The 57,671-nt window shown below is 62.0% G+C and carries 37 protein-coding genes and 1 pseudogene (2 of these 38 cut by a window edge); 11 read left to right on the top strand and 27 right to left on the bottom strand.

What is annotated here, in order from left to right; translation table 11 throughout:
* The 10 genes and pseudogenes from LOY35_RS01025 to LOY35_RS00980 all read right to left on the bottom strand — a co-directional run.
* Positions 1-268 carry the 5' portion of a GNAT family N-acetyltransferase gene (locus LOY35_RS01025; RefSeq protein WP_258629765.1) on the bottom strand. The gene continues 224 nt to the left of window position 1, outside the view, so 268 of the gene's 492 nt are visible here — the first part of the coding sequence; it begins with the start codon at positions 266-268; the stop codon falls past the left edge of the window.
* A 9-nt stretch (positions 269-277) separates the two neighbouring features.
* Positions 278-2,374 (bottom strand): biotin/lipoyl-binding protein, encoded by a 2,097-nt coding sequence (locus LOY35_RS01020; RefSeq protein ID WP_258629761.1) that lies wholly within the window; start codon positions 2,372-2,374, stop codon positions 278-280.
* Between the two features lies 1 nt (position 2,375).
* Positions 2,376-3,695, bottom strand: coding sequence for an efflux RND transporter periplasmic adaptor subunit (locus LOY35_RS01015; protein WP_258629758.1), 1,320 nt, complete (start codon positions 3,693-3,695; stop codon positions 2,376-2,378).
* Complete coding sequence (locus LOY35_RS01010; protein WP_258629755.1) at positions 3,692-4,471, bottom strand: efflux RND transporter periplasmic adaptor subunit; 780 nt, start codon at positions 4,469-4,471, stop codon at positions 3,692-3,694. Before LOY35_RS01010 ends, LOY35_RS01015 begins: the two co-directional genes overlap by 4 nt.
* Before the next feature lie 383 nt (positions 4,472-4,854).
* A pseudogene (locus LOY35_RS01005) lies at positions 4,855-7,291 on the bottom strand (alpha/beta hydrolase).
* A gap of 9 nt (positions 7,292-7,300) precedes the next feature.
* Positions 7,301-8,743: a TIGR01777 family oxidoreductase gene (locus LOY35_RS01000; protein WP_258629750.1), complete on the bottom strand. Its 1,443-nt coding sequence runs from the start codon at positions 8,741-8,743 to the stop codon at positions 7,301-7,303.
* On the bottom strand, positions 8,736-9,224 hold the full coding sequence (locus tag LOY35_RS00995) for a cell division protein (protein WP_258629749.1): 489 nt from the start codon (positions 9,222-9,224) through the stop codon (positions 8,736-8,738). The genes LOY35_RS01000 and LOY35_RS00995 overlap by 8 nt, the downstream gene beginning before the upstream one ends.
* 240 nt (positions 9,225-9,464) lie before the next feature.
* Positions 9,465-10,832: an HlyD family type I secretion periplasmic adaptor subunit gene (locus LOY35_RS00990; RefSeq protein WP_258629747.1), complete on the bottom strand. Its 1,368-nt coding sequence runs from the start codon at positions 10,830-10,832 to the stop codon at positions 9,465-9,467.
* On the bottom strand, positions 10,822-12,978 hold the full coding sequence (locus LOY35_RS00985) for a type I secretion system permease/ATPase (protein WP_258629746.1): 2,157 nt from the start codon (positions 12,976-12,978) through the stop codon (positions 10,822-10,824). Before LOY35_RS00985 ends, LOY35_RS00990 begins: the two co-directional genes overlap by 11 nt.
* A 37-nt stretch (positions 12,979-13,015) precedes the next feature.
* On the bottom strand, positions 13,016-14,365 hold the full coding sequence (locus LOY35_RS00980) for a TolC family outer membrane protein (RefSeq protein ID WP_258629744.1): 1,350 nt from the start codon (positions 14,363-14,365) through the stop codon (positions 13,016-13,018).
* 356 nt (positions 14,366-14,721) lie between these two features.
* Here LOY35_RS00980 and LOY35_RS00975 point away from each other — a divergent pair, with 356 nt between their 5' ends.
* Together LOY35_RS00975 and LOY35_RS00970 are read left to right on the top strand one after the other, a co-directional pair.
* On the top strand, positions 14,722-24,054 hold the full coding sequence (locus LOY35_RS00975; RefSeq protein WP_309475895.1) for a retention module-containing protein: 9,333 nt from the start codon (positions 14,722-14,724) through the stop codon (positions 24,052-24,054).
* A 118-nt stretch (positions 24,055-24,172) separates the two neighbouring features.
* Positions 24,173-24,511, top strand: a complete 339-nt coding sequence (locus LOY35_RS00970; RefSeq protein WP_024780723.1) for a hypothetical protein — start codon at positions 24,173-24,175, stop codon at positions 24,509-24,511.
* Between the two features lie 493 nt (positions 24,512-25,004).
* Here the strand turns inward: LOY35_RS00970 and lapD are convergent, their stop codons facing one another.
* On the bottom strand, positions 25,005-26,951 hold the full coding sequence (gene lapD / locus LOY35_RS00965; RefSeq protein WP_258629741.1) for a cyclic di-GMP receptor LapD: 1,947 nt from the start codon (positions 26,949-26,951) through the stop codon (positions 25,005-25,007).
* Between the two features lie 14 nt (positions 26,952-26,965).
* Positions 26,966-27,658, bottom strand: a complete 693-nt coding sequence (gene lapG / locus LOY35_RS00960) for a cysteine protease LapG (protein ID WP_408981177.1) — start codon at positions 27,656-27,658, stop codon at positions 26,966-26,968.
* Positions 27,659-27,852: 194 nt separating this feature from the next.
* On the opposite strand from lapG, the gene LOY35_RS00955 reads away from it, so the two are divergent.
* The 5 genes from LOY35_RS00955 to LOY35_RS00935 all read left to right on the top strand — a co-directional run bounded on the left by LOY35_RS00955 (position 27,853) and on the right by LOY35_RS00935 (position 34,978).
* Entirely contained in the window at positions 27,853-28,542 is a 690-nt protein-coding gene (locus tag LOY35_RS00955; RefSeq protein WP_258629739.1) for a GntR family transcriptional regulator, read from the top strand.
* A gap of 687 nt (positions 28,543-29,229) precedes the next feature.
* Positions 29,230-30,006 (top strand): DUF3050 domain-containing protein, encoded by a 777-nt coding sequence (locus tag LOY35_RS00950; protein ID WP_258629737.1) that lies wholly within the window; start codon positions 29,230-29,232, stop codon positions 30,004-30,006.
* The gene (locus LOY35_RS00945) at positions 30,003-30,935 is read left to right on the top strand and encodes a diiron oxygenase (protein WP_258629734.1); all 933 of its coding nucleotides are present in this window, start codon (positions 30,003-30,005) and stop codon (positions 30,933-30,935) included. The genes LOY35_RS00950 and LOY35_RS00945 overlap by 4 nt, the downstream gene beginning before the upstream one ends.
* A 10-nt stretch (positions 30,936-30,945) precedes the next feature.
* Positions 30,946-34,482: an amino acid adenylation domain-containing protein gene (locus LOY35_RS00940; protein WP_258629732.1), complete on the top strand. Its 3,537-nt coding sequence runs from the start codon at positions 30,946-30,948 to the stop codon at positions 34,480-34,482.
* Positions 34,483-34,513: 31 nt separating this feature from the next.
* Entirely contained in the window at positions 34,514-34,978 is a 465-nt protein-coding gene (locus LOY35_RS00935) for an SRPBCC family protein (protein WP_258629730.1), read from the top strand.
* A 130-nt stretch (positions 34,979-35,108) separates the two neighbouring features.
* On the opposite strand, the gene LOY35_RS00930 is transcribed toward LOY35_RS00935, so the two are convergent.
* Both LOY35_RS00930 and LOY35_RS00925 read right to left on the bottom strand, forming a co-directional pair.
* The gene (locus LOY35_RS00930; protein WP_258629729.1) at positions 35,109-36,989 is read right to left on the bottom strand and encodes a methyl-accepting chemotaxis protein; all 1,881 of its coding nucleotides are present in this window, start codon (positions 36,987-36,989) and stop codon (positions 35,109-35,111) included.
* A 328-nt stretch (positions 36,990-37,317) separates the two neighbouring features.
* Positions 37,318-38,391 carry a fatty acid desaturase gene (locus tag LOY35_RS00925; RefSeq protein WP_258629727.1) on the bottom strand — a complete coding sequence of 358 codons (1,074 nt, stop codon included), beginning with the start codon at positions 38,389-38,391 and terminating at the stop codon, positions 37,318-37,320.
* Between the two features lie 100 nt (positions 38,392-38,491).
* On the opposite strand from LOY35_RS00925, the gene LOY35_RS00920 reads away from it, so the two are divergent.
* Positions 38,492-39,496 carry an AraC family transcriptional regulator gene (locus LOY35_RS00920; protein ID WP_258629725.1) on the top strand — a complete coding sequence of 335 codons (1,005 nt, stop codon included), beginning with the start codon at positions 38,492-38,494 and terminating at the stop codon, positions 39,494-39,496.
* Between the two features lie 112 nt (positions 39,497-39,608).
* On the opposite strand, the gene LOY35_RS00915 is transcribed toward LOY35_RS00920, so the two are convergent.
* Positions 39,609-40,295, bottom strand: a complete 687-nt coding sequence (locus LOY35_RS00915; protein WP_258629723.1) for a Crp/Fnr family transcriptional regulator — start codon at positions 40,293-40,295, stop codon at positions 39,609-39,611.
* A gap of 85 nt (positions 40,296-40,380) precedes the next feature.
* Between LOY35_RS00915 and LOY35_RS00910 the strand changes: the two genes are divergently transcribed.
* Entirely contained in the window at positions 40,381-40,905 is a 525-nt protein-coding gene (locus tag LOY35_RS00910) for a DUF962 domain-containing protein (RefSeq protein WP_258629721.1), read from the top strand.
* A 145-nt stretch (positions 40,906-41,050) separates the two neighbouring features.
* Here LOY35_RS00910 and LOY35_RS00905 read toward each other — a convergent pair whose 3' ends face one another.
* From LOY35_RS00905 to dibA, 9 genes are all read right to left on the bottom strand, one after another.
* Positions 41,051-43,270 carry a GMC oxidoreductase gene (locus tag LOY35_RS00905; RefSeq protein ID WP_258629720.1) on the bottom strand — a complete coding sequence of 740 codons (2,220 nt, stop codon included), beginning with the start codon at positions 43,268-43,270 and terminating at the stop codon, positions 41,051-41,053.
* Complete coding sequence (locus LOY35_RS00900; RefSeq protein ID WP_258629719.1) at positions 43,267-43,785, bottom strand: sorbitol dehydrogenase; 519 nt, start codon at positions 43,783-43,785, stop codon at positions 43,267-43,269. Before LOY35_RS00900 ends, LOY35_RS00905 begins: the two co-directional genes overlap by 4 nt.
* Positions 43,782-45,146: a cytochrome C gene (locus tag LOY35_RS00895; protein WP_258629715.1), complete on the bottom strand. Its 1,365-nt coding sequence runs from the start codon at positions 45,144-45,146 to the stop codon at positions 43,782-43,784. Before LOY35_RS00895 ends, LOY35_RS00900 begins: the two co-directional genes overlap by 4 nt.
* A 284-nt stretch (positions 45,147-45,430) precedes the next feature.
* Complete coding sequence (locus LOY35_RS00890; RefSeq protein WP_258629712.1) at positions 45,431-46,420, bottom strand: sulfate/molybdate ABC transporter ATP-binding protein; 990 nt, start codon at positions 46,418-46,420, stop codon at positions 45,431-45,433.
* A 3-nt stretch (positions 46,421-46,423) separates the two neighbouring features.
* The gene (gene cysW / locus LOY35_RS00885) at positions 46,424-47,293 is read right to left on the bottom strand and encodes a sulfate ABC transporter permease subunit CysW (protein WP_258629710.1); all 870 of its coding nucleotides are present in this window, start codon (positions 47,291-47,293) and stop codon (positions 46,424-46,426) included.
* Positions 47,294-47,305: 12 nt separating this feature from the next.
* On the bottom strand, positions 47,306-48,124 hold the full coding sequence (cysT, locus tag LOY35_RS00880; protein ID WP_258629707.1) for a sulfate ABC transporter permease subunit CysT: 819 nt from the start codon (positions 48,122-48,124) through the stop codon (positions 47,306-47,308).
* Positions 48,125-48,300: 176 nt separating this feature from the next.
* Positions 48,301-49,314, bottom strand: a complete 1,014-nt coding sequence (locus LOY35_RS00875; protein ID WP_258629706.1) for a sulfate ABC transporter substrate-binding protein — start codon at positions 49,312-49,314, stop codon at positions 48,301-48,303.
* Positions 49,315-49,407: 93 nt separating this feature from the next.
* Positions 49,408-49,590, bottom strand: coding sequence for a sulfur starvation response protein OscA (oscA, locus tag LOY35_RS00870; RefSeq protein ID WP_041023312.1), 183 nt, complete (start codon positions 49,588-49,590; stop codon positions 49,408-49,410).
* Between the two features lie 236 nt (positions 49,591-49,826).
* A complete protein-coding gene (dibA, locus tag LOY35_RS00865) occupies positions 49,827-51,731 on the bottom strand; it encodes a phosphodiesterase DibA (RefSeq protein ID WP_258629704.1) in 1,905 nt (634 codons plus the stop codon).
* A gap of 146 nt (positions 51,732-51,877) precedes the next feature.
* Here dibA and desA point away from each other — a divergent pair, with 146 nt between their 5' ends.
* Complete coding sequence (gene desA, locus LOY35_RS00860) at positions 51,878-53,062, top strand: delta-9 fatty acid desaturase DesA (RefSeq protein WP_258629703.1); 1,185 nt, start codon at positions 51,878-51,880, stop codon at positions 53,060-53,062.
* A gap of 186 nt (positions 53,063-53,248) precedes the next feature.
* Entirely contained in the window at positions 53,249-54,238 is a 990-nt protein-coding gene (locus LOY35_RS00855; RefSeq protein ID WP_139650279.1) for a sensor domain-containing diguanylate cyclase, read from the top strand.
* Positions 54,239-54,365: 127 nt separating this feature from the next.
* On the opposite strand, the gene LOY35_RS00850 is transcribed toward LOY35_RS00855, so the two are convergent.
* From LOY35_RS00850 to gabD, 3 genes are all read right to left on the bottom strand, one after another.
* Positions 54,366-55,583, bottom strand: coding sequence for a response regulator (locus tag LOY35_RS00850; protein WP_258629702.1), 1,218 nt, complete (start codon positions 55,581-55,583; stop codon positions 54,366-54,368).
* 140 nt (positions 55,584-55,723) lie between these two features.
* Positions 55,724-57,001 (bottom strand): 4-aminobutyrate--2-oxoglutarate transaminase, encoded by a 1,278-nt coding sequence (gene gabT, locus LOY35_RS00845; RefSeq protein ID WP_258629700.1) that lies wholly within the window; start codon positions 56,999-57,001, stop codon positions 55,724-55,726.
* Positions 57,002-57,177: 176 nt separating this feature from the next.
* Positions 57,178-57,671 carry the end of an NADP-dependent succinate-semialdehyde dehydrogenase gene (gene gabD, locus LOY35_RS00840; protein WP_258629698.1) on the bottom strand. The gene runs 949 nt beyond the window's last position, so only the last 494 of its 1,443 coding nucleotides appear in the window; its start codon lies off the right edge, out of view; the stop codon is at positions 57,178-57,180.

The raw sequence follows: 57,671 nt of genomic DNA, 5'->3' as shown, positions 1-57,671 counted from the left end.
GAATTTCATTGGGGCCGAAATCGGTGCTCAAGGCACCAATGGCGGTGCCGAGTTTTTCCACGACGTAATGCATGGCATTGGGAAAGTTCTCCCCCAGCCCCTGCTCCTGTACCTGGAACTGCTGGGCGATCACCTGCTGCACTTGCTCGTGCTCGCCATCGATCCATTGCAGATCCGGTCGCGCCGCCTGATAAAGACTCTGCAAAAACGGACCATCGCTGACCCGCGACGGCCGCACCACCAATCCCTCTGCCGCTACTGACTCCATGTACGCTCCTTAAAATCCGCTTTCCCTTACACCCAACGCCGCCAACCGACGCCAGGCCGCTCCCAGTATCGACTCGCCCTGCCCTTGCAGCACCACGACTCCCCGCAGCGGTTGCGGCGGCGCGGCTTCATCATCAATGGCGCTCAGGCGCACGCCATATTGCGCCTGCACGGGCTCGGCGCGCTGTTGCGAATCCCGGCGCACGGCAATCGGTCCATGATGATCGGACGTCAACGCCTGCTGGTCGACCCAGGCGGCGCCGTTGGTGTCGACTTCATTCAGTTGCACGGCAATCGAAGGGTGCATCGGATCATCGGCGATGAATCGCCCCGTGGCACCGGGCCCGACCCGCCAAAGCTCGGCCTCGGTGAGGTAACCGCGCAAGCGGGAGTCGGCCTGCACCACCCGCACCAACGGCTGCGTGGGTGACAACCAGCGGCCTGCCGCCAATTGCGGCAGCAGGTCACGCACCTGGCCGGCATGAGGCGCCCGTAACAACAGTCGCTCACGTTGGGCGACCAGGCCGCGGTACTCGGCGACCGCTTCGGCCAGTTGCTGCTCGACGATGCCCGCATCGGCGGCGGTTTCGCTACGGCCGGCCTGGCGACGCATCTGCAATTTCTGGATTTCGATTTCCCGGCGCACGATGCTCAGGCGTGACGCCATGTCCGGCGACTCCAGTTCAATCAACACATCGCCCTGGGCCACCACCTGCCCATCGTGCACATTCACCTGTTTGACCCGTGCCGCCACCGGTGCATACAAGGCACTGGCCCGTCCGGCCTCCAGCATTGCCGGCACTTCCACGGCGCTGCGCCAGGGCAAGAGCAAGGCCAGGATCAACGCCAGCAAGACCAACCCGGTCAGCAGTACCCGCGGCCCATGGGCCTGCCCGCGATGCTGCCACCATTGTCGCCACTCATTCACGATAGGCATGAAAATGAACCAGACCAATTCCACCATCATCAGAAAAATGCCCAGCACCTTGAAGAACAGGTGATAGACCGCCAGGGCAATGCCGAAAAACAACGCCGCTCGCCACAACCACGACCCATATCCCCATACGAGCAGGCGGCGGCGCATCTTCGGCGACCAGGGTTCCGGCGCCGCCACGCCATAACCGAACAAGGCTTCGCGCAAGCGCCAGCGACACAGGGCAAACGCCCGGCCTTGAAGATTGTCCACCGCCCAGAAATCGCTGAGCAGGAAGTATCCGTCGAAGCGCATGAAGGGATTCAGGTTGATGATCAGCGTGGTGATCCAGGTGGCGCTGGCCAGCATGAACGCCGCGGTGCGGGCCGGTCCGTCAGGCAGCAGCGACCAGGCAAGCAGGGCGATGCACGCCAGTAGCAGTTCCGCCAGCACGCCGCCGGCGCCAATCAGCAACCGGGCCCGCCGGTCATTGATCCGCCAGGCGTCGCTGACATCGGTATAGAACATCGGCAGCAGCACCATGAACGCCACGCCCATGCTTTGCACCCGGCAACCGGCGCGCTTGGCCATGAAGGCATGGCCGAATTCATGGCACAGCTTGGCGAAAAACAACGCCACCCCGAACGCAAGCGCACCCGCCAGGCTGAACAGGTGTGGAAAAGTCGCCAGGAACCGCTGCCAATCCCGTGACACCAGAAAAACCCCGGCACCCAGGGTCAGCGGCAATCCGTAACGCAGGATCCTGGGCCCGAACCGTGCCAGCCAGGGCCAGACGCGGTTGAGAAAGGCGTCCGGACGCCACAGCGGAATCCGGAAAAACAGGTACTGATGCAACAGGATCTGCCACAGACTCTGGCGCCGGGCGGCCGTCTTGAACTGATAGCTGTCACGCTGTTGCGGATCCAGTGCGCTGATCAGATCGTGGCCGCGCAGAAAGCCCAGCAGCTGCTCCAGCGACTCGCCATTGAGGGGCAGGCCCGGCTCGCGGTTCGCCGCTTGCAGCACCTTTTCCGGATCGCCCAGGGACCAATGGCGCAGCATGCGCATCGCCGCCGCGCCCAGCTTGAAATAACGCCCGCGCACTGGATCGGCCAGCGTCCATTGAGGCGAACCATCAGGGTCCGGTGCCGCCGGAGACAGCTGCAGATCCGGCCGCAGGCTCGGCAGCGCCACGCTACAGACCTACGCTCTGGCGCAGGCCAGCCAGTGGCCGACGCAACAGGTACAGCGCCAGCGGCGCGCGATCACCGAATATTTTCGCCGTGCCCCGCAGGCCGATACGCGGCGCGACGCCGTCGAAGCGCGCATCCAATCGATAAGCAAGCTGTCCGCCGGCGGTGGGTTGCGCCTCGTAGGCCGAACGCTCGAGCCAGGCCACATGCCGCTGCAACGGATCGCTGTCGAGAAACAATGCGACTTGCGCACCGGGGGCCAGGATTATCGCATCGCCGACCGCCAGTTCGATACGCAGCTCAGCCTGGCTGGGGTCGGCAATTTCCATCAACCGCTCACCGGTCTGCACCGGCTTGCCGAGCCAGCGCTCGACATCGGCAAACACCGCGATGCCATCCCGTTCGGCACGCACTTCACTGCGCTTGAGCAACTCGAGGGCATAGTTGCGCTCGGCACGCTTCTGCTCGACGCGAGCGGCCAGGAGATCGATCCTGGAGCTCGATTCGGCATCGGCAAATGAGCGTTGGGAGTTGGCCTTGAGCTCCGCCTCGGCCACGTCCAGTGCGCGCTCGGCCACATCGGCCTGAGCCTTGAGACTGGTGCTTTCGAAGCGCAGCAACAGGTCGCCGTTCTTGACGGCCTGGTTGGGCTTGACCATGAATTCGGCGATCACGCCGTCCAGCGGCGCCGCCACCACCTGACCACCCAGCGGCACCACTTCGGCCGGGGCCAGCACCGACTGGCGCACCGGGACCAGCAAGCCCAGCAACAGCACCGCCACCAGCGCGACCTGACGCTTGCGCGTCCAGCGCAAACGCCACGGCTTGCGCGGTTGCAACGCCAGCCACGCGTGGCTGTAGGTGTCGCCCAGTTGCGACAGCAGCACTTGCTCGGCCGGCGTCCAAGGCAGGTCACGGGCCAGCCAAAGGCCTCCGAAAACCAGGCCCTTGTGATCAATCAACGGCAGCCAGAATACCTGCCCGGCCGACAGGCTTCGCCAGTCCGCCTGAACGGCTTCGCTCACGCCATCGGCGGCAATCACCCGGGCCTGATTCAGCACGCCTTGCTTGAACAACTGCGCCACCGCCTGCTCGACAAACGCCACGAAGGGCGCGTTCGGCTCCACCGTACTGACGCCGGTCACCGCCTGCACCTTGCCGGCGATCAACAGCGCGGCGTGACGAAACCCGAACAGGGCCTGACCATCGTTGACCAGGCTGTAGCTCAGTTGCGCCGGGTTACGCGCCGCCCGCGTCTGACGTTCCAGATCGAGGAAGCGGGCAAATACCTGCTCGGCGTTACCCATGACCGGCGCGTTCACTTGGACTCCGCGAAACGCGCGGTGCCGCTCATGCCGGACAACAAGCCGCTGGCGTCAGGCAGGCTCGCTACCAGCAGCAACGTCTGGCTGCCTTCATCGATGCGTGCGCCGAGGCGCTTGACCGTCGCTTGCAGCGGCCGGCCGGTTTCGTCGGGAATGAACGTAAAGGATTGGCCGGGCTTGAGCCTGCCCATCCAGCGCGACGGCACCAGCAGATGGATCTCCAGGGTGCGATTGTCGACCACATCCAGCAACGGCGCGCCAGCCGCCACGCTCTCATAACGCTGGACCTTGCGTGACACCACCTGCCCATCGAACGGTGCGATCACACTGCAACGCTTGACCTGAACCTGATACACCTGGGCCTGCGCCTGAGCCTCGCTGAGTCGAGCCTCGGCCCGTGAGACTTCGAAACGCCCGACAGATTTCAACGCCGCCAGTTGCCGGTTATGCGCCAACTCTTCATTGGCGCCCCGACTCGCCGCCTGGGCAGCATTGAGCTGGGCCTGATAAGCCGAGCAATCGAAACGCGCGAGGGTATCGCCCTTCTTGAATGACTCGCCCTCACTGAACGGCAACTCGACGATACGTCCGGCCAACTCACTGGCCAGCACCGCCTGATCCCGCGCCCGAAGCACCCCCCGCGCCTCGTTGCCGCCCGACGTACCAGCGGCCACGTTGCTCTCGAACAACGGATCACCCGCAACAGGCGTCTGCGCCTGGACTGCGCACGTTACAAAGGCAAATCCCACAACCCAACTGCAAAAACGCTGCATGACCGCTACTCCCTGACGGATGGTCGGAGTCTACGACAGCGGTGGGGAGCGTCAAGGGAGATGCGTTCAGGTTTGGGAAATCTCCCGTTTCAAAAAGGTTGAGAGAGGGGCCGAAAGATGCTTGGTTTTTTGCTGACGTTGGTCAGTCATTCACGGTTGACGCAGGATCATCCCAGGCTAGGATTTGCCCACTGCTCGACCTCGTACGCAGAGATTCAGTTCTATGGCCGTTGGGGTGAAAAAACCGGCTTATGCCGGTTTTTTCGTTTCTGGGGATTGAGTTTGTGCGCACCGCTTTTGAGTCGCTGTTACCGCTCCACGACGCGGGTGCCGGGCTGGTCATCTGACTCAAACTCGCTGCTGGCGACCACCCCAGCCACACCCTACTCCACCAACGTCAACTCCCCATCCCGATACAGCACCTCGCGCCCCAACCATGCCGCATTCACCTGTGGCAAAACCGCCGAGGGTTTGCGCAGTTCGCGCAGCAAGGTCGATCCGTGGGACAGGCGTCCGCCCATGCGCGCAATCACTGCCCGGGCGTTCTGATAGTGTGCATGACGACCTGGGTCCAGGGTTTCTTCAAGCAGAATGTCGTCGCCCAGGATGCCTTGCACCTGTCCCGGGTAGATCAGGAATCCACTCGCTTGCTCGGTGCCCTCGCGACCATCCTGCCAGAAGCTGCCTTCCCGGCTCCGGATGTCCGGATGCGGTGCGAACCAATGGGCCCGTTCGGCCATCGGCATGGCGTGATGCAAGCGAAAGAAAATTCGCATCAGGTTGTCGCGATACCACTCGCGCACCTGCAGGTAGTAGCCGCGCAGCCCCGGCAGGCCGCCCGAATGGGCCAGGCGAACCGCCAAGGGCCATCGGGGAAACGCCTGCAACGGCAACTCGGTCGGTGCCGGACGCGGCGTAGCCGGGTCGGTTTCCCAGGGCAGCCGATGCGGGGCGGATTCCAGGTTGTCATAGGCGGTTGGAGGCCGGCCCAGCCAGTCGCCACCGCTGCTGGCCAATGCGGTTGCAATGCACAGGTTGCCCTGGACAACAAATACATAGAAACGGGTGAACCAGTCAGCCAATTGTTGCCCATCGGCCCCGTGTTCGGTCAGCTCGGAGAGTTCCCGGTCGAAGCGCCGTAAACCGTTTTCCAACGTCGGCAGATGCCCACGGGCGATGCGCTGCATGCGCAGGAACAACGGCGCCGAACGGAGCAGGCGCAGCGGTCGCCAAGGCAGATGCGGTGTGGCGCCGCCGACCTCACCCGCGTAGTTGCTGGCGTTGATGCCCCAGTCCGCCAAGCGAGCGAGAAACAGGTCGTTGTTGATGTACGAAGCACCGCCGAATACCGCGGTAAAGGGCTCGTTGTCCTGCAATATCCGCGGATCCCAGCGCGCCATGATCGCGGGAATGCTCGCCGCCGCACGGCGCTGGGCGTATTCCACCAGGACACTGGGTTGCGGGGGCAAGATCTCGGCGATGTTGGCGGCGGTCAGGTGTCGACGCCAGCCGTAATCGCTGATCGGCCGGTATTGCAGCAGCCAGAGTCGGCTGCCGTCCCAGGCCCATTCAATGTCACCAGGCACGTAGTGGAACACCCGCAGCACGTCTTTGCAGGAATCGCCATAGCTGATCGGCGGTCAGGCCGTGGGAGGGCTTGAACGTGTCGCTGTTCCACGAGTCCCCCAGACGCGAAATGATCGCGCGCTCAGGGCTCGCCTGACCGTCGGCCAACGCTTCGAGATGACCTTCGACCCACTCCAGTTCTACGGTCAGGTGACGGACGAAGGCGATCCCGGACAGCCGCGGCGTGATGAACCGCTGCACCACCACTTCCTCGACCCCCGTTGCACTCAGCTCGGCAACGCGACCCGGCACATCCTGCGTCGCTACACGCAAGAAAGTGGTGCTCAGGCCCGCATTCGCCGCATCGGCCTGGTCTTCGCCATAACTGGACGAACGCACCGCCCAGAGGACGTCCGATTGGCCGTCGAGGAACGCCGGCAGGCGCGGATCGTGGCAGTCGTTGAGCGACAGTGCCGGGGGCACCGCTTGCCCGGCCAGCGCCGCCAGGCGCAAGCGCCCACCCTTGGTATGGGCGACGAATCCTCGCTCGCCCGACTCCAGCCACTTAGCGAATTCGGCCGGCGCATCAATCCACGGATAGTGACCCCAACCGGGTTTCAGGCTGATGGTCAGATCGGCGCGGGCGAGAATGGCTGACCACGCCGCGGCCTGCTCGATGCCCAACACATTGTCCTGATCGCCCCAGACCAATTCGACCGAGTCGGTAACCCACTCCAGCAGTGGCAGCGCGGTGTCCGCGCGCACCAGATCCCAATGCGGCACAAATGCCCGACAGCGGGCGTACCCGGCACCCATGCGCCGGTACTGCGCAGGCGTCCAGGTCTGGTTGGAAAACTTGCGGGCAAACAGCCTCGGTTGGTTCGCCAACAGCCAATGAATGGTTTTGCGCAGCGGCAGGGGCGACATCAATGCCGGCAGGCGGCGCTGCCATAAAAACGCCCCGACCGGCGCCAGCAATACACTGCGACAGAAGTGCCCTGGCTGACGCTGCAAGGCATGCAACACCAGCAGCGCATTCACCCCCACCGCAGTGATCGCGCTGCCCTGGACCGTCATCTCCAGCAAAGCCTGGGCGTAGGCGGCCAGGTCTTCGCAAGGCGCCTGGGGATGATTGCCGAAGCCGGGCAGCTCCAGCGGCAGTACCTCGTAGTGCTCGAAGTGCGGCAACGCATCATCCCACCAATCGGCGGCGCCGCCGTTACCGGCCAGCAGGTACATCAGGGGCTTGCTCATGAGCGGTCCTCAGGCCAGATCGCGCAGGGCAGCGTCGAGGGTCGGGTAACGGAACCGGTACCCGGCGTCAGCGAGACGGCTCGGCACCACACGTTGGCCGTCGAAAAACAACTGGGCCATCTCCCCTGCCAGGGCTCGCACCGGTGCGGCAGGGATGTGAAACCATACCGGGCGCTTGAGAACTTTACCGACACGCTCGGCAAACTCTCCCTGGCTGACCGTGTCCGGCGCCACCAGGTTGTAGGTGCCGCTCAGGCTCTCATCGTCGAGGGCCCGGGCGATCACCTGGATCACATCATCGCGGTGTATCCAGCTCATGATCTGCCGACCATCGCCCATCCGCCCACCGAACCCCAGGCGAAATGGAATCAGCAAAGGCAACAACGCACCGCCCGGACCAAAGACCACGCCCAGGCGCATCACCACCTGACGCAGACCCAATTCGACGGCAGGCCGCGCCGACGCTTCCCACCGCGCGCAGAGCTCGGCCATGAACCCATCACCCTTGGCGGCATGCTCGTCCAGGCTCTCACTGGCATCACGCACGCCATAAAAGCCGATGGCCGAGGCCTGGACCCACAGCGTCGGTTTGTTCCGGGCGTTCTTCAGCCAAGTCATCAATGTTTCGGTGGTATTGACCCGGCTGGCGATCAGTTGCGCCTGACGGCGCGGGCTCCAGCGCGGACCGGCCACCGGCGCACCCGCCAGATTGATCACCACGTCGAAGATTTCGTCATGGCCCAGCTTGCTCAGCGAACGCAGGCAACGGGCACGGCCGTCGAACAGATAGGCCGCTTTCAGTGGATCCCGGGCCAACACGCTGACGGTGTGTCCGGCATCGAGCAATTGATTGACCAGCGTCTCCCCGATAAACCCGGTGCCACCGGTCACCAGCACGCGCTTATGGGCGCCGCCCGCGAACGGATTGCCCGATCTGCCCCGGCGTTGCATGCGCAGCGCCGCCAGCCCGTCACGGATACCCGAGGCGCTGACACCCACGGCAAACAGCGTCAGCAACCAGCCGCGCCAGCCCAGGTCGAGCGCCTCCAGGCCGGTAGGCATATTCGCCCATTGCGCCAGTTGCACCCCGTACAGCGCGAAGAACGCCCCACCGTTGACCGCCAGCACCGTGTGCATGATGCGCTCGATGGCCGGCAGCTTGCGGCTGCGGTCCTCGACCACGAAATCCCAGAGCGTCAGGCCGATCTCCAGGGCGAACAGCAACCCGATGACGATTGCCCATATTCCCTGGAAAGCCAGATGGGCGATGCCCAGGAACAGGATCCCGTAGAAACACGACCGCAAGGCGTGGATCGATAGCTCCAACCGGGCGCTGTGGCGATAGGGCAGCGCGACGGTCAGTTCATGGTGATAGAGAGTATCCAGCGCACCCAGGACGGCCTGGGCAATCAACAAGGTGATCGCCCAGTCGAGGAGAGAGAAGTCAGGCATGGTTCGGCTTACTCAGCGAGTGGTCGACAAGGGGATTGCAGCGATCATGACGGTAGAGCCAGAACAGCGGCGGCAGCAGTGCAAACAGCGCAAGGCTGTCGAACCACAGGTGCGACCAGACCTGTGCCTGGGCGGAAAGCAGCATGTCCTGGGGCGCCCAGATCACGATGCCGGCGATCAACCATCCCCAGGGCATCGCGCTTCTCAGCCGATTGCCGATATGGACGAGGGCCAGCATGTACAGCGAATAACTTTGCAACGTGGCGCCGAACAGCGCCAGCCACCAGACCTGCTGCGCCCGGGCAACCGAAGGCACCGCAACATCGAACCAGAACGCTCGCTCGATGGTTTGCAGATAGCCGTCGAGCAGCCCCGAGTGCCCTGCCCAGGTCAGCCCGAGGCCGACCAGCAGATGCGTGAGGGCAGCGGCGTATAGCCAAGCGACCAGGGCTTTGCGAAGGGAGCTGGGAGGGGCTGGCATTCCGTGTCCTGAAGGCTTGCTTGGGAGGCGCAAGTCTAAAGGAAATGGAAGTGGCTTTACCTGGCTAATTGGGGCGAGTTGAAGTCCGCCATCGCGAGCAGGCTCGCTCCCACATGGGGCCTGTGATGACTGTGATATCTGTGGCCACACTCATCCCCTGTGGGAGCGAGCCTGCTCGCGATGGCGGAGCGTCAGCAACGAATCCGTAGGAAGCCTCAACATCAGGCAAAACCTGGGACACTACCGCTCGTGCAGCGCTTCGGACCGGGCCTTGATAATGGGCTTGAGCAGGTAGCTGAGCACGGTTTTCTTGCCGGTGATGATGTCCACCGAAGCCACCATGCCCGGGATGATCAACAGCGGCTTGTCATCGGTGCCCAGGTGGCTGCGCTCGGTGCGCAGCTTGATAATGTAGTAGGTGGTTTTCTTGTCTTCGTCGGTGACGGTGTCGGCACCGATCTGCTCCAGCTTGGCTTTCAGCCCGCCGTAGATGGTGTAGTCATACGCACTGAATTTCACCGTGGCGTCCTGGCCAGGGTGCAGGAAGGCGATGTCCTGGGGACGGATTTTCGCTTCCACCAGAAGGGTGTCGTCCAGCGGTACGATTTCCGCCAGGTCGCTGCCGGGCTGGATCACCCCGCCGATGGTGTTCACCAGCATTTTGTTGACGACACCCCGCACTGGCGACGTTACCAAGGTGCGGCTTACGCGGTCTTCCAGGGCCTTGCCGGTCGCCTGGGCCTTGTTCAGGTCGGTGCGCGCCTCGTTGAGCTGGGTCAGCGCTTCGCTGCGAAATTTGCCACGGGTCTCGTCGATCTTGCGTTGCACTTCCTTGATCGCCGATTCGGCGCGAGGAATCGCCAGCGTCGTGGCATCCAGTTGCCCACGGGTCTCGACTTCAGCGCGCTTGAGCCGCAACACTTCCACCGGCGATACCGCGCCTTGAGCCACCAACGGTTCGGACATGTTGATTTCCTGGCGTTGCAACGCCAGGCTGGAGCGGTACTGGGCCTGCTTCGAAGCGAACTCGCGCAACTCCTGCTGACGTTGCACCAATTGTTCCTGCAACCCGCCGATTTCATCGTGCAACTGCTGGCGACGGCTGATATACAGCGATTCTTCGCTGGCGGCCTGACGTGGCACCGCCTTGAGTACGTCGGCCGGGAAGTTCAGCGGCCGGTCGTCGACCTCGGCGCTCAATCGTTCGACCCGCAACAGCATGGACAGACGATCCGCCTCGGTTTCACCCACATTCGAGGCAAACCGCGTGTCGTCCAGACGAATCAAAGGCGCACCGGCATCGACGATCTGCCCCTCCTTGACGAACAGCTCGGCGACGATGCCACCTTCCAGGTTCTGGATCTTCTGGACCTTGGACGACGGAATCGCCTTGCCATCGCCCTTGGTCACTTCGTCGACCACGGCGAAGTTGGCCCACAGCACCAGGAACACAAAGAACGCGATGATGCTCCAGATCGTCAGGCGCACCACGCGCGGAGCGTCTTCGATCAGGGCCTTGTTGACCTCCGGCAGGGGTTGCCCGCGAAGCGAAGCGGTGCCTTTGAAGTAGCGGCCCACGGAATCCTTGAAACCCGACTTAAGCAACACTGATCTGCCCCTTCTTCAACGCTTCCATCACGGCAGCTTTCGGGCCGTCGGCCAGGATCTGTCCACGGTCGATCACCAGCAGGCGATCCACCAGCGACAGCAAGGATGCCCGGTGCGTCACCAGCAGCACGGTCTTGTTCTCCACCACGGCGGCCAGGCGCTGCTTGAGACGTTCCTCACCGGTGTTGTCCATGGCGCTGGTGGGTTCGTCCAGCAGCAGGATCGGCGGGTTGAGCAGCAGCGCGCGGGCCAGGGCTACGTTCTGGCGCTGGCCGCCGGACAGGTTCTGCCCGCGCTCGCCGACCTGCAGCTCATAACCCTGGGGATGCAAGCGCGCAAACTCATGCACGCCCGCCAGTTCGGCGGCCTGGAGCACCAACTCGTCTTCGACATAGCGAGCGCCCGAAGTCAGGTTGTCCCGCAGGGTGCCGGCCAGTAGCTGGATGTCCTGGGGCACGTAGCCGATGTTGTAGCGCAACTCGCTGACATCGATCTGACGGATGTCCACGCCGTCCACCAGCAAGGCGCCATCGTCCGGCTGGTAAAGGCCCACCAGCAACTTCGCCAGAGAGCTCTTGCCCGAGCCGCTGCGGCCGATGATGCCGACTTTCTCACCGGGCTTGATCACCAGGTTGATGTTCTTCAACGCGGCGTTCTGCTGGTTCGGATAAGTGAAATTCAACTGCCGGCACTCGATGGCACCCTGCAGGACCTTGCGACTCAGCGGACGCTCTTCGAAATTGCGCTCCTGGGGCAGCTCCATCATCTGGTCGACGGAGGTCATGGTCACCCGCGCCTGCTGGTAGCGAGTCAGCAGGCCCGACAACGATGCCAACGGGCTGAGGGCGCGACCACTGAGCATGTAGCAGGCAACCAGCCCCCCCATACTCAGGTTACCGGCAATGATCAGGTAGACACCGAAGACGATCATGATCACCCCGGCCAACTGCTGGATCAGCAAGGTGATGTTCATCGCCAGTCCGGACAGCATTTTTACCCGCAGCTCGAGACGGCTGAGGGTGCCAATGGTCTGCTCCCAATGGTATTGGCGCTCGCTCTCGGCGTTGTTGACCTTCACCGCATCCAGGCCGGCCAGAGTCTCGATCAGGCTGGACTGGCGCTCGGCGCCCAGGGCCATGGTTCGTTCCATGGTCGCCACCAGAGGTTTCTGCAAGGCGTAGCCGATCAACAGCGCAATCGGGAACGCCAGCACCGGAATCCACACCAGGTGTCCGCCAATGATCGCGATGACCATGAAGATCAACAGGGTGAACGGCAGGTCGATCAGGCTGGTCAGGGTCAGCGAGGCGAGGAAGTCTCGCAGGCTCTGGAACTCATGGATGTTCTGGGCAAAACTGCCGACCCGCGCCGGACGGTACTTCATCGCCATGCCGACGATACGCTCGAACAGCGTGGCGGAAATGATCAGATCGGTTTTCTTGCCCGCCAGGTCCAGGCACAGGCTGCGCAACATCTTCAGGATCAGATCGAACAGATAGGCGCCGGTAATGCCGATGGCCAGCACCCACAGGGTCGACTCGGCCTGGTTCGGCACCACGCGGTCATAGACGTTCATCACAAACAGCGGCGCGGCCATGGCGATGATGTTGATCAGCAGGCTGGCGGCAATCGCATCGGCATACAGCCAGCGAGAACGCTTGAGGGTGTCGCGAAACCACGAACGCGCCCGGGGAATGAGCGTGCCGTGGTTCACATCGAATTTGTGCTGGGGTTGGGCGAAAAAAACCTTGCCGCTGTAGTCGTCGGCCAGCAGCTCACGGCTGACCGTCACTTCTCCGCCGTCGCTTTCGCTGAGCAGCAGCCGCGCCTGGTCGTCGCCGACCCAGCCCAGCAACACCGCACTGCGACCGTCCTTGAGCAGCAACAGGGCCGGCATGGCAATGGTCGGGATCTGCTCGAGCCGGCGTTGCAGCACCCGGCCCTGCAAACCGGCCCGGGCCGCCGCGCGCGACAATAAATCGACGCTCAGCCGCTGCTTGGGTAGCGGCAGGCCGGTGGTGAGCATTGCCGCGCTGGCCGGTTTCTGATGCAGCATGCAGAGCGCCAGCAACCCGTCCAACAACGGGTCGTCGTGCAGTGTGCGCGGGTCATGGACTAGTTCGACTCGACTGACTTCTGATTCCACGCTCTGCACTCTTTACTGATCAAACTGGATGGATGAATCAATTCATCCCAGGTAACTGGACCTTGGGTTTCACGTCGTTCTGCACAACGGATGCCAACGGCGCGACGACCCCCTGACTTTTGAGCAATTCGCCCATGGTTGCCTTGATCCGGTACTGGGTGAACAGCTGCACGTTCTTGATTTCCGCCAACCGCCGGGAGGCACTGAACAGCTCGTTCTCACTGTCGAGCAAGTCGAGCAGGGTCCGCTCGCCGAGGCTGAACTGCTTCTGATAGGCGTTGCGCACGCTGGCGCTGCGGTCCACGTATTGCTGGGCAATCGGCACCTGGGCATTGGCGTTGTTGAGGGCGTTCCAGGCCAGGCCCAGCTCTTCGGTCAACTGGCGCAAGGCGTTGTTACGGATGTCCAGGGCCTGGTTGGACAGGTACGACTTGGATTCCAGGTCGGCCTTGTTGCTGCCGCCGGCATACAGGTTGAAACGCATGCGCAGCATGGCCTGCCATTCATTGTTGTGACCATTCTGGCCATCCAGGTCGTTGTCGGCGGTGCGGCCCAGTTCGGCGTCAAACCGTGGGTAGAAGCTCGACTTGGCGGCTTCGTACTGTTTTTCGGTGGCGACGATGTCCGCTTCAGCCGAACGCAATACCGGGCTGTTTTCCAGCATCTGGGCACGAGCTTCCGTCAGATTCGCCGGCAGCAGCGCCATAAAGTCGGCGGGGCGCTCCAATTGGTCGGGCAACTGGCCCACGGCACTGAGGTAGTTGGTCTCGGCGTCGGCCAGGTTGGTCTGCTCGGTGATCAGGTTGTTGCGGGCCTGGGCCACGCGTGCTTCGGCCTGGTCGTGGTCGGCACGGTTGCCCACGCCGCGCTCGGTGCGCAGCTTGATCTGATCGAAAATGCGCTCGTGGCTCTTGAGGTTCTCTTCGGCCAGGCGCACGAACTCGCGCCGGGTCAGCACATCCAGATAAACCTGGGCCACGGTCAGGCCGGTGCGCTCGGAGGTATCGAGCAACGAATAGGCGCGGGCATTAACGGTGGCTTGTTGACGCCCCACTTCGCTGGACGTCGCAAAACCGTCAAAAACCATTTGGGTCACACGCAAGCTCGACTCGCTACGGTTCAGGGTTTCCCAATGATTGTTGTTGCCCGAGCGAGTGGTGACGCTGTCGGTGCCTTCGCGGCCGTACCCGGCTGCGAGATCGACCCGAGGCAGGTAACCGCCCTTCGCCGCCTTGAGCTGGTAGTCCGCCGCCAGTCGGCTGTTTACCCCGGCCTGGATTTCAGGGTGCACGTCCAGCGCCTGTTGCATCGCCTGCGGCAAGGTTTGTGCTTGTACGAAGCCGGCGGCGAGAGCGAAGGGTAAAGCCATGAACAAATGCGAACGCATGGTGTTTTTTCTTCCTGAAACGCTTTTTTGGATCACAGCGAAACGAGGCGCTGCATCGGATGATGGCAACCGGAATACCGTATGTCGGAAAGTTCGAAACAGGTACTGAATCTTGCACCGAAAGAACGGGCCGCCGCTTAAATATCAATGTGACATTACCTGGGCGATTGTTTAGGATGGCCGGCAGAAGGTCAATAGTTTGGCATAAACAAAAAAGATTGAATTTAAAGCCAAAATATTGACACAACAGAGCGTCAAATTAACCTTATCAAGTAAAGCCAAAACGTCCAGACCGCCGCTACCCATAGTTGCGGGCCCATGGAAGTTCACTGAACGTGGCACCCGGAGAGTCTTCAATGAGCAGCGTTATTGCCGTCGTCAAAAGCATTGTCGGTCAGGTTTTCGCCGTATCCCCGGAGGGTATCCGGCGCGTACTCATTGAAGGCGATCGTCTGTTTACGGGCGATCAGTTGGACACCGGCCCTGCCGGTGCCGTCACCCTGGACCTGGCCGATGGTCGCACCCTCGACCTGGGCCGAGACACCCAGTGGAGCGCCAATGCTCCGGACTCTTCCACCGACCTCGAGCAGGCCACTGCCCAGGCCGCGCCATCGGTAGAAGAACTGCAGCAAGCCATCGCCGCCGGTGTCGACCCGACCACCGCCCTGGAAGCCACCGCCGCCGGAGCTGGCGAAGCGAGTGTCGGTGGTGCCGCCGGGGGCGGCCATAGCGTAGTAGTGCTGGATGCGACGGCCGGCAGCGTCGACCCGACTGTCGGCTTCCCGACTGAAGGCCTGGGCGCGACCGCCGCCGCTGATAACAACATCACCGGCCTGGCTACCAATGCCAACGCCAATACCACTGCCAACACCCTTCTCAATTCAACGCTGACGCTGAGCGCCACCCCGACCCTGACCGAGGCCGGCGGTGTGCTGGTCTATACCGCGACCGTTACCCAGGCACCCCTGACCGACCTGACGGTGACGCTGTCCAATGGTTCGGTGATCGTGATTTCCGCCGGACAGACCACCGGCAGCGTCAACGTCCCACTGGCACCGAACGACACCGTTTACAACGACCCAAGCCAGATCAGCGTGACCGTGACCGGCACCACCGGTGGCAGCGGCATTGCCGTGACCCTGCCCACCACGCCAGCCGTGACCCAGATCACCGACACCATCGACACCACCAACGTCACCCTGAGCGCAGGCGAGACCGTGACCGAAGGGGGGCAGATCACCTACACCGCGACCCTGACCAACCCGGCGCAAACGCCAGTGACCGTGACCTTGAGCAATGGCTCGGTCATTACCATCGCTGCGGGCCAGACCACCGGCACCGTTGCCGTCGACACCCCGGCCAATGACGTCTACAACAATGGCAGCACGGTCAGCACCACCATTACCGGCGCGACCGGCGGCAACTTCGAAAGCCTGGTACCGAGCACCACGCCAGCCGTCACCACGATCACTGATTCGGTGGACAACACTGGCCTGACCCTGAGCGCCAGCGAGACCATCACCGAAGGCGGCCAGATCACCTACACCGCCACCCTGACCAACCCGGCCCAGACCCCGGTCACCGTAACGTTGAGCAACGGTTCGGTGATCAACATCGCCGCCGGCCAGACCACCGGTACCGTCAATGTCGAGACACCCGCCAACGACGTCTACAACAATGGCGGCACGGTCAGTACCACCATCACCGGCGCGACCGGTGGCAACTTTGAAAGCCTGGTGCCAGACACCACGCCTGCGGTTACCACGATCACCGACTCGGTGGACAACACTGGCCTGACCCTGAGTGCAAGCGAGACCATCACTGAAGGCGGGCAGATCACCTACACCGCCACCCTGACCAATCCGGCCCAGACCCCGGTCACCGTAACGTTGAGCAACGGTTCGGTGATCAACATCGCCGCCGGCCAGACCACCGGTACCGTCAATGTCGAGACGCCAGCCAACGACGTCTACAACAACGGCAGCACCGTCAGCACCACCATTACCGGCGCAACTGGCGGCAACTTCGAGAGCCTGGTGCCGAGCACCACGCCTGCGGTCACCACGATTACCGATTCGGTGGACACCACTGGCCTCACTCTGAGCGCCAGCGAGACCATCACCGAAGGCGGGCAGATCACCTACACCGCGACCCTGACCAACGCCGCTCAAACGCCAGTGACCGTGACGCTGAGTAATGGCTCCGTCATCACCATCGCTGCGGGCGACACCACCGGCACTGTTGCGGTGAATACACCGGCAAACGATGTCTACAACAACGGCAGCACCGTCAGTACCACTATCACTGGCGCGACCGGCGGCAATTTCGAAAGCCTGGTGCCAAGCACCACACCAGCCGTCACCACGATTACCGATTCGGTGGACACCACTGGCCTCACTCTGAGCGCCAGCGAGACCATCACCGAAGGTGGTTCGATCGTTTACACCGCGACGCTGACCAACGCCGCTCAAACACCAGTCACCGTCACCCTGAGCAATGGCTCGGTGATCAACATCGCTGCGGGCGACACCACCGGCACTGTTGCGGTGAATACACTCGCTAACGACGTCTACAACAACGGCAGCACCGTCAGTACCACTATCACTGGCGCGACCGGTGGTAATTTCGAAAGCCTGGTACCAAGCACCACACCAGCCGTCACCACGATCACTGATTCGGTGGACAACACTGGCCTGACCCTGAGCGCCAGCGAAACCATCACTGAAGGCGGCCAGATCACCTACACCGCGACCTTGACCAACGTCGCGCAGACCCCGGTAACCGTGACCCTGAGCAATGGCTCCGCCATCACCATCGCTGCCGGCGACACTACCGGCACTGTTGCGGTGAATACACCGGTTAACGATGTCTATAACAACGGCAGCACGGTCAGTACCACCATCACCGGCGCGACCGGCGGCAATTTCGAAAGCCTGGTGCCAAGCACCACACCAGCCGTCACCACGATCACTGATTCGGTGGACGACACTGGTCTCACCTTGAGCGCCAGCGAGACCATCACCGAAGGCGGTCAGATCACCTACACCGCGACCCTGACCAACGCCGCGCAGACGCCAGTGACCGTCACCCTGAGCAACGGCTCGGCGATCACCATCGCCGCCGGCGACACCACTGGCACCATTGCGGTCAATACGCCTGCGAATGACGTCTACAACAATGGCAGCACCGTCAGCACCACTATCACTGGCGCGACCGGTGGTAATTTCGAAAGCCTGGTGCCGAGCACCACGCCTGCGGTCACCACGATCACCGATTCGGTGGACACCACTGGCCTCACCTTGAGCGCCAGCGAGACCATCACCGAAGGTGGTTCGATCGTTTATACCGCGACGCTGACCAACGCCGCTCAAACACCAGTCACCGTCACCCTGAGCAATGGCTCGGTCATCAACATCGCTGCTGGCGACACCACCGGCACCGTCAACGTCCAGACCCCGGCAAACGACGTCTATAACAACGGCAGCACCGCCAGCACCACCATCACTGGCGCGACCGGCGGCAATTTCGAAAGCCTGGTACCGAGCACCACGCCAGCCGTCACCACGATCACTGATTCGGTGGACACCACTGGCCTGACCCTGAGCGCCAGCGAAACCATCACCGAAGGTGGTTCGATCGTTTACACCGCAACGCTGACCAATGCCGCTCAAACACCAGTCACCGTCACGCTGAGCAATGGCTCCGCCATCACCATCGCTGCCGGCGACACCACCGGCACTGTTGCGGTGAATACACCGGTTAACGATGTCTACAACAACGGCAGCACCGTCAGTACCACCATCACCGGCGCGACCGGCGGCAATTTCGAAAGCCTGGTGCCAAGCACCACGCCAGCCGTTACCACGATCACTGATTCGGTGGACGACACTGGTCTCACCTTGAGCGCCAGCGAGACCATCACCGAAGGCGGTCAGATCACCTACACCGCGACCCTGACCAACGCCGCGCAGACGCCCGTGACCGTCACCCTGAGCAACGGCTCGGCGATCACCATCGCCGCCGGCGACACCACTGGCACCATTGCGGTCAATACGCCTGCGAATGACGTCTACAACAATGGCAGCACCGTCAGCACCACCATCACCGGCGCAACTGGCGGCAATTTCGAGAACCTGGTGCCGGACACCACGCCTGCGATCACCACGATCACCGATTCGGTGGACACCACTGGCCTCACCTTGAGCGCCAGCGAGACCATCACCGAAGGTGGTTCGATCGTTTATACCGCGACGCTGACCAACGCCGCTCAAACACCAGTCACCGTCACCCTGAGCAATGGCTCGGTCATCAACATCGCTGCTGGCGACACCACCGGCACCGTCAACGTCCAGACCCCGGCAAACGACGTCTATAACAACGGCAGCACCGCCAGCACCACCATCACTGGCGCGACCGGCGGCAATTTCGAAAGCCTGGTACCGAGCACCACACCAGCCGTTACCACCATTACCGACTCGGTGGACGACACTGGACTGACTTTGAGCGCCAGCGAAACCATCACTGAAGGCGGTCAGATCACCTACACCGCGACCCTGACCAACGCCGCTCAAACCCCAGTAACCGTGACCCTGAGCAACGGCTCGGTGATCACCATCGCTGCCGGCGACACCACCGGCACTGTTGCGGTGAATACACTCGCCAACGACGTCTACAACAACGGCAGCACCGTCAGTACCACTATCACTGGCGCGACCGGCGGCAATTTCGAAAGCCTGATACCAAGCACCACACCAGCCGTCACCACGATCACTGATTCGGTGGACACCACTGGCCTCACCTTGAGCGCCAGCGAAACCATCACTGAAGGCGGTCAGATCACCTACACCGCGACCTTGACCAACGCCGCTCAGACCCCGGTAACCGTGACGCTGAGTAATGGCTCCGTCATCACCATCGCTGCTGGCGACACCACCGGCACTGTTGCGGTGAATACACTCGCCAACGATGTCTACAACAACGGCAGCACGGTCAGTACCACCATTACCGGCGCGACCGGCGGCAATTTCGAAAGCCTGGTGCCAAGCACCACACCAGCCGTCACCACAATCACTGATTCGGTAGACAGCACTGGCCTGACCCTGAGCGCCAACGAGACCATCACCGAAGGTGGTTCGATCGTTTACACCGCCACGTTGACCAACCCGGCCCAGACCCCGGTCACCGTAACGTTGAGCAACGGCTCGGTGATCACCATCGCCGCTGGCGACACCACGGGCACCATTGCCGTCGAGACATCGCCCAACGACGTCTACAACAATGGCAGCACGGTCAGCACCACCATTACCGGCGCCACCGGTGGCAACTTCGAAAACCTGGTGCCGGACACCACACCAGCCGTCACCACAATCACTGATTCGGTAGACAGCACTGGCCTGACCCTGAGCGCCAGCGAAACCATCACCGAAGGCGGCCAGATCACCTACACCGCCACTCTGAGCAACGCAGCGCAGACGCCGGTGACCGTCACCCTGAGCAACGGCTCGGCGATCACCATCGCCGCCGGCGAAACCATTGGCACCGTCAACGTCCAGACCCCGGCAAACGACGTCTACAACAACGGCAGCACCGTCAGCACCACCATCACTGGTGCGACCGGCGGCAACTTCGAGAACCTGGTGCCGAGCACCACGCCAGCCGTTACCACCATTACCGACTCGGTGGACGACACTGGCCTCACCTTGAGCGCCAGCGAAACCATCACCGAAGGCGGCCAGATCACCTACACCGCCACTCTGAGCAACGCAGCGCAGACGCCGGTGACCGTCACCCTGAGCAACGGCTCGGCGATCACCATCGCCGCCGGCGAAACCACTGGCACGGTCAACGTCCAGACCCCGGCAAACGACGTCTACAACAACGGCAGCACCGTCAGCGCCACCATCACTGGTGCCACCGGCGGCAACTTCGAGCACCTGGTGCCAAGCACCACGCCTGCAGTGACTGCCGTCACCGACACGGTCGACACCACCACCGTCAGCATCAGTGGCAGCACGTCGGTCACCGAAGGCCAGGCCGCGACCTACACCGTCAGCCTGACCAACCCGGCGCAGACCGAGGTGACCCTCAAGCTCGTCTACAGCGGCACCGCTGCCGACGGCTCGGACTTCACTGGCGTCTACACCGTCAAGATCCCGGCCAACGCCAGCAGCGCGACCTTCAACGTGGCGACGCTGGACGACAAGATCACCGAAGGCACTGAAAACTTCGTGGTCAAGATCGATTCGGCGACCGGTGGCAACTTCGAGCACCTGGCGATCAGCAACACCAATGGCAGCGTCAGCACCTCGATCATCGACAACGATGCGCCACCGGTACTCGACCTGGACGCCAACAACTCCAGCGGCAAGACCGGAGCCGATTACCAGGTCTCCTTCACCGAAGGCACCGCCGGACCGGGCGTGTCGATTGGCGATACCGACCTGAAGATCACCGACCCGGACAGCACCCTGCTGACCGGCGCCACCGTCGTGCTGACCAACCGTCAGCCGGGCGATGCGCTGAACCTGGGCAACAGCGTCAACGGCATCAGCATCAACGCCAACAGCACCAACGGCACCGTCACGCTGACGATGTCGGGCAATGCGACGCTGGCCGACTACATGCAGCAGATCAAGAACATCACCTTCATCAACAACAGCGACGACCCGAGCAGTGTGCCGCGCATCATCACCGTGACGGTGACCGATGGCAGCAACTATTCCAACACCGCCACCACCACCGTGAACGTGGTCGGGGTCAACGATGCACCGGTTGCCACGGGTGGCACAGTGACCGGTACCGAAGACACTGCGCTGGTCCTCGGCTGGTCGACCTTTGGCGTCAGCGATGTGGACAGCGCCGCCGCCAGCCAGGGCGTGAAGATCACCGGCCTGCCAGGCGACGGCAAATTGCAGTATCTGGACGGCACGACCTGGAAGGACGTGACCAGCAACCAGACCTTCACCAAGGCTGACATCGACGGCGGCAAGTTGCGCTTCACACCGGACGCCAACGAATCCGGCGCCAACGGCAACCCGACCGGCGTGGGCGACCAGAAGTCCGATTACGCACAGATCCAGTTCCAGCCCACCGACGGCCAGGCACTGGGCAACACCAGCACCGTGAAGATCGACATCACTCCGGTGGCGGATGCGCCGAGCTTGAGCGTGGGCGATAACAACGTGACCTCCACCGGCCTGATCAAAGAAGTCTGGACCGGCCTGTCGGGCCTGGGCACCGACGGCAGCGGCGCGCCGTCCGGCACGCTCAAGTCGGTGATCGATGCTGCCGGCACACCGAACAGCACCAGCACCGTGACCAACGTACAGTCCGACAGCAACGTGAATCCCGGCACGGCGTCGAAAACATCGGGCCTGATCTTCCTTGAAGCGGGCAAGACCTACACCTTCAGCGGCACCGGCGACGACAGCCTGCTGGTCACCGTCGGCGGCAAGAACGTGGCAGCCATCACCTGGGGCGCGGGCGGCCAGCTGAACGGCTCGTTCACGCCGACCAGCAGCGGCTACTACACCCTGGACATCTACCACCACAACCAGACCGGCCCGGGCAGCTATGACGTCAACCTGTCGGTCAATGGCGGCACACCAGTGGACCTGAGCGGCGCGGGCGTGCCGCTGTACACCAGCGTGACCGATCTGGCGAATGCCGGCGTGACCGTCTCCGACCTGCATGGCACCAATGGCGAAGGCTACTACGACGGCTACAAGCTCAACGAAGGCGCCGAAGGCACCAGCGTGCATCTGTCGAAGATCACCACGGCACTGACCGACACCGACGGCTCCGAGAAACTGAGCGTGAAGATCGGTGGCATGCCAGAGGGCAGCGTGCTGACCGACGGCGCGGGCCACACAGCGACCGTGGGCAGCAACGGCGAAGCATCGGTCAGCGGCTGGAACCTGGGCAGCCTGACCCTGACGCCGCCAGCCTACTACAACGGTCACCTGGACCTGACCGTGACCTCCACATCCACGGAAAACCTCGGCGGGTCGGCGGTGACTACCGCACACATCCCGGTCACCGTGTACCCCGCGGTCTACAACGCCGTGACCGCCACCTCGGGCAATGACAACGTCACCGGCACCGATGGCAACGACATCGTGGTTGCCGACATCGGCGGGCTGACCGTCGTGCCGGGCGTCAACTACAACATCGCGTTCATGGTCGACAGCTCCGGCAGCATGAGTTCGGCGTCCATCGCAGCGGCCAAGGAATCGCTGGCCCAGGTGTTCAATACCCTCAAGCAGAGCCTGGGCAGCAACTCCGGGACCGTGAACATCTTCCTGGCGGACTTCGACAACCAGGTGAACAACAACGTTGCGGTGAACCTCAATGATCCGAACGCGTTGACACTGCTCCAGAACGTTCTCAATTCGATGGTCTCCGGCGGCGGTACCAACTACGAAGACGTGTTCAAGACCACGGCGAACTTCTTCAACAGCACCCAAGCCCTGAACAATACCGACGCGAAGAACCTGACGTACTTCATCACCGACGGTCAACCGACGCTCTACCAGTCCGGCGAGCAGACAAACCCGACGCTGTACGACAACGTCAAACTCGATGACGTCTTGAGCGCGGCCAACTACACCGTCGGCCAGTACTACACCCAGACGATCGACAGCAAGCACAAATTCACCATCTACGAAGACGGTGACATGTACTTGTCGACCAAAAACGGCAAGCATTGGGATGGCGGTTATGTCGGCACGGTGCATGCCGAGGGCAACGGGACCTTCGAATTCTCCTACGTGGACGGTACCGGCTACGCCGACTCCTGGGCAGCGACGGGTTCGAGCGCCAGCTTCACCCTGCTCAAAGGCCTGAGCAACGTCGAAGCCATCGGCCTAAACAACGGTGTGACCCTGAACGACCTCAAGCCGTACGATTCGGATGGCGTGCCGCAGACCAACATCGACCCGAGCAACCTGGCCAACTCGATCATCGGCCACACCGAGGCAACCTTGCCGGGCGCCGATACGGTCAACGGTGGCGAAGGCAACGACATCCTCTTCGGCGACCTGGTGAGTTTCAACGGCGTCACCGGCGAGGGTTACCAGGCCCTCCAGGCGTTCGTGGCCCAACAGAGCGGCGTTGAGGTCAGCAAGGTCACCACCAGCAACGTGCACCAGTACATCACCGAGCATTACACCGCGTTCGACGTGTCCGGTGCCCACGATGGCAACGACACGCTGTTGGGTGGCGGCGGCAACGACATTCTCTTCGGCCAGGGCGGCAACGACTCGCTCAACGGCGGCAAGGGCAATGACATCCTGCTCGGCGGCACTGGCAGCGACACGCTGATCGGCGGTCAGGGTCACGACACGCTGATCGGTGGCCTGGGCGGCGATACCTTTGTCTGGAAGGCCGGCGACACCGGCAACGATGTGATCAAGGACTTCAAGGCTGCCGATGGCGACCGGATCGACCTGCGGGATCTGCTGCAAGGCGAATCCGGCAGCACCATCGACCACTTCCTGCAGATCAGCACGGTCGATGGCGTGTCGTCGTTGCAGGTCAGCACCACCGGCCAATTCAACGGGGCCAACGGTGCATCGGCCGCACCGGACGTGACGATCAAACTGGAAGGCAACAACTGGTCGAACGTCAACCTCAACACGTTGATCGCCGGCAGTGACCCGACCATCAAGGTCGATCACAACAACAGCTGAACCTGACACACCCGTGGCGAGGACGCTTGCTTCCTCGCCACGGGTTAAGTGTTCATACTCGCGTTCAGTTGGCCTATGCTGCTCGGCATGACGCCGCTTAATCCATGAGGGATGCCCGATGTTTTATGTGCAACGCGATGCACAAGGCCTGCTGGTGCGCGTAGAAGCCATCGCCTATGCCGAAGCCACCGAAACCCTGCCGGCCGACAGCCACGAGATCCAGGACTGGTTCGCCAACCAAGCCGTGGAAAACAGCCTCAAACAACTCAAGCAAAGCGACCTGGAGATGATCCGGGTACTCGACGACCTGATCCAGGTGCTGACCAGCAAAGGCGTCATCCGCGTCACCGACCTGCCCCCGGCCGCCCAGGCCAAGCTGATGGACCGCAACCAGGCCCGGGAAGCCCTGGGCGGGCTGAGCCGGTTGATCGATGATGATGAGAAGGGATTGATCTAGGCGCCTGGACTGACGCCATCGCGAGCAGGCTCGCTCCCACAGTGGATCGGGGTAAGGCCGGAGAGACAGGTTGGCTGTAAGGCCGCCTTCGCGAGCAAGCCCGCTCCCACAAGGGGATCGAAGTCAGCCGCAAGAACAGACCGGCCATAAGGCCGCCTCGCTTTTGCTTTTGCTTTTGCTTTTGCTTTTGCTTTTGATCTGAAGGCCCCATTAACCACGCTGGCCGAACGCAGGCATTGCGTAGTGGGCAACCCGGCATGGATGCCGGGTTAGCCGCGCTGGGCCATGGATGGCCCTTCGCGGCGGGCCCACGGAGCAATGCCGGAGTGAGGGAACACCTCGCCTTGGCGAGGTGCCGAGTGGTGGGGCAAAGACCTTTAGTTACTTTGGGCTGGGCCGGCATTCCGGCGTTTGCCAAAGTAACCCGCCGTAAGGGCGGAACCGCCAGCAGCCGCTACCGCAGCAACGGATATGCACTCAAATCCCAAAAACCTCACCCCCAACGCCGCGGCCCCCCCACCAACTGCCCCTGCACCCCAAACACCCCCATCTCCCGAATCACCGCCAGCTCCCCCTCCGTCTCCACCCGCTCGGCAATCAACGGCAAATCAATACTGTGGGCAGCACGCTGGATAGCCTCGATAAACAGACGCTTATCACTCTCCTGATCAATAGCCCGGATGTAACTGCCATCGATTTTCAAATAGGCCAACCCCAACCGCGACAAATTGCCGATCATGCTGAAACGCCCGCCAAAACGCTGCAGGCTCAAGGAAAAACCGAGCTCACGCAGACGCCGGGTCAGTTGCTCCAGCACCGCTTGCTCAGGCAATTGTTCCTCACCGATTTCCAGGGTCAGGCGCGACCCGAGGTTGGAATGGGCCCGCAGAATCTCAAAGATTTTGTTCAGCGTCTGCGGGTCGGCCAGGGTGGCGGAAGACAGGTTCAGCGCCAGGGCCTGATCGTGCCCGGCCATTTGCCGGAGCACCTGCTCAAGCATCAGGCGGTCCAGACGCGCCGTCCAGCCGAAGCGCTCCAGCCACGGCAGGAAACGCCCGGCGGGAATGGTTTGGCCCTGATCGTCGAGCAACCGGGAAAGGACTTTGTAATGCAGCACCAACTGAGTGTCCTGAGCGGCCACCACCGGCTGGAAATAGAGCTCGAACCTCTGATCCTCCAACGCCCGGTCGAGCAGCGTATGCCAGGCATGATGATCGTCGCCGACACTGGCCGACGCGCTGTGCTCCAGACAGGCCCAGCCCGGCTCGCCCTGGCTTTCGGCCTGGGACAGGGCCTGGTCGCCAAGCTGCAGCACCGCTTGCGGCGAGTCGCCATGGACGAAGGGCGCCAGCCCGATAGCGGCCACCGACGCCACGTCGGTCGCACCGGTGGCATGCAGACTCGCCAGTGCCGCTTCGAGACTCTGCGCCAGTTGCAGCGCTTCCTCGCGCACCAGCCCCGGCGCCAGCACCGCGAATTCCCCGCCACGGATACGCGTCACCAGATTCTGGGTTTCCGGGTATCGGGCGCATTCGCGCAACAACTGCTCGCCCACGGCCTTGAGCAATTGGTCGGTGCGCTGCCCACCCAAGCGCTGGTTCAAGCCAGCCAGGTCCCTGACCCGCAGCAGTAACAGATAACCGGAACTGGCTTGCTCCGGATTGCTCACCCGATCATTGAGCTGCATTTCGAAATAACGTCGGTTCGCCAGGCCCGTGAGGTTGTCCTGGTAGGACTCGACCCGCAGCTTTTCGCTGCGCTCGGCCTGCTCCTGGAACAATGCCTTGAGCTTCTCGACCATCTGGTTCATCGCCTGCACCACGCGGCGCAGTTCAGGAGTACGCGGCAGCTCCGGCAGGCTCAGGAATTCGCGCCGGGCGATGGCATGGGACTGGTGCACCATATAATCCAACGGCTTGAGCTGGCGACGCAGCAGCAAGGCCCCCAGCACCGCGCTCACGGCACCGCACAGCAGCAACCAGCCCAGGCTGCCCAGTGCGCTCTGCCACAGCTTGGCAAGCGCGAACATCGGATGGCTGACCACTTCGACCCGTGCCGCCTGTTCCCAGCCACGGCTGACGATCGCATCGCCACCGGCCGGCTCCAGGCCGATGAGCTTGACGAACCACTGCGGCACGCTGCCGGCGTCCGGCGTACCGGTGCGCTCGACCAGGGTCTTGTCGGTGGCCACGTCGACCACGCGGATGCTGGCGTAGTAGCCGCTGTCGAAGATGGAACTGACCATCAGCTCCACCATCGCCGGATCGTCGATGTTCGGCGTCAGGGACAACGCCAGCGCCGTGGCCGCGTCCTGGGCGTGGGAGCGCAGCTGATTGACGTACTGGGCCCGCGAGCTCTCCAGGCTGACCATGAAGCTGCCGCTGAAGGCAACCACCAGGAACAGACAGATAGCGATCAACAGTTGTTTGAACAAAGACATCTGAGCGCGTGCTCCTAGTTAGTCGTCTCGACCGGAAAACCTTCGGCCTGCATTTTCTTCAACACATCCTGCCACCGGGACAGGCGCTTGGTGTCGCTGACTTTCTTGTTGCCCTTGGCGCCCGGCAACCACAACCCTTCGGCATTGAAAGAGTAGACCGGCAACAGGTCGGTTCGCTGGCTCGCCGGCTGGATAGCGTCGATCAGGCTGTCGAGCACCAGCGGCATGGCTTCGGGCGTGGCGTAATAGGTGAGCACCATGTGCGCCCGGTTCTGCCGCAACGCCTTGACGTAGGTGATGCGCAACTTGTCGCTGGATACCCCGAGATGCCGCAGGCTGAAATACTTGGCGATGGCGTAGTCCTCGCAATCGCCGGCACCCTTCCATAAAGCCTGGATCGGCGTTTCCCAGTAATCGACCTCATGCCACAGGTCGATGTCTTCCACGTAGCGCACCTGTTTGTTGAAGAACAGGTTCACCACCTTGAGCTGCTCCAGCTCAGGCGTCTGCTTCTCGGTCGCCAGCAGGTGCTGCCAGGCATCGATCCGTTGCTGGCCTTCGCCCAACGCCCCATACAGGGCCTGCGCCCGTCGGCTGATCTGCGCAAAGTCCCAATCGGCGTGCAGGCCGCCCAGCATGAGACCGGCCAGCAAGAATGCCGAACACAGCCAGCGCAGGGACCTGAAGGCAGGGGAAGGTGCAGCCAAGGGAATGCGTCCAAAAAGACCGTTGAGGGTTCGTGGGATGGTGAAGCCTGGCCCGGCAAAAGACAATGGCAGGATGCAATCACTCCAGGCACGCTAAACTTTAGTTCATGAAGGCCGGCCGTGAGACTTTGACGGGCTGGTAATCTGTCACTAATGTTGGCATGGATCCAATTCGTCATTCAGGGTGTGTGGTCGTGACTAAGAAGCCCAAGCCGTTAAGCACTATCCAGGTCAATGGGCCCATCCCCGCTGCCCAGGCCCGTTCGATCATCGAGGGCTCCCTGCGCGAGGCTATCCTCGACGGACGCCTGCCCTGCGGCACGGCTCTGCGCCAGCAGGAACTGGCCGACCTGTTCGGCGTGAGTCGCATGCCGGTACGCGAGGCGTTGCGCCAGCTCGAAGCGCAATCGCTGCTCAATGTGGTTCAACACAAAGGCGCCGTGGTCGCCCCGCTGATCACCAACAACGCCATCGAAACCTACGCGTTGCGCGCGGTGCTGGAAGCGTTCGCCTTGCGCCTGTCGATACCTTTGCTCGATGCCGATGACCTGGCGCTGGCCGCCCATTACATCGAACAGTTGGAAGCACAGACCGATCATGCCGAGATCGGCAAGCTCAATCGGCTGTTCCACATGTCGCTCTATCACAAGGCTCCGAACAGCAAATTGTTGGACCTGATCGAACGTGAGCTCAATGAAGAGGAGCGTTTCCTGCGCTTTCACCTGTCATCCATGGGGCTGGGCATACTGACCCAGGACGATCACCGCGCATTGCTCGAGGCCGTGAGCGCCAAGGACACCGATACCGCAGTGACCCTGCTGGAGCGTCATCTGGAAAAAGCCTGCGTCACTATTCGACGTTACCTGGAACAATTATCCGACTGATCGTTCGCCGGCGACCTGGCCGGCGTATCACTTTCTTACATATCCTTCCTACCCGTCTTCCCGCCCATCTGACGCGGCTTGGCCGTGTCTGCGATCCGCCACCCCATCAGTTCAATGGCACTGCCGTCGATTTGGGCTCACTCTTGCGTTTGTCGATTCAAAAAAAGACCTGAAGAAGTCAGCGCCTGGCTACATACCCGGCGGATCGAAGCCACCACGCAAGGAGCGTCGCCCACCGGCGGGAGAATCGAATGTCCGACCGACGTCCCGCCCATAAAACACAAACTTCATTATTCCCTGTTCCCTGAAGTGCTCCGGGTGAGGCATTCACTCGAACTATCCATTCTGATCGTTATAAATCGGAAGGAGCAACTTCGCCCAAATAAAACTTATTGAACAAGTTTTATAAACCCTCTTCATGCCCAATAAACCCGCAACTTAAAATAATTAAAAAACCGCTTGCCGCTGACTTGTTTCATGTATTAGTTTTTTCTACGTCGAGTCGTTATCGACGCCTTAAATTCTCGCTAACCACTTAAAACTCAAGGCCTTCAGGTCTACCAGCCGAAACAGCAGTACACACTTGCATAACTTGGGTAATTCATGGATTCCGGTTCAGGCACCCGCTCGCCCTATTAAATACAACGAGCACCTTACCGGACAAACATCATTGATGAGGACGTTCAAATGCTGCCAACCAAAGAACAACTTTTTCTGAAAAAGCGCGAACTTGGCCAACACCCCGTTTTTTCCGAAATAACATCAATCGACCTGTTACGCCGTTTTATGGAAAGCCACGTTTTTGCCGTGTGGGACTTCATGTCGCTGACCAAGCGGCTGCAACGGGAACTGACCTGTACTCATTTGCCCTGGCTGCCACCGGCGGACCCGCATGCGGCACGCCTGATCAATGAAATAGTATTGGGAGAAGAATCCGACGATCGCCCCGGCGCAGGGTATTGCAGCCATTTCGAACTGTACCTGGACGCCATGCGGGAAGTCGGCGCGGATACCCGGGCGATCGAGCAATTCATCACCCTGCAACAGGAAGGCGTCAGCCCCGAAACCGCCCTGGATAGCGTCGAGGTTGAACCCGCGGCGGCCCGCTTCGTTCGCCAGACCCTGAACACCGCCCTGCACGCCCCGGCCCACAGCGTGGCCGCCGCGTTCGTGCACGGTCGCGAGAGCGTCATCCCGCAGATGTTCCAACGCATGCTGGATGCCTGGGGCATCGGCCTGGATCAGGCGCCGACGTTCCGGTACTACCTGCAACGGCACATCGAAGTCGACTCCGAAGACCACGGCCCCGCTGCGGAGAAACTGTTGGCGCGCTTGATCGACGGCGACCCGCAGCGCGAAACCGAGGTGCTGTCCGCCGCGCTCGCCGCCGTCCACAGTCGAGCGGCGCTGTGGGATGGCCTGCGCCAGAGCATGACCCAGCCGGTCGCGCAGGTGACGCCATGAATGCCATCCAATACCAGTCTTTCGCCGATGCCTGGGAAAGCCGCGCCACGATCCGTACCCGGCCACGGCGTCGGGTCGAAAATGACGACAAGCTGATCTTTCCCATGAGCCGTCAGCCCCTGGTGCACAGCCAGACCTTTCTCAGCCATTGCCCGCAATTGCGCGATTACGCGCTGGTGCAGAGCCTCTACAAGTTCATCAACGATGTGGTGATCTTCGAGACCGAACTGGTGGACCACACCGCCCGGCGCATCGCCAAGAATCGCTTCGGTATCGAATTCCCGTTCGCCTGCCGCTACGACGCGATGACGGTGGTGGTGGACGAGGATTATCACGCGCTGGTGGCGATGGACTTCATGCAGCAGACCATCGACATGACCGGCATCGAGCCGATTCCGTTGCCGCCCCAGATCGAACTCAGCCGCGCGGTACCGGCGACACTGGCCCAGGCCCCGGAACACCTGCAAAGCGCCGTGGAGCTGATCTGTATCGCGATCGCCGAAAACACAGTGACCAACGAAGTCGCGGCGTTTGCCCGGGACGACTCGGTCAAGGCGTCGATCAAGGGCCTGATGGCCGATCATCTGATGGATGAGGGACGGCACTCGGGTTTCTGGACGCGGCTGGTGCAGATGTACTGGCGCGCAGCCCCCGAAGAAGACCACGAAGCGATTGCCCGGCTGATGCCCGGTTTCATCGTCCAGTACCTGGCCAGCGATCTGCAGCAGGCCTTCGATTTCGAGCTGATCGCTCACCTGCCCGTCGACGAATCGGTACGCCAGTCGCTGCGCGAAGAGGCCAGCGCGCTGGCCTACCCCATCAATCGCTTCCATCCATTGGTGGGCAACATCACGCGCTTTTTCCGCAGCAGTTCGATGCTCGCTTCCCCCTGCGTGCGCAATGCCCTGGCCGATTACCTGACCCCATGAGGAACTGCTGATGAGACGCCTCGAAATTGCAGTGCCTGGCACCAGCCAGGCCATGGCCGAACTGGCCCAGGAACTTGAACTGCACGGCCATGGTGTCGTGACGACTCAAGCGCCGGCGCTGGATCTGTTGATCGACGACGGTACGGCGCCATGCGCCATTGAAGCGCGCTCACGCCTCGAGGTGCGTGTGGCGTTGCGGACGGTGCCCGGCGAAGCCTTGCCGCAACCGATCATCGTGTTTCGCGACGGTGCGCAGCGGTTGCTATGCCAGGAGGTGATCACCCCGCAAAGCGGCAGCGGTCAGTCCTTGCGGTTGCAGGCCCTGGCGGTGGTGGTTGAGGTCGGTGCGCGGCTGGTCAGCCAATTATCCCGAGATGACACCGGCCTCGATCATTGGCCGACGGTGCAGGCCGACGCGACCGAGCTGCCTTCACACGGGCTCGATGCGCTGGAAGCGCTGGCCTTCGAGCATGGCCTCAACCGACCGTCGGAGCCCTGGCTGCTGACCGCCGCCGACGTGCCGGTGATGCACGGCATCGAACAGCGCATGCTCGACGATGCGGTGCAACCGGCGCTGTGGGTCGAAGGCCAGCTCACCGACTACAAAGCCTTGCGCACCCAGGCGCTTAGGTTGCAGCAGGCAATGCTGGAACAGCTAGGGCACGCAGAGTGGATGGAAGCAAAGCCTGCGGGAGCGAGGCTTGCCTGCGATACAGACACAGCGGTACCCAACCAAACCGAGTCATCGTTCATCGCGGGCAAGCCTTGCTCCCACAAGCCTTGCACTCACAAGCCTAGCTCTCAAACGGTAATTGCGGTGTGTCTGCCTAAATCCGCACCGTTATATGCAGCGATCCTGGCGGTGCTGGGCTGCGGCGCCGTGTACCTGCCCCTGGACCCGCAACACCCCGTGCAGCGTCGACGCTTCATCCTGGAGAACGCCAAGGCCGACCTGTTGCTGCACGACGGCGACAGCGACCTGGGCGATTTGTCCGTGCCCACGCTGAACGTGCATCGGCTGCCAGCGCTCAAGCCGGGCATCCCCGGCTCGCTGATCCGCCGCTCGGTGGCCATCGACGAACCGGCCGTGGCGATCTACACCTCCGGCACCACCGGACAACCCAAAGGTGTGCTGCTCAGCCATCGCAACCTCAGCCATTTCTGTGCCTGGTACAGCGACTACGTCGGGTTGCAGCACGACAGTCGGGCGTTGCAGTTCTCCACCATCAACTTCGATGCGTCGCTGTTGGATATCCTCCCGACGTTCCTCCAGGGTGCATTGCTGGTAGTGCCCAGCGAAGACCAGCGCCGCGACCCGCAGCAACTGGTGGCGCTGATTCACGCGCAGCGTGTCAGCCACGCCTTTCTACCGCCTGCGCTACTGAGTGTGCTGCCGCTGGAGGCACCGCTGGGCCTGGCGCACCTGATCACCGGAGGGGATGTCTGCGAGCCGTTCGTGATCGAGCAACTCGCGCCCCAATGCCGCTTCCACAATATCTATGGCCCGACTGAAACCACCGTGCTTGCCACTACGCGGCAGTTTGCCGTGGGTGATAACAACCGCAACCTCGGCGTGCCCATTGCCAACGCTCGGGTGCTGATCCTCGATGAACAGCTGCAACCGGTGCCCCAAGGTGTACCCGGCGAGCTCTACATCGCCGGTCCGGGCGTCGGACTGGGGTATCTGCACGACCCGACACTGACGGCCACGCGGTATCTCGACCTGACGCTACCCGGCGGGCAGCGCCTGAGGGTCTATCGCACCGGCGACATCGGCCAGTGGAGCGACAACGGCATCGAACTGTGCGGCCGGCGCGACAATCAGGTGAAGGTCCGGGGCTTTCGGGTCGAACCCGAGGAAATCGAACATTGCCTGCGGGAGAGCCAGTTGTTCCGCCAGGTGGCCGTGGGTGTGGACGAGCGTCGACGGATCCTGGCGTTCCTGGTCCATCCCCGGGAAGACCGGCCCGGCGCCGCGCTCCAGGCACTGCGCGAGCAGGTGCAGGACACGTTGCCCAGCTACATGCACCCGGGCGCCTACATCGAACTGCCCAGCCTGCCCTACACCAGCAACGGCAAGGTCGATCGCCGAGCCCTGCTCGCCCTGTCGGTGCAGGTCCAGGTCGGAAGCCAACGACGCCAGCCGCAGAATCCGCTGGAAACCCAATTGCAGCAATTGTGGGCCGAGCTGCTGGAGCTGCCGGCCGAAGACATTGCCACCGATGAGAGTTTCTTCAATCTGGGCGGGCATTCGATCCTGCTGTCGCAACTGCTGCTGAGCATTCGCCAGACCTTCGGTCGCAGCCTGTCGATCAATCGCTTCATCGAGGCGCCGACACTGATGACCCTGGCGAAGCTGCTCGACAGCCCTGAACACAGCGACACATCGGTGCTCAGCCCCCAGGCCTTTATCGATGCCGAAGCCGAACTCAACATCGAGCCACTGCCCATCAACCAATGCGGTGACGTGCATAAAGTGGTGGTGACTGGCGCCAACAGCTTTCTCGGGGTGCACATTGTCGAGGCGCTGCTGGCCTGGGGTGCTACCGAAGTCGCCTGCCTGGTGCGCGCGTCCGCCGGACAAAGCGCGGCGGAACGCTTTTCCCAGGCCCTGCAGGACAATCGCCTGACGCATCTGGACCTGAGTCGGGTCAGCGTTTATGCCGCCGACATCACCCAGCCGCAGCTGGGTTTGCCGGACGACGTCTATGCCCGTATCGACCGGACCTTTGGCGCCCTGGTGCACAACGCCGCCCACGTCAATCATGTGCTCGACTACGAGTCCCTGGCGCGGGACAACGTCGAGCCGATCTTCGAATGCCTGCGCCTGTGCGAAGGCCGCAGCAAGAAGATCTTCAATTTCGTCTCCACGCTTTCGGCCTCCAGTGCCCTGGGCGCCGACGGCCAGGTACTGGAACAACCCGCCGCACCGACGCCACCGATCTACATCAAGAACGGCTACAACCTGTCCAAATGGGTCGGCGAACGGATCCTGCAACGGGCGCGGGATCGCGGGGTGTGGGTCAACCTGTTCCGCCCGGGCAACATCAGCTTCAACAGCCTGACCGGGGTCTGCCAGCCCCACAAGAATCGCCTGATGCTGATGCTCAAGGGCTCGATCCAGCTGGGCCAGGTGCCGGATCTGTCACTCAACTTCGACCTGATGCCGGTGGATTTCCTGGCCCGTTTCATCGCCTTCCACGCCAGCCGCTACCAGCCGACGCAAGCGGTGTTCAACCTGCACAACCCCGAGCCTTTGAGCTGGGACGCCTACGTGGCGTCGTTCCGCGACAGCGGCCGGGAGTTTTCCCTGGTGAGCGTCGCGGACTGGCAACGGCAACTGGGCCGGGTCGATGCCGACAACGCGCTGTTCGGCGTGCTGGGGTTCTACCTCAACGGCTTCGAGGAAGACATCGGCGACATCTCGATGATCCGCCATGACAACGCCCGGACCGGGGTGCGGCAGATGGGTGCCCGCTACCCGGAAAAATCCCCGGCCCTGCTACGACGTGGTGCCGACTACCTCAAAGCCATCGACTTCATCTGAAGCCATCCAACCCAAAGCAAGGAGCAAGACCATGAACACATTTCAACCCGACACCCTGATCAGGAATCCTCAAGCCTGCCACGTCGAAACCTGCGTGGAGGTCGCGGCCGACGCGGCGCGGGTCTGGGAACTGGTGGGCGATTTTGGCGGTTTCAACCGTTTCATTCCGGCGCTTGCACGTATCGAAATGACCGGCGAGGGCGTGAGATCCCTGCGCAAGAAGTTCTTTGTCGACGGGCAGAACCTGGTGGTGGAGCAGCTCAACAGCCGTGACGACCAGGCCATGCACATGACCTGGACACTGATCTACAACACCCTGGGCATCGACAACCTGTGGGCCGCGATGCGCGTCGAGCCCTTGGCGGATAACCGCTGCCGCGCCACCTGGACCATCATCGCCGACCACACCGACGCTCATTCGCCGTCGGGGTTCAGGGATTTCCTGCAAGGCTTTGCCGATGAGGCCATGGGGAATGTGCAGGCGATGTTCGCCTAGGTAGTCCCCCTGTGGGAGCGAGCCCGCTCGCGATAGCGCCGGGTCAGTTGGCGATGAGGTTGGCTGTGCCGCCGTCATCGCGAGCAGGCTCGCTCCCACATGGGTTCCTGTGGGAGCCCACAGTACTGGATCAGATCTTGAAGCTGTCCACCAGTTGCTTCAGCCGATTGGCTTGTTGGGACAAGGCATCGCAGTCCTTCAGGGTTTCGTTGAGGTTGGCCACGCTTTGCTGGTTCAGCAGGTTGATGTGGCTGACATCCATATTGAGGGTTTCCACCACAGCGCTCTGTTCTTCGGTCGCGGCGGCCACCGACTGGTTCATGCCATCGATTTCGCCGATACGCTGCGTCACGCTGACCAGCCGCAGGCCGGCCTGGTTGGCAACTTCCACGCTTTCTTCGCTGGACATCTGGCTGGCGTTCATCGTCGTCACCGCTTCACGGGAGCCGACCTGAAGCGAGGTGATCATCTTGTGGATTTCTTCCGCCGACTCCTGAGTGCGGTGCGCCAGGTTGCGCACTTCATCGGCCACCACCGCAAAGCCACGTCCGGCTTCACCGGCACGGGCCGCTTCGATGGCGGCGTTCAAGGCCAGCAGGTTGGTCTGCTGGGAAATGCCCTTGATCACGTCCAGGATGTGCCCGATGTTGTCGGTGCTGGCGTTCAGGGTTTCGATCTGGGTGCACGAAAGGCTGATTTTCTGCGACAGCTCGGTCATGGCCTGGATGGTTTTTTCCACCACCTGACGACCGTCGTCGGCCTGTTCGCTGGCACCGCTGGCCTGTTGCGATGCGTCGGCGGCATTGCGGGCGATTTCCTGGGTCGCGGCGCCCAACTGGTTGATGGCCGCCGCCACGCTGTTGGTGCGGGCGCTCTGCTCATCCGAACCGACGAGCGAGGCGTTTGACGACGTCATCACGCGCTGCGACAGGTCATGCACCTGGCGGGTGGCGGAAGACACTTCGGAGATCGAGGCATGGATCCGCTCCACGAACTGGTTGAACGAGCCGCCCAATACCGCGAACTCATCCTTGCCTTGCACAGCCAGACGCCGGGTCAGGTCGCCTTCGCCCTGGGCAATGTCCTGCATGGCACGGCCCATGGTGGTCAGCGGACGCATCAACACCTGAATCAACAGGCTCAGCAGCAACGCAATGGCCGCGACTGCGACAAACATCGCAATCAGCGCCGAAGTACGGAACTGGCTCAGCGGCGCATACGCCTTGGCCTTGTCGATCGACAGGCCGATGTACCACTCGGCGCCCGGCAGGCCGGTCACCGGGGTGAACGAAAGAATACGCTCCTGCCCGTTCAGCTCGACGTCCTGGATACCTTTGCCGATGCGCACAGGCGTGCCGGGATAGATGTCCTTGAGGTTCTTCATCACCTGGTCCTTGTCCGGGCTGACGATCACCTGACCGTCGCCGCTGACCAGGAAAGCATGGCCGATGCCACCGAAGTCCACCGAGTTGATGATTTTCACCAGGGTATCCAGGCTCAGGTCGCCGCCCACCACACCCAGCAATTCACCGTTTTTCTTCACCGGCAGGGCAATGGTCACCACCAGCCCACCGACGGCGGCCGAATAGGGCGGGGTCAGCATGGTCTTGTCGGCGGCCACTGCCTGCTTGTACCAGGGCCGCTGGCGCGGGTCGTAGCCGTCGGGCATTTTTGCGTCAGGGCGCTGGGTAAATACCCCGCTGGCCTGGCCCACATAGGTGAACTGGAAATTCGATGTCAGCGCCGGCTGGTCGACCAGCCCCGCCAGATCGGCGGCGGCCCCCTGGTGCGCGATGTTCTGCGCCAGGTTTTCCAGCACCAGCACGCGCCCGCTCATCCAGTTCTGGACGCTGCTGGCCGTCAGGTCACCGGATTGCTCGATGGAGGACTCAAGGCTGCGGCCGATGGTGTTGCGCTGCAGATAGTCGTTGTAGAGGGTGAACAGGGCAAACGCCAGAACCACCACACCAGAGGCGGCCAGAAGGATTTTATGGCTGAACTTCAAATTCATCGATGAGGCTTCTTATGCAGGGAGTGGGGGTGCATTCCGATTGCAACGTTCACGTAACAGCGCGAGCAGGACTTGTGGTCTGCTCCACTTTGGTGCAGGCATATCAGTCTGTCGGCAAGCCCCGAGAAAAAATTAGGATTTTTTGGAATGGGCCGACGAGAGGATGGGAGTAGTCGCTAATGCACCCGCCTGCTACGGCCGCAGCATGGTTAACGGGCGCGACCTCGGGAGCGGTGGGAAGTTGTTCCGGCGAGCCGGCGTGGCGAGGGAACCTGCCCCCCCTCGCCACGGACGATGGGTCTATCAACGACGTGTCAGAACGGCCTCTTCAGACCCGAACCGTACTCACCGCTTCCTGCCTCGGTTTACCCTCGCCCACAAACCGGTTCGCCCGGCCAAAGGTGCCGAAGTCATTGAAGCGCACCCCCATCTCTCGCATGACCTTGTGTGCTACCGGCACCGTCAATTGACGGATGTAGAACGGCTCCTTCACCACGAAATGATGGATCCCGTGACTGCTGCCGAAGTTGAAGCAGAACGCCTGCAACGGCCACAGCCACCACGGGTTGAGCACCTGCGTTTGATGGATGACATTGCCCGGCTCAACGTCGCCGTAGTAGTGCATGTTGGAACTGATGAAGTGCAGGCAAAAGGTACGCAGCACGTTTGGTCCGATGATCACCACCGCCGCGATATCGATCACGTGCATCAGCGCCAGGGTGTTCTCCGACCAGTCAATCGAGGTACCGAACAGACTGGCAACGCCATTGGCCCCGTGGAAGCCGAGAAACACGTACCAGGCTCCCCAGTGCAGCAACGCCAGCGGGAAGTACACCTTCAGCGTGCGTTTGAGGATGCTGCGTCTGTGCGCCCAGGTCTTGGCCCGCAACAGACGGATGAAAGCCGACATGACGTTGTCACCGACCATCAGCAACCGCGCCAGCCCCCAGGGTTCGCCGTTGGTGATGGCCCGTTCTTCCAGGTCGGCCTCGGTGCCGGACATCTTGTGATGATTGAGGTGCAGGTGACGGCGGATCCACGGGTTGATGGTGCTCGGCCGCGCCAGCCACACCAGCCCCATCATCAGGTTGTGGGGCAGGCGCTGCTTGCGGAAATACATGCTGTGGATCAGGTCGTGCTCCAACTCATGGGTCAGCGAGGCGAAAAAGGCGTTGAGCAGCAGGCACGCCCAGCCGGCCAGATGGCCGTTGATGTAGAGCAGCGCCGAACCGATCATCCCCGCCAGGGCGAACGCCAGAATGCCCGCACCCAAGGCATCCTGATGGAGCAGAATCGGGTAGCGTCGGCGCAATTCTTCGCCATGGGCCAATACCACTTGGCGAATATGGGCGGATCGCTGTTGTGCATTCAATCGCTCGGGACTTGCGCTACGGCCAGGCATGGCTTAAATCCTCTGTTAGAGATGTGCTCATCCTGACCAGCGTTGCCGCCCAGGGCGGTAGCCGTAGACGCCAACCTGTTGACCGCAAGCGCCAATCATCATGACCGAACCCACTACCCTCGCCAGCTGGACCCGCGCTCTGCGCAAACAGCTCGATGCGTTGGGCCTGGATGGCCATGCCTTGTGCCTTGAGGCCGGGCTCGACCCGCAGCTGATGGACGATCCGAACGCCCGCTACCCGCTTTCAGCCACCACCCGTCTATGGACCTTGGCGGTGCAGGCCAGCGGTGATCCGGCCATCGGCCTGCGGGTATCGCGCTTCGTCAGCCCCACGACGTTCCACGCATTGGGTTACGCCCTGGTGGCCAGCGGCAGCCTGCGGGAAGTGTTCGAGCGCATCGTGCGCTATCACCCGGTGGTCAGCGATGCGCTGACGCTGCAACTGAGCCGCTGCGAGGACCGTTACCGCTTCACGCTTGATGTGCCCCAGGGTCGTCCTATGCCGGCTTTCGAAGCCATCGACGCGTTCGCCGCGATTTACGTGCGTACCTGTCGTAACCGCCTGGGTCGCGACTACGCACCGCTGGCGGTGTACCTGCGGCGTCCTGAACCGGCAGACCCCGCGCCGTGGCATAAAGCGTTCCGCTCGCCGGTGCATTTCGCCGCCGAACAGGATTACCTGGAATTCAGCCTCGCCGACTTCGACAGCCACCTGGACGACGCCAACCCGGAGCTGGCCGAACACAACGAAGCGGTGCTCAAGCGGACCCTCGCCCACCTCCAGCCGCTGACCTGGGAGCGCAAGGTGCGTGCAGCCATCGAGGCCCAACTATGCGAAGGCGAACCCAGCGCCGAACGCATCGCCCAAGCCATGCACCTGAGCCTGCGCAGCCTGCAACGACACCTGGCCGACGAAGGCTGCCGCTTCGACTCGCTGCTCAACGAATGCCGGGAAAACCTGGCGCTGCTGCACCTGCGCGATCCTCAGTGCTCGCTGAGCGAAGTTGGCTACCTGCTGGGCTTTGCTGACGCCAGCAGTTTCAGCCGCGCGTTCAAGCGCTGGACCGGAATGACGCCGGGGCAGTTTCGGGAGGGGTTGCGCTAGCTGGGCTGGCCCCATCGCGAGCAGGCTCGCTCCCACAGGGATGCACGGCCAACACAGACCCAATGTGGGAGCGAGCCTGCTCGCGAAAGCAATGGATCAGTCGATACCGCGCTCAGACCTGGGTCATCTGCCGCAACCGCCCGATATCCAGAATCTCGATCTCGCCATAACCCAGGTGAAGAATGCCCTGGGCCTGCAAGTCCTTGAGGATCTGGTTGGTGGTCTGGCGGGATAGCGAAAGCATCAGCGCCAGTTGTTCCTGGGACAGTTGCAGCATCTGTCGCGCCGATTCGATTTCGCCGTAGCCCTCGGCGATCAGCAGCAGGCGATGGGCTACGCGTGCCGGAGCAGGCATCAGGCTCAGCTGTTCGAGATTGATGAAGGCCAGGCGCAGTTTGTGGCTCATCAGCAGCGCGAGATGCCGCCAGTAGACCGGGTGTTGTTCCAGGAAGGCCAGCAACGTCGCCTGGGGCAGATGCAGCAACGTGCATTGCCCCACGATGACCGCGTCATGGGTACGCGGCTGACCGTCGAACAGGCAGATTTCACCAAACCAGTGAGGCGCCTCCACCACGCTCAACAGCGCTTCCTTGCCTTGCTCGTTCACCGAGCCGACCCGCACCGCGCCTTCCAGCACAGCGTACAGGCCACACGGCGGATCGCCGCGCTGGAACAGCCGATGCCCTGGCGACAGACGACGTTCCCGTGACATGCCCAGCAAACTATTCTGTAATTCAACGGGCAGATGGCTGTACCAGTGGCCGGCCATCAGGTGCGAATGCCAGGGGTGCGAATTCATGGAAACTCCGGGAAGTGTCGGCTAACTGACAGAACACCTTATGGGACCCGGGCATCATGCAGGCATCACCTCAGGAGGAACAACAATGAAAAGCCTCGTCGACCATCTCAGTCAATACGCCGCCTATCACCGCGACCCGCGCAACATTGCCAGCCATTTCATTGGCATTCCGCTGATCTTCGTCGCCGTCGCCGTGCTGCTGTCACGACCGGGCTGGCCAATGGGGGCGGTACTGCTGTCGCCTGCGTTGATGGTCGCGGTGGCCAGTGCCTGGTTCTACCTGCGCCTGGAGTTGCGCCTGGGTGTGCTGATGACAGTACTGCTGGGCCTGGCCGTGTGGCTGGGGCAGTTATTGGCCGCGCAAAGTACATCGGTGTGGCTGGGCAGTGGCGTGGGGATGTTCGTGGTGGGTTGGGTGATCCAGTTTGTCGGTCACTATTACGAAGGCCGCAAACCGGCATTCGTCGATGACCTGACCGGGTTGATCGTCGGGCCGTTGTTCGTGGTGGTCGAGGCAGGATTCCTGATGGGGCTGCGGAGCGAGCTGAAGCAGGCCATCGAGGAACGCGCCGGCCCGGTGGCCTTGCGCAACCAGCGCTCGGCTGCCTGATCAACAACGACAAGGCTGTCCGGGCAAACCCTGTGGGAGCGAGCCTGCTCGCGATAGCGGTGGGTCAGTCAACACGCAGTTGATTGACAGGACGCCATCGCGAGCAGGCTCGCTCCCACAAAGGTTTTGCATACTCCTTCGAGGATTACAGCGCACCAAACTCGACCCGGATGGTCAGCGCGCCAGTGTTATCGCTCAAGCCAGCCCCGTACTTTCCGGTCAGGTCATCATTGATGCACAGTTGCAGCTCCCCTTGCTGGTTGCCCGGCACCTGCGCCAGATCACCCACCAGGAACGGCGTGCCGTTGTTGCCCACACGACCGATCAAGGCGCCTTCGGCTGCACCGGGCAAGGCATAGCTGCTGTAGTCGATGTGCCTCGAACCACCCTTTCCATCGACATTGCCGCCTTGCGGGCTGGCACACCATAACCCGCTGACGTAGCGAACCAGGCGCGGCACCAACCCGTTGACCTGCACGCCAGTGCCCTGCCAGGAGACGTTGGATTGGACCCGCATCGTCACCGCCTTCAGGTCGTTGGCCACGGTGTCCCCGGCCTGGAACGACAACGCCGCGATGGTCAGGCTCGGATTCGAGGTTCCGCTGCTGGGGAAAACACCATCGCCCACCAGGAACAGGTTCTTGTGATCCCAGCTGCGCTGGTCCTTGTCGACCACCGATTTGGCCGGGTCACTGCCCATGCGATAGGTACCCATCAGGTGCCCGGCACCTTGGAAGCTCATGGGTTCGTTCCCGTAAATGAAATTCCCTGGCGGAATCGGTATGGTCAGCTCCACGGCGCCGAGCAGGTCTTTGATAATGTGAGTGGCCAGCCGTTTTGCCTCCAGGAACCCCTTTTGGGTGTACTTGGACAATTCATAGTGGATTTCCGGCCGGGGAATACCGAGCAGGTCTTTGTACTCGGTCGACGGAACGATGTAGCACTTGGCGTTATCGGGATCGTCTTCCACCTGCTCCACCAGGAACGCGATACGGAACTGACGGACGAAGATGTCGTTGAGTTTTTGCACCAGCGCTGTTCCGTAAAGCGCTTCGGTGGGGGCTTTGGGATCTTGGTTCGGGTTCACCGGGTTGACGCAGTTGTTGTTCGTGCCGTCGATGAAGTCGGCCACCGTGTTGTAAGGATCGTTGGCCGGCCAGTTCCAGCCCTCGTTGCCGATTTCAATGCGCCACGCCGCTCGTTGGCTGCGAAAGGCGCCGTCGCGCAAGCTCTCGATACCCGCGGTGGACAGCGGGCCGCGGTACGGAAAAATCGCCTTGCCCTCAGGCATCAGGCCCCACGCCAGGTAGATCGGGTGGTCGGCCAGGCTGCGTCCCACCTGTCCGCTGCTGTTGGCCACGCCCTTGGGCCAGGCGGGCGTGGCGGAGTTGAGCAACAGCTTGGGGGTTTCGATGGCATGGGCGGCGATCACATAACGTTGGCCGACGGCCACGCCAGTACCGGTGACCGGTCCGTCACCCAATTGATACTGCATGAACTCAACACCGCTGACATTGTTGTCCGCGCCCACGGTCACTTTGCTCACCACGGTTCGGTAAAGCACCTTGACCTTGCCGGTAGCCAGGGCCTTGGTCATCGTCACGGTGGCGTCGTACTTGGCCTGTATCGGGCAGATTGGTGTGCAGTTGGTATTGCCGGCACACACCCGGCGCCCCGCATAGGGTTCTGAGTTACGCCCAGCGGGTGTCGGACTGACCACCAACGGTAAGCCGTCGAAGGTCTGCCCCGTTACCGCCGTGACAAAACTGCCATCGACCAGCGACAACGGAATGCTGTGCATCGGGAAGGCGTAGCCTTCGGGAAAGGTGATGCCCAGGTACGCCTGGTCAGCGACGTTGGCCGAGACGCCGATTTCCGCCTCGGCCCGACAGTAGGCGCTTTGCAGATCGTCGTAGCCAATGGGCCAGTCCACTCCGACGTTGTACAAGGATTTCAGGCGAAAATCGTTCGGCACCATGCGCAGGCTCGTTCCGACCCAGTGCCAGGTGGTCCCGCCACCGACTCGCTCATAGGTGCTGGTGAAGGGCATCGGGCCTTTCTGCACCAGGTAACTGACTTTGGGATTGGCCCAGCCCAGGATCAGGTCGGCGATGGTCGCACGCGGGGCGTTTTGCCCGGCAGGGTCACGGGGCGGGTCCAGGCTGGTGACGGGTGGATAGGGTGATTCCGGGGTTTTCAGCGTGGTCGTGTAGAACCGCTCCAGGTATTGAGCCCGATTGACCGGGATCTCCGGCCCCGACTCGAGCACCAACACCTCCACCCCGGCCATGGCCAGTTGATAGGCAACGATACTACCGGCCAGTCCAGCGCCCACGATCACCACTTCGGCTTGTTCAGTACTCATGACCGGCCTCCTTGTTGTGCATTGGAGGACGCGGTGGCGGGTACGCCGGTCAAGTCCTCGAGGCTCGGCGGTTGTTCGTTCCAGTAGCCGAAGAACGATTCGCTGTAGCCCATGGGGTGAGCCTGGGCGACTTTCCAGGACCAGCCGTTGATGTAGGCCTGGTCGGACACCACCGCCGAGGCACCCTTTTTGTAACTCCCCGCGTCATACGGCTGGTACCAGACACCCAGGAACCACAGTTTCATGATTGAACGCGCCGCCAGCACGGAGTTGGGGGTCGGTTGCGTGGTGACCAGCACCTGCTGGGCGATCTTGTCCGGGGGCACGTTGTCCGCCGCTAACGTGGCGTACTGCGCCAGCAACGGGTTGAGCACATCGGTGGTGATGCGTGGGGTGACGTAATCGAGAAACAGCGGCGGCAGACCTATCGGGTCGAGCTGCGGCGCCAGGCGCGCGATGGGAATACCGGTCAGGGCCGATGACAGGCCGACGAAATTGTCCAGGTCAGTGCTCATTGTTTGGCTCCTTGTCCGGAAGTGGACTGCGCGCGTTCGAGCAAATAGGTGAAGTCCGCGAAGCTGGTGCGTGGGGACTCGGTGACATGGGTGGCTGCGTTGCCATGACAGGCCATGCAACTGGAAGACGCCTGGGGCGTGGTGCCCTGGATGTAGGTTTCCAGCGTGGCGTTGGCCAGGAACGGGGGCGCGGGATTGCCCAACGGATTGGCGGCCGAAATCTGGCAGTTCGGTGGTGGCGTGGCGCTCGGCCACTGGGTACTGATCAACTGATAGTTGGCCCAGACACTCTGCGGGTTGACCGTACGCAACAGGCCCTGATACTTGGCATTCAAGGCATTGGTGGGTCCGGTCAGCGGTACTTCACGCACGATCTGCGAGGGCGTCGCCTTGACGGCCGGGTTCCATGGTCGTGGTGGCGGCTGGTTGATCGCGCTGGTGCTGGCGGCGTTGTAGAACAGGTACGGGCCTTTGCGCTGCGCCACCGGTGTGGATTGCTCCGGCACGTTGTTCACGTGCTCGAAGGTCGACCAGACCCACTGCGGTGCACTGGCGGTCTTATGGACGATATGTAAGCCCACCAGCCCGACCGATTGCGATGCGCACGACTCCTCGACGATCGGACCATGACTCGGATCGCTGTTGCCCGGCGTATAGACCAACGCGTCGACCGTATGGAAATCCTGGGGGCGGTCGTTGGCGCCCAGCACCTTCCAGGATGCCTTCACCATCACCGAACCGACCTGGCTCGTGTCGTTGGAACCACAGCTGAACGCCACGGTGTTGGTCTTGTTCGCGGCAAAGAATTTCTGCTGGCCTTCGATGCTGTACAGGCCGTTGTCGACGATCCCGTTGAACATCGATTGGTTGACCACGATTTCGTTGCGCGTATAAGCGCCATTCTGATCCACCAGCGGGCCGCTATCGAAGGGCTGGATAAACTCATCCAGCATGTCGGGGACCTTGCCCATCTGCTGCAGCAACCGCCCGGGCTTGAGCTGCTTGCACACTTCGGGAAGCGTCGCCGGCGCATCCCAGGGCAAGGGTGTCTGGCCCTTGGCGCGGAAAATCTGGTAGCTCTCTTTCCAGCTTTCCCAGACCGTGGCCCCATCCTGCTTGCCAATGGTGGTGCCGGTATTGGGATTGCCGTTGCCCAGCGCCGGCCAGTTCAGGGCGATGAAAGTCTGCCACGACAGGTCATCGAAATTGCCTTGCAGGCTGGACAGGGAGACGGGTTGGGTGGCCGTGACATCGAAGGGTATTTGCGACGACAGCGAGGGGTCGGCGCTGGCGTACGGGCATAGCAAAACGCTTAACAAGGCACAGCCCAGCGGGCCATGCCGACTGACTTCCATTCTCATGCTTGATCTCCTTGGCAATCAGGGCCAGGAGATCACACCGGTCCGTCATGGACTCTCACTGCCTCCTGGCACGTCAAAGTCTAGGTAGGGTTTGACTCAAGCAAAGGGGTGGAAGTAGAACCAATCGAAGCAAGGCCTTACGGTGTTATTCGGATTCAAAGAGCGGTGTCATGGAGGACGCCATCGCGAGCAGGCTCGCTCCCACAAGGGTTCAGTGTCGTACACAAATCAGCTGATCGACGCTGCCCACTGTGGGAGCGAGCCTGCTCGCGATGCTCTTGATCTTAAAGGTTGGCGACCTTCTGCCAGACCTTCGGCTTGAAGAACAGCGTCTCGCCCTTCGCCAGTCCCACCAGGCTGTCGTGGTCCTTCACCACCTCGGCCTCGATCAGCTCACTCTGACCTTCCACCTTCAAGGTCACCCGGGTCGTGGCACCCAGCGGACGGATGTCGCGCACTTCGGCGGCGTGATGGTCTTCGAGCTCCGAACGTGACAGCGAGACTTCATGGGGACGGAACAGCACGTGCCGGTCTTCGCCCAGGTGCAGGCGGTTCGAGTCGCCCAGGAAGTGGTACACGAAGTCGCTGGCCGGGTTTTCGTACACGTCGCCCGGCGAACCGATCTGTTCGATCACGCCCTTGTTCATCACGACGATGCGGTCGGCGACTTCCATGGCTTCTTCCTGATCGTGGGTCACGAACACCGAGGTCAGGTTGATGTCCTCGTGCAGCCGCGCCAACCAGCGGCGCAGTTCCTTGCGGACCTTGGCGTCGAGGGCGCCGAACGGTTCGTCCAGCAGCAATACCTTGGGCTCTACCGCCAGGGCGCGAGCCAGGGCGATACGCTGGCGCTGGCCGCCGGAGAGTTGCTCGGGGTAGCGGTCGGCGAGCCAGTCCAGTTGCACCATGTTCAGCAGCTCGTGAACCTTGGTCGCGATCTGGCTCTCGTTCGGACGCTGGCCCTTGGGTTTCATGCGCAGGCCGAAGGCGACGTTGTCGAACACGGTCATGTGGCGGAACAAGGCGTAGTGCTGGAACACGAAACCGACGTTGCGATCGCGTACGTCGTGGCCGGAGACGTCCTCACCGTGGAACACGATGCTGCCCTGATCCGGGGTTTCCAGGCCGGCGATGATCCTCAGCAGCGTGGTCTTACCGCAACCCGACGGGCCGAGCAGCGCCACCAGCTCACCGCTCTGGATGTCCAGGCTGATGTTGTCCAGCGCCTTGAACGCGTTGAAATTCTTGCTGACGTTACGGACTTCGATCGACATGACTTATTCCTCCGCGGCGCTGGCGCGCAGGCGGTTGATTCGGTTTTCGCTCCACTGCTTGAGCAGCAGGATGAAGAGCGCCAGGATCAGCAACAGGCTCGCCACGGCGAACGCGGCCACGTGGTTGTATTCGTTGTAGAGGATCTCGACGTGCAGCGGCAGGGTGTTGGTCACCCCGCGAATGTGTCCGGACACCACCGACACTGCGCCGAACTCGCCCATGGCCCGGGCGGTACACAGCACCACGCCATAGATCAGCCCCCACTTGATGTTCGGCACGGTGACATGCCAGAACATCTGCCAGCCGTTGGCGCCCAACAGGCGCGCGGCCTCTTCTTCCTGGGTACCCTGCTCCTGCATCAGCGGGATCAGCTCACGGGCCACGAACGGCACCGTGACGAAAATCGTCGCCAGCACGATGCCCGGCAGCGCAAACACGATCTGGATATCGTGGTCCGCCAGCCACGGCCCGAACAGGCCCTGGGCGCCGAACATCAGCACGTAGACCAGGCCCGCGATCACCGGCGAGACCGAGAACGGCAGGTCGATCAGGGTCACCAGCATGCTCTTGCCAGGGAACGAATACTTGCTCACGCACCATGCGGCGCTGACCCCGAACACCAGGTTCAGCGGCACCGAAATCAGTACCGCGATCACCGTGAGTTTCAACGCCGACAGCGCATCGGGTTCGAAGATCGCGGTAAAGAACGCCCCCAGGCCGAGCTTCAAGCCCTGGGACACCACGATGAACAGCGGCAACAGCAGAAACAGCGCAAAGAACAACCAGCCAAAGCCGATCAGGATCAGCCGCGACGTCGCGCTGCCGCGGCGGGCAGCGTTGGTGGAGGCCGCGGAAATAGACGATTGGGACATGTTCGCGCCTCCTTATGGGGTTTCGATGCGCCGCTGCAGCAAGTTGATCAGCAGCAACAGGACGAAGGAAACCACCAGCATCAGCACGCCGATGGAAGTGGCGCCGGTGTAGTCGTATTGGTCGAGCTTGACCATGATCAGCAGCGGCAGGATCTCGGTTTTCATCGGCATGTTGCCGGCGATGAAAATCACCGAACCGTACTCGCCCACGCCCCGGGCAAACGCCAGGGCGAAACCGGTCAGCCAGGCCGGCAACAACGCCGGCATCAGGATATGGCGGAACACTTGCCACGGCTTGGCACCGAGGCAGGCGGCGGCCTCTTCGACCTCACGAGGGATGTCCGCCAGCACCGGCTGCACCGTACGCACCACGAACGGCAGCGTCACGAAGGTCAGCGCCAGGGTAATGCCCAGCGGGGTATAGGCGATCTTGAACCCCAGGTCGGTGGCGAACTGGCCGACCAGGCCGGTCGGCGCGTACAACGCCGTCAAGGCGATACCGGCCACGGCGGTGGGCAGGGCGAACGGCAGGTCGATCATCGCGTCGATGATCTTGCGGCCGGGGAAGGTATACCGCACCAGCACCCAGGCCAGCAGCGTGCCGATCACACCGTTGATGATCGCGGCGCACAGTGCGGTGCCGAAGCTGAGCTTCAAGGCCGCCAGCACTCGCGGCGCCGAAATGATCGCCCAGAACTGGTCCCAGGTGAGTTGGGCGGCATGTACGAACATCGCCGCCAGCGGTATGAGCACAATCAGACTGAGGTACACCAGGGTGTAGCCCAGCGTCAGCCCGAAGCCGGGTATGACGGGGGAGATGCGACGCGACATAAAAGTCCTTGGTTGAAAACACACTGTGGGAGCAAAACCGGGTGGGAGCAAGGCTTGCTCGCGATGGGGGCGACTCGGTTTCTAAAGGACCGCATCGCCTTCATCGCGGGCAAGCCTTGCTCCCACAAAATCCCCTTGCCACAGATTCAATGTTCGGTTTTTCAGATCAGCCCAGCTTACTGCGCCTGATAGATCTGGTCGAACACACCGCCATCGTTGAAGAATTTCGGCTGGGCGGCTTTCCAGCCGCCGAAGTCCTTGTCGATGGTCACCAGCTCCAGTTTGGGGAACTGCCGGGCGTACTTGGCGGCCACGTCCTTGTCCCGCGGGCGATAGAAATTCTTCGCGGCGATTTCCTGTCCGGCCGGGCTGTACAGATGCTTGAGATAAGCCTCGGCGACCTCCAGGTTGCCTTTCTTCTCGGCGTTCTTGTCCACCACCGCCACCGGTGGCTCGGCGAGGATCGACAACGACGGCACAACGATGTCGAATTTGTCGGCCCCACCTTCTTCTTTCAACGCCAGGAAGGCTTCGTTTTCCCAGGCCAGCAACACGTCGCCCTGACCGTTGTTGACGAAGGTAATGGTCGAGCCGCGGGCGCCGGTGTCGAGGATCGGTACGTGCTTGAACAACGCCTGCACGTACTCCTTGGCCTTGGCCTCGTCACCTTCATTGGCCTTGAGGCCATAGGCCCAGGCCGCGAGGAAGTTCCAGCGCGCACCGCCGGAGGTCTTCGGGTTCGGAGTGATGACCGAGACGTCATTCTTGATCAGGTCGCCCCAGTCCTTGATGCCCTTGGGGTTGCCCTTGCGCACCAGAAACACGATGGTGGAGGTATAAGGGGTGCTGGCTTCCGGCAGGCGCTGTTGCCAGTCCACCGGCAGGGTTTTGCCCAGCTTGGCGATTTCATCGATGTCACCGGCCAGGGCCAGAGTCACGACATCGGCCCGTAACCCGTCGATCACCGCCCGGCCTTGCTTGCCCGAACCACCGTGGGATTGCTGGATCTTCACGTTGTCGTCCGGGTGCGCCTGCTTCCAGAAACTGACGAATTCGGCGTTGTAATCCTGGTACAGCTCGCGGGTCGGATCGTAGGACACGTTGAGCAGTTCGTAATCCTTCGCGACGGCGGAACCTGCGAAAACAGCGCTGGCCAGGACGGCCAGGACATAACGGCGAATCGACGACATGGTGATAGCTCCTGGAATTCCGGTTTCTTATGGTTTCTGGCAGATCGGGTGGGCTTGAAAATTCCCCACCTGTGGGAGCAAAGCCAAACTGTTTCAGCCCGGTTTGTGGCTCGGCTGCTGCAGGCGGAATTTTTCCTTGCGTTCGATCTGAACCACTTGCGCGTTGTGCACAGTGATTTCCACCGCGCCAAAGCGCAGATCGCGCAATGCGCTCTGGATCTCGCGCAAGATGCTTGCTTCGTCCTGGCCGTCGACGCTACGTAGGGATGCGCTCATGCTGTTGCTCCTTGAATGAGTGCCCGGCAGTGGGCGGCACTGCCTGGGGCGTGGAGCAATACTAGATAAGCCTGGATATTCTTAAAAAGACTATTTAAGAATTTTTATATAACTAAAAACACTACAAAATCCTGTGGGAGCGAGCCTGCTCGCGATAGCGATGGGTCAGCTTGAATAAATACTGGATGTGCCGACACTTTCGCGAGCAGGCTCGCTCCCACAAGGTCTTCGCCTCATCAGGTGATTGCCGGGGCCCGCGCCCAATCCAATTGCTGCGCCGGCATCGGCCGTCCGAACCAATAGCCCTGCCCCATTCCACAGCCCTGCTCCAGCAGGAATCGCGCCTGCTCGCGCTGTTCGATGCCTTCGGCGTGCACCTGCATACCCATGCTATAGGCCAGGGCGATGATCACCCGGACGATTGCCGCGTCATCTTCATCCCACGGCAACCCGGCGACAAAACCCTGGTCGATCTTGAGCTTCTGCACCGGCAGGCGTTTGAGCCGCAGCAACGATGAGTAGCCGGTGCCGAAGTCGTCAATCGCCAGCCTCACGCCCAGCTCCCGCAAACGGTGCATCTGCTCCAGCGCCACCTCCGGGTCTTCCATCACCGCGCTTTCGGTCACTTCCAACTCCAGGAACGCCGGGTCCAGACCGGTTTCATGCAGCACCTGGGAAACCTGCTCGTACAACTCGCGATGGGCAAACAGTCGGCTGGAAATGTTCACCGCGACGAACGTCAACGCCATCCCGGCTTGCTGCCACTCGCACATCTGCCGGCAGGCCTGGGCCATGACCCAGCCATCGACCTGGGCGATCAGCCCGGTGCGCTCGGCGATAGGGATGAATTCGGCCGGCGAGATCAAGCCACGCACAGGATGTTCCCAGCGCACCAGCGCTTCGACCCCGATCAAGCGGCTGGACGCCAGGTCGTGCACCGGCTGGTAGTAGACCCGCAACTCCTGCTGGGCGAGGGCACGACGCAGTTCGAAGGCAATCTCGACCCGTTGTTGGGCGTGGGCGGTCAGTTCTTCGGTGTACAAGGCGTAGCCGTCACGCCCGGCGCTCTTGGCCTTGAACAGGGCCGAGTCGGCATTGCGCAACAATTGCCCGGCGCTGAGGGCGTCGCCGGGAAACAGGCTGATACCGATACTGGCGTTGATGAACAAGGCATGACTGTCGAGCCGCAGCGGCTCTTTCAGCGCGTCGAGAATACGCTGGGCCAGGACCGCCGCCTGCCCCGGTTGCGAGCAATTTTCCACCAGCACGGCAAATTCATCGCCACCCAGGCGAGCCAGGGTCACCCCCGGCACGAAGAGCTCCTGGAACCGCTCGGCCACGCCTTTGAGCAACTCGTCGCCCACCGCGTGTCCGAGGCTGTCATTGATGTTCTTGAAGTGGTCCAAGTCCACCAGCAACAGGGCGCAGCCGCGCTTGTGCAGTTGCGCCGAGGCCAGGGCCTGTTCCGCGCGGTCGGAAAACAGCATGCGGTTGGGCAGGCCGGTCAGCGGATCGTGATGGGCCAGATACGCCAGTTCGTGTTGTGAATTCTTGATCGCACTGATGTCGGAGAACACCGCAACGTATTGGCTGACCTGGCCGTTGTCGTCGACGAGCGCCCGGATCGTCTGCCACTGCGGGAAGATCTCACCGCTTTTGCGTCGATTCCAGATTTCCCCGCTCCATTCGCCCCGCCCGCTCAGGGAAGCAAACATCTGGCGGTAGAAATCCGGCCCGTGGCGCCCGGACTTGAATAGGTTGGGGCGCCGGCCCAAGACCTCGTCCCGGTCATAACCAGTGATCGCCATGAAGGCCCGGTTCACGTGCACGATCAGTCCGCTGCGATCCGTCACCAGCACCCCTTCGCGGGTGCAATCGAAGACGGCGGCGGCCTGGCGCAGACGTTCACGATCGTCCGCGTGCCCCCCTTCGCCGGACCGGGACATCCGCGCTCGCGCGCAGAAGATCAACCCGGCGCTGACCAACAGCCAGGCATAGCCGTTGATCAGTTGCCAGGTCTGTCTGGCGGCGGATTGATCGAAGAAATTGCTTAATAAATAACCAACCAATTGCAGCCAGGCAACTGACAGCACGAGGTAAAGCAGCGCTTCACCCATAGCAATGCGGTGATGGGCAGTCATGCGGTCGTCCATGTCCCTATAAATAGGCCGGGATTATAGAGGAAGAAACATCCTGCCACTCTTATCTGAAAGGCCGACTGGTTTTATCTGTAGGGCTGGTGATAATGCAACGGCTGCTTCTATCTTTATCGAGGGCCCTACAGCCTATGTGGTACGAAGGTTTTCTTGGCTTGTCGCCCTGGTCACTGGTGGCGGTCACCCTGCTGATGACCCATGTCACGATCATCAGTGTCACGGTCTACCTGCACCGTTACTCGGCTCACCGCTCCCTGGAGCTGAACGCCGGTCTCAAACATTTCTTCCGCTTCTGGCTGTGGCTGACCACAGGACAGAACACGCGCGAGTGGACCGCTATCCACCGCAAGCACCACGCCAAATGCGAAACCGTCGACGACCCCCACAGCCCGGTCGTCAAAGGCCTGTCCACCGTACTGCGCAAAGGCGCCGAACTGTACCGCGCCGAAGCGGAAAACCCGGAAACCCTGCGCATCTACGGCAAGAACTGTCCCGAAGACTGGATCGAACGCAACCTCTACAGCCGCTACCCACTCCTGGGCGTGGCGATCATGGGCGTGATCGACCTGTTGCTGTTCGGCACCATCGGCATCACCATCTGGGCCATCCAGATGATGTGGATTCCGGTCTGGGCCGCCGGCGTGGTCAATGGCCTGGGCCATGCCGTGGGCTACCGCAACTTCGAGTGCCGCGACGCGGCGACCAACCTGGTGCCCTGGGGCATCCTGATCGGTGGCGAAGAGCTGCACAACAACCACCATACCTACCCCAACTCGGCCAAGCTGTCGGTACGCAAATGGGAATTCGACCTGGGCTGGGCCTGGATCCAGGTGTTCCGCTTCCTGCGCCTGGCCAAGGTCCAGCGGGTCGCGCCGATTGCCCACCGGATCGAAGGCAAGGGCCATCTGGACATGGACACCGCCATCGCGATCCTCAACAACCGGTTCCAGATCATGGCTCAGTACCGCAGGCTGGTGATCGCACCGCTGGTCAAGCAGGAACTGGAAAAGGTCGATCATTCGGTACGCCACCAATTCCATCGGGCCAAGCGCCTGCTGTCGCGGGAAACCAGCCTTCTGGACGACCGTCACCATCTACGCATCCAGAACATGCTGGAACACAGCCAGGCATTGAAGGTGATCTACGAAAAACGCCTGGCGCTGCAGCAGATCTGGGCCAAGACCAGCAGCAATGGCCACGACATGCTGGCGGCCATCAAGGAATGGGTCCACGACGCCGAGGTCAGCGGTATCCAGTCCTTGCGGGACTTTGCCGATCAGCTCAAGACCTATTCGTTGCGGCCTGCTACGGCTTGAGCCCACTATCGTGGCAGGGGCTAAATCCCCTCGCCACATATTTGGCAGCCAAACCCCACCCCTTCGTCGCCTGAAAAGGAACTTCACCCCGAATCCCTTATCTCAAGAGCACTTCGCCATCCAGGCGGGCTTTGGAGCAAGCGCGTGCGAACCTTCAACAGTGCACGCTCGTTGAGATTTGTACCAATGGTCGACAAGAACCTGCAGGATTCAACCCAACCTCATTGGCCCGAGGCGGCTCAGACACTCATGGCGCTGATGCACGCCCAAGGCGAAGTGGCGCGCCTGAGCGAACGTGAACAGCTCTTCAGCTCATTGCTGGTCAGCGTTAACGCGGTGCTCTGGGCGTTCAATTGGGAAACCCGGCAATTACTCTACGTCAGCCCCGCCTACGAACGGATCTTCGGCCGGCCCGTCGGCCTGGTACTGGCCGACTTCAACGAATGGCGCGACGCAATCTACCCCGATGACCTGGACTATGCCGAGCGCAGCCTGGCCGAAGTGCTGGTCAAAGGTGCAGTGGAAGATCGCGAGTACCGCATCATCGCCGCTGATGGCCAGATCCGCTGGCTGAGCGACAAGTGTTTCATCAATCGCCAGGCCGAATCGGGGCAGCCGGTGATCGTGGTGGGCATCGCCGAAGACATCACCGAAAAGAAGCTGCTGGAAAGCGAACTGCAGCGACTGGCGACCACCGACGTGCTGACCCAGAGCAGCAATCGCCGGCACTTCTTCGAATGCGCCCACCGCGAATTCGAGCAGGCCCGACTGCAAGGGACGCCCATGGCATTCCTGCTGCTGGACATCGATGATTTCAAGGTGATCAACGACACCTACGGTCATCAGGAAGGCGACAGCGTGCTGCAGAAAATCGCCGAGAGCGGGCGGACCGTGCTCCGGCGCGGCGACCTGTTCGGACGGATCGGCGGCGAAGAGTTCGCCGCCGTATTCCCCGGCTGTGCGCCGGACATGGCAATGCAAGTGGCCGAGCGCCTGCAACGGGAAATCCAGCGCCTGACCTTCCGCAGCGGGGAGCAGGGTTTCGGTATCACCGTCAGCCAGGGCCTGACCAGCATCACCGACGAAGACCAGACCCTCGACAGCCTGTTCTCACGCGCCGACGCCGCCATGTACGAAGCCAAGCGCCAGGGCAAGAATCGGATCATCGTCGCCTGACCGACTTCCTACACAAGTACCCTGTGGGAGCGAGCCTGCTCGCGAAGCGGTCTGACAGTCACTGCATCGTTGAATGCAAGACCGCTTTCGCGAGCAGGCTCGCTCTCACAGGGCCGGATCTGCGGTTTTACTTCCTGCGCAAACGCATCAACTCCGGCAAACCGATCTTCAGCAGACGCGCCGTGCGCCCTCGGGCCAGTTCCTCAAGCCCTTCATGCTCGGTCAGGTGGGCCATTTGCGCCGCCATGTTCATCACCAGGGCCTCGCGGGAGTACACCCCGCCACCGAGGCCGTAGACCGCCGCGATCAACTCCCGCAGCTCCAGTGGCAAGCGCCAGCGGGTACGCAACGCCGAGCCGAAACCGGCGCCGAACTGCTCCAGGACATTCCCCACTTCCTCCGGCTCATCCAGTTCGCCATCGGCCTGCTTCCATTCTTCCAGACAGCGCAACACCGCCAGTTCACCCAGGCGATGCAGCAGCCCGGCGCAATAACAGCGCTCCTGCTCCAGATCCAGCAAGCGGGCCATCGTCCGGGCGTATTCGGCGGTGTGCAGCGACAACAGCCAATAACGCTCGGCATAGTCCGCCAGGAGGGGGTCATTGAGCCGGGCACAACGCTTGAGGGTCAATCCGAGGATCAGGTTCATGCTCTGCCCACTGCCGAGCTGGTGCAGCGCCTGGGCCACTGTCTGCACTGGACCGCCGCCCTGATGCTGGGCTGCGCTGTTGGCCGCGGCAATCAGCACGGCGGTGATCTGCGGGTCGGTGCGGATTTCCTCTTCCAGCAACTTCAGGTCCAGGCCGCCGGGGTTGAGGCTGCGTTTGACCGCCACTTGCACATCGGTCATCAGCGGCGCGCCTTCGGACAGCTCGCGCCGACGCTCAAGATAGGTTGCCAGGGTCTGCGCGGGCCCAGGAGCGGGCGCGTCGGCGGCGGCGTCTTCAGAGCCACTCAACAGCAAGCCTTGCAGACGTTGGGTCAGGTTTTCCCGGTTCAAGGGTTTGGTCAGATAAGCGGCCGGCGCCAGCGGCAATACCTCGCGTACGCTGGCGCTGTCATTGCGTCGACTCATCAGGATGAATGGCAACGGCGGGATGCGGTGCTGGTGGCGAAGGCCGCGCAGGATACTCAAGCCATCGACACCCGGCAGCTCCCAATCGGCGATCACCAGGTCGTAAGGATGGTGCGCCAACAACTCCAGCGCCTGTTTGCCCTCACTGCACGTGTCCACCCGCGCATCGCAGCGCAAGTCCGATAACACCTGTTCCAGCAACTCACGGGACGCCGGGTCGGCCTCGGCAATCAACACGCGAGGTACAGCGGGTAAATCCACAGCAGTCATGCGGCATCGCTCCCTTGCAATACCTGCACCTTAGACAATGGCCGTCGTTCCAGACAGCTCGAACCTTCAGGATAGGTGCCCGGACATGAAAAAACCCGCTAAAAGCGGGTTTTTTGTGGGTCAGCGCACAGCTCGCAGCATCAGAGCTCGGAGAAGCACTCTTCGATGATCGCCAGGCCTTTGTCCAGCTGTTCGTCGGGCGAGGTCAGCGGCACCAGCACACGCAGGACGTTGCCATAAGTGCCGCAGGACAACAGGATCAAACCCTTGTCACGCGCCTTGGCCACGACCTGGGCGACGGCAGCGGCGTTCGGCTTATGGGTATCACCGTTTTCGAACAGCTCCACGGCAATCATCGCGCCCAGGGCACGGACTTCACCGATCACCGGATACTTGTTCTGGATAGCCTTGAGGCCGCTGACCAGGCGTTCGCCCACGGCCTTGCAGCGATCCAGCAAGTGCTCTTCTTCGAACACTTCCATCACCGCCAGCGCCGCCGCGCAAGCGATCGGGCTGCCCGCATAAGTGCCACCCAGGCCACCCGGGGCGATGGCATCCATGTACTCGGCCTTGCCGCAGACACCGGCCAGCGGGAAGCCGCCAGCGATGGATTTGGCGAAGGTGGTCAGGTCAGCGGAAACACCCATCTGCTCCATGGCGAAGAAGGTGCCGGTACGGCCTGCGCCGGTCTGCACTTCGTCGGCGATCAGCAGAATACCGTGCTGGTCGCACAGGGCGCGCAGGCGCTTCATGAACTCCTTCGGCGCCACATAGAAACCACCCTCGCCCTGTACCGGCTCGATGATGATTGCAGCGATGTCACGTGGCTCCGCGTCGTTCTTGAAGATGCGCTCGATGCTGGCGATGGAATCATCGATGCTCACGCCGTGCAATTCGTTCGGGTACAGCGCACGGAAGATACCGCCGGGCATCAGGCCCATGCCGGCCGAGTACGGCACGACCTTGCCGGTCAGGCCCAGGGTCATCATGGTACGACCGTGGTAAGCGCCAGTGAAGGCGATCACCCCGGCACGGCCAGTGGCGGCGCGGGCGATCTTCACGGCGTTTTCCACCGCTTCGGAACCGGTGGTTACCAGCAGGGTTTTCTTGGCGAAGTCGCCAGGTACCTTGGCGTTGATTTTTTCGCACAGCTCCACGTACGGCTCGTAGGCCAGGACCTGGAAGCAGGTGTGGGTCAGCTTGTTCAGCTGTTCGGTCACGGCGGCGATGATTTTTGGGTGCACATGGCCGGTGTTCAGCACGGCGATACCGCCGGCGAAGTCGATGAATTCACGGCCTTCAACGTCGGTTACCGTGGCGTTCTTCGCCGATTCAGCGAAGATCGGGTGAATCTGGCCGACGCCGCGTGGAACGGCAGCGGTACGGCGGGCCATCAGATCAGCGTTAGTCTTGCTCATTACAGTCCTCATTCGCCGCTCATCGGTCGGCGTGGCTCAAGGATTTACACGGAGGGAATTCAACGGCGGCAGCATGCGATGATCGACTGCCACGGCGTTCCCGGCCGCAGAAAAAAGTGCAGTTTTGAAACGGCGCAAGGGGCAGCGCTCTCGTGCCCCTTGCGCTTGCAGCAGGATCAGATACCCAGGCAGAGGTATTTGATCTCCAGGTAGTCCTCGATGCCGTATTTGGAACCCTCACGGCCCAGGCCAGAGGCCTTGATGCCGCCGAACGGCGCGACTTCGTTGGAGATCAACCCGGTGTTGACGCCGACCATGCCGTATTCCAGGGCTTCGGCCACGCGGAACACACGGCCCAGGTCACGGGCATAGAAGTACGAGGCCAAGCCGAACTCGGTGTCGTTGGACATCGCGATCACTTCGGCCTCGTCTTTGAAGCGGAACAGCGGCGCCAGCGGACCGAAGGTTTCTTCCTTGGCCACGGCGGCGTTTTTCGGCACGTTGGTCAGGATGGTCGGCTCGAAGAAGTTGCCTTGCATCGGTTTGCCACCGGCCAGTACGGTCGCGCCTTTGCCAACGGCATCGGCGATGTGTTCCTGGACCTTGGCGACCGCTTTCTCGTCAATCAGTGGACCGGTGGTGGTGCCGTCTTCCAGACCATTGCCGATCT

Origin of the sequence: Pseudomonas sp. B21-028 (assembly GCF_024749045.1) — a bacterium.
In the GTDB taxonomy this organism is placed as follows: Bacteria; Pseudomonadota; Gammaproteobacteria; order Pseudomonadales; family Pseudomonadaceae; genus Aquipseudomonas.
This window is presented reverse-complemented; position numbering and strand designations above follow the sequence as displayed.

What these genes read in the sequence shown, in the direction of transcription:
- LOY35_RS00915 (WP_258629723.1), bottom strand. Translation starts at nt 40,295, where the DNA reads ATGAATTCGCACCCCTGGCATTCGCACCTGATGGCCGGCCACTGGTAC.
- LOY35_RS00905 (WP_258629720.1), bottom strand. Translation starts at nt 43,270, where the DNA reads ATGAGTACTGAACAAGCCGAAGTGGTGATCGTGGGCGCTGGACTGGCC.
- LOY35_RS00910 (WP_258629721.1), top strand. Translation starts at nt 40,381, where the DNA reads ATGAAAAGCCTCGTCGACCATCTCAGTCAATACGCCGCCTATCACCGC.
- LOY35_RS00945 (WP_258629734.1), top strand. Translation starts at nt 30,003, where the DNA reads ATGAATGCCATCCAATACCAGTCTTTCGCCGATGCCTGGGAAAGCCGC.
- LOY35_RS00940 (WP_258629732.1), top strand. Translation starts at nt 30,946, where the DNA reads ATGAGACGCCTCGAAATTGCAGTGCCTGGCACCAGCCAGGCCATGGCC.
- gabT (WP_258629700.1), bottom strand. Translation starts at nt 57,001, where the DNA reads ATGAGCAAGACTAACGCTGATCTGATGGCCCGCCGTACCGCTGCCGTT.
- LOY35_RS00950 (WP_258629737.1), top strand. Translation starts at nt 29,230, where the DNA reads ATGCTGCCAACCAAAGAACAACTTTTTCTGAAAAAGCGCGAACTTGGC.
- LOY35_RS01000 (WP_258629750.1), bottom strand. Translation starts at nt 8,743, where the DNA reads ATGCCTGACTTCTCTCTCCTCGACTGGGCGATCACCTTGTTGATTGCC.
- LOY35_RS00895 (WP_258629715.1), bottom strand. Translation starts at nt 45,146, where the DNA reads ATGAGAATGGAAGTCAGTCGGCATGGCCCGCTGGGCTGTGCCTTGTTA.
- LOY35_RS00920 (WP_258629725.1), top strand. Translation starts at nt 38,492, where the DNA reads ATGACCGAACCCACTACCCTCGCCAGCTGGACCCGCGCTCTGCGCAAA.
- LOY35_RS00980 (WP_258629744.1), bottom strand. Translation starts at nt 14,365, where the DNA reads ATGCGTTCGCATTTGTTCATGGCTTTACCCTTCGCTCTCGCCGCCGGC.
- LOY35_RS00935 (WP_258629730.1), top strand. Translation starts at nt 34,514, where the DNA reads ATGAACACATTTCAACCCGACACCCTGATCAGGAATCCTCAAGCCTGC.
- desA (WP_258629703.1), top strand. Translation starts at nt 51,878, where the DNA reads ATGTGGTACGAAGGTTTTCTTGGCTTGTCGCCCTGGTCACTGGTGGCG.
- lapD (WP_258629741.1), bottom strand. Translation starts at nt 26,951, where the DNA reads ATGTCTTTGTTCAAACAACTGTTGATCGCTATCTGTCTGTTCCTGGTG.
- LOY35_RS00875 (WP_258629706.1), bottom strand. Translation starts at nt 49,314, where the DNA reads ATGTCGTCGATTCGCCGTTATGTCCTGGCCGTCCTGGCCAGCGCTGTT.
- LOY35_RS00975 (WP_309475895.1), top strand. Translation starts at nt 14,722, where the DNA reads ATGAGCAGCGTTATTGCCGTCGTCAAAAGCATTGTCGGTCAGGTTTTC.
- LOY35_RS00995 (WP_258629749.1), bottom strand. Translation starts at nt 9,224, where the DNA reads ATGCCAGCCCCTCCCAGCTCCCTTCGCAAAGCCCTGGTCGCTTGGCTA.
- cysT (WP_258629707.1), bottom strand. Translation starts at nt 48,124, where the DNA reads ATGTCGCGTCGCATCTCCCCCGTCATACCCGGCTTCGGGCTGACGCTG.
- LOY35_RS00850 (WP_258629702.1), bottom strand. Translation starts at nt 55,583, where the DNA reads ATGACTGCTGTGGATTTACCCGCTGTACCTCGCGTGTTGATTGCCGAG.
- LOY35_RS00970 (WP_024780723.1), top strand. Translation starts at nt 24,173, where the DNA reads ATGTTTTATGTGCAACGCGATGCACAAGGCCTGCTGGTGCGCGTAGAA.
- LOY35_RS00855 (WP_139650279.1), top strand. Translation starts at nt 53,249, where the DNA reads ATGGTCGACAAGAACCTGCAGGATTCAACCCAACCTCATTGGCCCGAG.
- oscA (WP_041023312.1), bottom strand. Translation starts at nt 49,590, where the DNA reads ATGAGCGCATCCCTACGTAGCGTCGACGGCCAGGACGAAGCAAGCATC.
- cysW (WP_258629710.1), bottom strand. Translation starts at nt 47,293, where the DNA reads ATGTCCCAATCGTCTATTTCCGCGGCCTCCACCAACGCTGCCCGCCGC.
- dibA (WP_258629704.1), bottom strand. Translation starts at nt 51,731, where the DNA reads ATGACTGCCCATCACCGCATTGCTATGGGTGAAGCGCTGCTTTACCTC.
- LOY35_RS00900 (WP_258629719.1), bottom strand. Translation starts at nt 43,785, where the DNA reads ATGAGCACTGACCTGGACAATTTCGTCGGCCTGTCATCGGCCCTGACC.
- LOY35_RS00925 (WP_258629727.1), bottom strand. Translation starts at nt 38,391, where the DNA reads ATGCCTGGCCGTAGCGCAAGTCCCGAGCGATTGAATGCACAACAGCGA.
- LOY35_RS01010 (WP_258629755.1), bottom strand. Translation starts at nt 4,471, where the DNA reads ATGCAGCGTTTTTGCAGTTGGGTTGTGGGATTTGCCTTTGTAACGTGC.
- LOY35_RS00890 (WP_258629712.1), bottom strand. Translation starts at nt 46,420, where the DNA reads ATGTCGATCGAAGTCCGTAACGTCAGCAAGAATTTCAACGCGTTCAAG.
- LOY35_RS00930 (WP_258629729.1), bottom strand. Translation starts at nt 36,989, where the DNA reads ATGAATTTGAAGTTCAGCCATAAAATCCTTCTGGCCGCCTCTGGTGTG.